Raw genomic sequence first — 56,314 nt, forward strand, 5'->3', positions numbered from 1 at the left:
CTGCTGACCTGTGCGGCGGGGGCGGCGGGGGGTCGGGTGGCCGCTCTTGCCGCGGGGGGTGGTGCGGGTGGGAGGACGTATCCGGATCTGGCGTATGTGCCGGGGCCGTATCGGCCGTCCCCCGCGTATCGGCCGTCGCACCGGGATACGAATCCTTATCTGCGGGCGCCGGAGGATGTGCATGGGGCGCCGACTGTGGTGGGGCCGGTGGTTCCGCCGCCGGGGCCCGGGTGGGGCCGGTGCCCCCGCCCGCCGCTCCTCCGGAGGAGGGGCCTCCGCCGCCGGGGCCGCCGCCGGGGTGGCGGCCCCGGTGACCGGTCCCTGCGGGCCTCTCCCCTACCCGCCCCTTCCCGGACTGGGGCGCTGCCCCAGGCCCCGGTCCTCAAGCGCCGCACGGGCTGGATTTGCCGGGTGGGCTGCTGGGGCTCCGCCCCAGATGCCGCTCCTCAAACGCCGGGGGGCTGATTTTGCCGGCCCGGGTGGATTCGCGCCGGTGCGCGTGTCCGGTCCTCGGGACAGGAGGTGAGCGGGGGAAGGGGGCCCGATACGGTAGAGGCATCATGAGCGCTTCTCAGCCCAGTCAGCCCAGTCAGTCCCCTGACGCTGCCCCGACCCTTCTCGTCAAGATCTTCGGGAAGGACCGTCCCGGCATCACCGCCGGGCTCTTCGACACGCTTGCCGCCTACTCCGTCGACGTCGTCGACATCGAGCAGGTCGTCACCCGTGGCCGCATCGTCCTGTGCGCCCTCGTCACCGAGCCCACCGTGAGCACCTCCGGTGAGCTGCGGGCCACCGTGCACAGCTGGGCCGACTCCCTCAGGCTCCAGGCCGAGATCATCTCGGGTACGGGCGACAACCGGCCGCGCGGCAGCGGGCGTTCGCATGTCACGGTGCTCGGGCACCCCCTCACCGCCGAGTCGACCGCCGCCATAGCGGCCACGATCACCTCGACCGGCGGCAACATCGACCGCATCTTCCGGCTGGCCAAGTACCCGGTCACCGCAGTGGAGTTCGCCGTTTCCGGTACGGAGACCGAGCCGCTGCGCACCGCGCTCGCGCTGGAGGCAGCCGAGCTCGGGATCGACGTGGCCGTGGTGTCCGCGGGGCTGCACCGGCGCGCCCAGCGGCTCGTCGTCATGGACGTGGATTCCACGCTCATCCAGGACGAGGTCATCGAGCTGTTCGCGGCGCACGCCGGCTGCGAGGACAAGGTCGCCGAGGTGACCGACCGGGCGATGCGCGGCGAGCTGGACTTCGAGCAGTCGTTGCACGCGCGCGTCGCGCTGCTCGCCGGGCTCGACGCCGACGTCGTGGACAAGGTGCGGCAGGAAGTGCGGCTCACTCCCGGCGCCCGCACCCTCATCCGTACGCTCAAGCGGCTCGGCTACCAAGTGGGCGTCGTATCCGGCGGGTTCACGCAGGTCACGGACGACCTGAAGGAGCGGCTCGGGCTGGACTTCGCGTCCGCCAATACGCTGGAGATCGTCGACGGAAAGCTCACCGGCCGCGTCATCGGCGAGATCGTGGACCGTGCGGGCAAGGCCCGGCTGCTGCGCCGCTTCGCCGCCGAGGCGGGCGTACCGCTCGCCCAGACCGTCGCGATCGGCGACGGCGCCAATGATCTCGACATGCTGAACGCCGCCGGGCTGGGCGTCGCCTTCAATGCCAAGCCCGTCGTGCGCAAGGCCGCCGACACCGCCGTAAATGTGCCGTTCCTCGACACTGTGCTGTATCTGCTCGGCATCACCCGTGAAGAGGTCGAGGCTGCCGACGGCCTCACAGAGTGAGTGAGTAAGTACGTCTGGGCCCCGGTGCGGATTCCGCGCCGGGGCCTTGTTCGTACGTACTCAGTCGTGTGGGGCCCAGTAGTCGAGCAGCTTGCCCACGCCGTGCTCCACGGACTTCCAGGAGCCGTTGAAGCCGACGATCGCGAACGACGCGGTCGGGAAGCCGCTCTTGGTCATCCGGGCCATCGCATCACCCTCGCTGCTGCCCGAGAGCGCGTCCGCGGCCGCGTGCATGCTCGGGTTGTGCCCGATGACGAGGAGGTCGTTCACCTCGTCCGGGGTCTCGTTCAGGAGCGCCAGAAGGTCACCGAGAGTGGCTTCGTACAGCCGCTCCTCGTAGACGGTCTTGGGACGCTGCGGCAGTTCGTGCACGGCCAGCTTCCAGGTCTCGCGGGTCCTGGCCGCCGTCGAGCAAAGAGCCAGGTCGAAGGCGATGCCCGTGTCCGCCAGTCGGTGGCCGGCAACCGGGGCGTCCTTGCGGCCCCGGTCGGCGAGCGGCCGATCGTGGTCGGACACCTGCGGCCAGTCGGCCTTCGCATGCCGGAGTAGGACGATCCTGCGGGGTGTATCGACGCTCATGCATCCCAGCTTCGCACGAATCCCGCCACGGGGCGCAGGGTGTTGGCGGGCTCCCTCAGCACGGGTGAATGGGGCTCCGGCGACCGGCGGGAGCTAGTGGGACAGGGCCTGCTGGATGCGTTCCACGAGGTACGCGACCGTCGGATCGCCGCTCGCCGCGTGCGCCTCGCCCGGCCCCGCGATCAGGAGCAGCAGGACGGCGAAAGCGAGGGCGGGCAGAGCGACGGCCCACCACGGAAGGCGGATGTCGACGCCGGAGGCCCCGGCAACCGGGGCATGGGTCCGGGTGTGCGCGCGGGCCGCCATGACCGCCTCCGTTTTACTGTTCGGCTGATGTACGTCGAACCTACGGAGTGCGCGCGCGGGAACCCATCCGGTGACCCACTCACTTCACCCTGACCCTGGCCCCCTAGGGGACGGTGGGGAAAACCCCACTACCGGGGCACCGAAGGTCAGAGGTTGACGTTACGGAGAGGCCAGCGTCGCGATGATCGAGATGATGACCGTGATGGCCATCATCGAGCCGAGCACGAGCAGCAGCTTCTTCTGGCCGTTCTGGGGATTGGGGTCGAGTACAGGCATACGGCCAGTCTCGCACCCTTTGTACGCCCGGACCCCGCCGGGTCAGCCCAGCTCGTCCTCGATCGTGCGGTTGCGCCCGGCCAGCACACCGACCACGATCTGCGGCACCATCAGGCCCGCCATGAGACCGATCGGCAGGCCCCAGCTGCCGCTGTGCTGGTACAGCACGCCGACCAGCAGCGGCCCCGGGATCGACATCAGGTAGCCGGTGCTCTGCGCGAACGCGGAGAGGCGGACGACGCCCGCGCCGCTCCTGGTCCGCATGCCGATCATGGTCAGGGCCAGCGGGAAGGCGCAGTTGGAGACGCCGAGCAGCAGGGCCCACGCCCAGGCGCCGGAGGCCGGGGCGACGTAAAGGCCGGCGTAACCCATGAGGCCGCAGAGGCCGAGGACGACGACGATCGGGCCCTGGGTACGCATCCGGGAGGCGACGCGCGGGATGACTAACGCCAGCGGTATGCCCATCGCCATGGTCACGGCGAGCAGCACACCGGCCGTGCCGGCGGAGACTCCCGCGTCGCGGAAGATCTGCGGCATCCAGCCCATGGTGATGTACGCCGCGGTGGCCTGGAGGCCGAAGAAGCAGGCGAGCGCCCAGGCCGTGCGGCTGCGGGTGATGCTCAGGGTGGGGGCCGGGGCGCTGCTCCCCTGCTCCTGGGCGGCGGCCGTGTGCTTCTTGGGCGACCGGGTGCTGGGGTGGCGGGTCAGGACGAGCCACGGCAGTACGGCGACGGCGGCCAGGGTGCCCCACACCGCCAGGCCGGTCTGCCAACTGCCGCCCAGCGCGTGCGTCATGGGGACGGTGGCGGCCGCGGCGAGCGCGGTGCCGAGCGCGAGGGCCATCGAGTAGAGGCCGGTCATCTGGCCGACGCGGTCGGGGAACCAGCGCTTGACGATGACCGGCATCAGGATGTTGCTCACCGCGATGCCCATGAGAGCGAGCGCGCTGGCCGCGAGGAATCCGGCCGTACCGCCCAGGTAGGGGCGGATGAGCAGGCCGAGCGCGATGGCCGCCATGCCCGCGCAGACGATCACGCCGGGGCCGAAGCGGCGGGCGAGCCGGGGTGCGGTGAGGCCGAAGACGGCGAAGCAGAGCGGCGGTACGGAGGTCAGGAGGCCGGCGACGCCGCCGCTCATGCCGAGGGCAGTGCGGACCTCTTCGAGGAGCGGGCCGAGGCTGGTGATGGCCGGACGGAGATTGAGCGCCGCGAGGACGAGTCCCAGGATCACGAGCCGGGTCACCCAGACCGACCGCGGGCGTGGCTGCTCCTGCTGTAGGGAGGCTACGGGGGCGGGGTTCAGGGTTCGGGTCTCGTCCTGGGGCATGGGGACCATCATAGAATCATGGGATGATTGGTTGTCCAATCGGTTGTCCAATCCTGAACGAGGAGCACGAACACCATGGCGCTGACCTCTCCCCGGCGTTCGGCTCTTGCCGACCAGGTGATCACCGAGCTGCGCAACCAGATCACCTCGGGCGAGTGGCCCGTGGGGTCGCGCATCCCGACCGAGCCCGAGCTGGTCGAGCAGCTGGGCGTGGCCCGCAACACCGTCCGGGAGGCGGTGCGCGCGCTGGCGCACAACGGGCTGCTGGACATCCGGCAGGGATCCGGTACGTACGTCATCGCCACCAGCGAGCTGGCCGGTGTCATGCACCGCCGGTTCGCGGGCGCCGACCCGCGCCATATCGCGGAGCTGCGTTCGACCCTGGAGTCGTCGGCGGCCCGGCTGGCGGCGGAGCGGCGTACCGAGCGTGATGTGCGGCAGCTGGACGCGGTGCTCGCACGGCGGGAGGAGGCGTGGGCCTCGGGCGACGCGGAACTGTTCGTCCGCGCGGACGCGACGCTGCACCTGGCCGTGGTCGCCGCCTCGCACAACGACGTGCTCATCGGGCTCTACGCCGACCTCGGCGACCTGCTGCGCGACTGGCTGCGGGACGACGTGGGGCAGGAGCTGCGCCCGGAGGACCACATGGATCACGGCCGGCTGATCGAGGCGATCCGGGCGCGGGACGCACAGACGGCGGCCACCGAGGCGGCGGGATACTCGCTCAAGTGCCTCGGGGACCGGGTGTAAGCATGTCGAGCGTGCACGCGTGGGGCTACATCCGATGGTGGCTGACCCAGGCCGCGCGGACTTCCTTCCAGCAGCGGTCGGTCAGCCGTACTGTCTGCGCCGGACCGACCTCGACGGGTGAGCCGTCCGCGTCGATGTCCCACCAGCGCTCGCATTCGGTGTGCAGCTGGACCAGGTCGGACTCGGGGTACGGGTTGTGGCAGTACGCGACGACACGCGAGCCCTCGACGGTCGTCCGGCAGGTGGAGCCGAAAAGCGTGACCTTGTCGTCGACTTTCCTGGGTGCCTTCTGGCCGGCCTTCTGGTCGGCGGCCTTCTTCGCGGGCTTGCGATCGGGATCGGCCGCGCGCCCCGCGACGGCTGGGGCGGCCAGTCCGGCCACGGCGACCACGGCCAGCAGGCCTGCTGCCGCTCGACGGTTCGACGGGCGCACATGCGCCACCTCCTCCCCACAGAGCGCCGGGTATGTCCCGGTTTCCTCAGTGTGCGGGGAGTCGCCCGTCTTTTCGACTTGAGGCGACGGATCACGCACAGAGGGCGACCCGGGCCCGGACTTCGACGGCGTACGCATCCGGATCGACCCGGAGCGCACGGAAGCCGCGCGCCGTCTGCTGGACGGTCGCGCGGCTTCGTGAGAGCTGTGCGGGGTTACGCGCCGACTGCGTGCAGGCCGCCGTCGACGTGAATGATCTCGCCGGTCGTCATCGGGAACCAGTCGGAGAGCAGCGCGACGACGCCGCGGCCGGCCGGCTCCGGGTCGGACATGTCCCACTTCAGCGGGGAACGGTTGTCCCAGACGCTCGCGAGTTCCGAGAAGCCGGGGATGGACTTGGCGGCCATGGAGCCGATCGGTCCGGCGGAGATGAGGTTGCACCGGATGTTGTCCGGGCCCAGGTCGCGGGCGAGGTAGCGGGAGGTGGCCTCCAGCGCGGCCTTGGCGGGGCCCATCCAGTCGTACTGCGGCCAGGCGAACTGGGCGTCGAAGGTGAGGCCGACGACCGAGCTGCCGCTGCCCATCAGCGGGCGGCAGGCCATGGTGAGCGACTTCAGCGAGAACGCCGATACGTGCATCGCCGTGGCGACGGACTCGAAGGGCGTGTTGAGGAAGTTGCCGCCGAGCGCGTCCTGCGGCGCGAAGCCGATGGAGTGGACGACGCCGTCGAGGCCGCCGAGCTCCTCACGTACCAGGCCTTCCAGCCGGTCCATGTGCTCGGTGTTCGTGACGTCCAGCTCGATGACCTTTGCCGGCTTCGGCAGCTTCTTCGCGATGCGCTCGGTCAGCGTGGGGCGGGGGAAGGCGGTCAGGATGACTTCGGCACCCTGCTCCTGGGCCACCTTGGCGGTGTGGAAGGCGATGGAGGACTCCATCAGCACACCCGTGATGAGGATGCGCTTGCCGTCGAGAATTCCACTCATGTGATCAGTGCCCCATGCCCAATCCGCCGTCAACCGGGATGACGGCTCCAGTGATGTACGACGCGTCGTCGGAGGAGAGGAAGCGCACGGTGGCTGCGATCTCCTCCGGCTGCGCGTAACGGCCGAGCGGCACCTGGGCGACGATGCCCTTGCGCTGCTCGTCCGTGAGCACCCCGGTCATGTCGGTGTCGACAAACCCGGGCGCGACGACGTTGAAGGTGATGTTGCGCGAGCCCAGCTCACGGGCGAGGGAGCGCGCGAAGCCGACCAGACCGGCCTTGGAGGCGGCGTAGTTCGCCTGCCCGGCCGAGCCGAGGAGCCCGACGACGGAGGAGATCAGCACAACCCTCCCCTTCTTGGCGCGCAGCATGCCGCGGTTGGCGCGCTTGACGACCCGGAAGGTGCCGGTGAGGTTGGTGTCGAGGACGGACGTGAAGTCCTCCTCGGACATGCGCATGAGGAGCTGGTCCTTGGTGACGCCGGCGTTGGCCACCAGCACCTCCACGGGACCGTGCTTCTCCTCGATCTCCTTGTAGGCCTGCTCCACCTGCTCCGTGTCGGTGATGTCGCACTTGACGGCGAGGCAACCGAGTTCGGTGAGGGCGGCCGGCGGTTCGCCGGAACGGTACGTGAACGCGACCTTGTCGCCGGCGTCGGCGAAAGCGCGGGCGATGGCGAGGCCGATGCCCCGGTTTCCTCCGGTGACGAGAACCGAGCGGCTCAACGGATCACCCTTTCGATAGCGGTCTGGTACTGACCGAAACTATCGGTACCGGACCACGTACGGAGAATCGACCCCTGACAGCGCCGCACGACACCCTCTGTCGGGTCCCTACAGTCGCTCAGGCAAAAGCGACCGGCGTGGTGGGCGCCACCGCACCGTTGTCGATGACAAGCAGGAGGTCACCAACGGTCGCGTCGGGCCCGAGCCCCAGTTCCGAGACGGGCCGGGAGCCCGGCACGTCGCGTGCGGTGACAGGGGTGAGGTAGAGACCGTTTTCCTGTCCCTGGTAGGCGAGGATCACCGAGGTCTCGTCGCGGGCGATGCGTGAGACCACCGCGTCCAGGCGGTCGGGCAGCACGGCGCAGATCACGGTGAGCCGCTGTCGCTCGGCCCGGGGGAACGCGGAAATCATCTCCAGCACGCCCGGCGCGGAGAGAGTGCCTTCCAGCAACTCCGCGACTGCTGCCCGGTCGGCCGACCGGTCGTCCTGCGGCATGGCGTGGACGAAACGCACCATCGGCAGTCCGTCATCGAGGACCTGCTGCCAGCGCGGCAGCATGAAGTCGATGTGCAAGGCGTCCTCGCGGGTGGCCCCCGCATCGCCGACGCCCTCGCCGATCCCCGCCAGCCAGGCATTGATCTCGGCCCAACGCCAGACCAGCGAACGCCCGACGGTGCCCTCCGGGTCGGGGAAGGGGGCTGCGTCCTTGTGCCGCTCACCGTTCACCCACTGCAGGACGTTCTGCCGACTGCGGCCGGCCCGCTCGGCGATGTCCGCCACGCCGACCAGATCCGGATCCAGCCGCAGCAACCGGAGCTTGGGAAGCTCCCTGCGCAGTCGCACGACAAGACGGTGCGCCGCATCGATGGCACTGTCGCCGGATTCGGACACATCGAGAAGATGCTTGCCCCGGTGGCGGGTAAGCAGCCCGTCGAACTCATCGAAGATGATGCCGACCGCCACGTCGTCGTCCACGCTGATGCCGTCGACGACGAAGAGAAACTCGTACTCCACCTCGACCTCCACCCCCCTTGTCCGTGCTTTCACAAACCTCCGCGCCAGAGTTCGCCACCCCCCGAGGGCAGACTTACCCAGGCTCGGTACGTTGTCAAACGACAACACCCGCCCCGAAGGAACGGCGCGGGTCGTCTTCAGGCAGCGGACAGAGCTTCGCGCGCCGGGCGATATTGCGGGCCGTGCGCCCCGGATTCTTCGCGGTTCCCGGTACCGGGATGGTGAGGCAGCCTCCTCCGGGACAGGAGCAGTACAGCCGCCCCCAGTGCCCTTCTTTGCGCAGCGCCCAGCCGGCGGCAACGAGCCGCTTGAGGACTTCACGGATCTCTTTGTCTTGGTGATCCGCCGGTGACACCTCGCGCCCGACCATCCGCCATCACCCCAACACTCGCCGCCGCTCCGCTAGTTGACTGTCAACCCGGCGTGACCGAGAGACTACCCCTGGGAACCGACCATCCACTAAATCGCACGTCAATGCGGCAATTGGGGCGGATGTTCGGGTGATCGTGACTCACTCCTGAGCCGGCGAGGCCTCGGCGCTTCGATGTCCCGGCACTGCGGCCGGGATCCGGTGTCGGGCTTTGGAAAGGTGTAGCCGACCCGAGTGCGTTCGCGGCATGGTTCACTCCGGAGCACTTTGAGAAGAAGAGAAGGGGAGTCCTTCGTGGCCCATCAGGTCGACCAGTCATTTCTCGCGCTGCCGTTGCGCGCGCTCGCCGACGCGGCGCTCGCGCGTGCCCGGGCGCTGGGCGCCGACCATGCCGATTTCCGCTTCGAGCGGGTGCGCAGCGCGGCGTGGCGGCTGCGTGACGCCAAGCCATCGGGTTCCTCCGACACCACTGACCTGGGGTACGCGGTACGGGTGGTGCACGGCGGCAGCTGGGGGTTCGCGTCCGGGGTGGACCTGAGCATGGACGCCGCCGCGCGGGTCGCGGGGCAGGCGGTGGCGATGGCCAAGCTGTCGGCGAAGGTGATCAAGGCGGCCGGGTCCGACGAGCGGGTGGAGCTGGCCGACGAGCCGGTGCACGCCGACCGGACGTGGGTCTCGTCGTACGACATCAATCCCTTCGATGTGGCGGACGAGGAGAAGTCCGGGCTGCTCGCGGACTGGAGCGCGCGGCTGCTGGCGGCCGACGGCGTCGCGCATGTGGACGCCTCGCTGCTGACCGTGCAGGAGAACAAGTTCTACGCGGACACCGCCGGCACCGTCACCACCCAACAGCGGGTGCGGCTGCATCCGCAGCTCACCGCGGTCGCGGTGGACGCGACGAGTGGTGAGTTCGACTCGATGCGGACCATCGCACCGCCGGTCGGGCGAGGGTGGGAGTACCTGCTCGGGACTGGGTGGGACTGGGACTCCGAGCTGGAGCGGATTCCGTCGCTGCTCGCCGAGAAGATGCGCGCGCCGAGTGTGGAGTCGGGGACGTACGACCTGGTGGTGGACCCCTCGAATCTGTGGCTGACCATCCACGAGTCGATCGGTCACGCGACGGAGCTGGACCGTGCGCTGGGGTACGAGGCGGCGTACGCCGGGACCTCCTTCGCCACCTTCGACCAGCTCGGGAAGCTGGCGTACGGATCGTCGATCATGAATGTGACGGGTGACAGGACCGCCGAGCACGGGCTCGCCACGGTGGGGTACGACGACGAGGGCGTCGAGGCGCAGTCCTGGGATCTGATCAAGGACGGCACGCTCACCGGCTACCAGCTGGACCGGCGCATCGCGAAGCTGACGGGGCTCGGACGGTCGAACGGCTGCGCCTTTGCCGACTCGCCCGCTCATGTGCCCGTGCAGCGGATGGCCAATGTGTCGCTGAAGCCTGATCCGGGCGGGCTCTCGACCGAGGACCTGATCGGGGGCGTCGAGCGCGGCATCTATGTGGTGGGGGACCGGTCGTGGTCCATTGACATGCAGCGTTACAACTTCCAGTTCACCGGGCAGCGCTTCTTCCGGATCGAGAACGGCCGGCTCGCGGGCCAGCTGCGCGACGTCGCGTACCAGGCGACGACCACCGACTTCTGGGGCTCGATGACCGCGGTCGGCGGCCCGCAGACGTACGTCCTGGGCGGCGCCTTCAACTGCGGCAAGGCCCAGCCGGGCCAGGTCGCTGCCGTTTCGCACGGGTGTCCTTCGGCTCTGTTCCGCGGGGTCAACATCCTCAACACCTCGCAGGAGGCGGGCCGATGAGCCGCGAGCTCAGCCGCACCGCCCCCGACTGGGGGTCCGGGGGTTACTCCCCGGGTAAGCACAGTCTCAACACCTCGCAGGAGGCGGGCCGATGAGCCGCGAGCTCAGCCGCACCGCCCCCGACTGGGGGTCCGGGGGTTACTCCCCGGGTAAGCACAGTCTCAACACGTCGCAGGAGGCAGGCCGATGAGTCGCACAGCCAAGCCGTACGAGATCGTCGAGCGGGCGCTGGAGCTGTCCACGGCCGACGGCTGCGTCGTCATCGCCGACGAGAATTCCTCCGCCAATCTGCGCTGGGCGGGCAACGCGCTGACGACCAACGGCGTCACGCGCGGGCGTACCCTCACCGTCATCGCGACCGTCGACGGTGCGGAAGGGACCGCGTCCGGGGTGGTGTCGCGGTCTGCCGTGACCGCTGATGATCTTGAGCCGCTGGTACGGGCCGCCGAGGCCGCGGCGCGTGGCGCCGGGCCCGCGGAGGACGCCCAGCCGCTGGTGTCCGGGGTGCCGGACTCCCCGGACTTCAGGGACGCGCCCGCCGAGACCTCCTCCAGCGTCTTCACCGACTTCGCACCCGCGCTCGGCGAGGCCTTTGCCCGCGCCAGGGCCGGGGGCCGCGAGCTGTACGGCTTCGCGAACCACGAGATGACCTCGACCTATCTCGGTACGTCGACGGGTCTGCGCCTGCGTCACGACCAGCCCAACGGCACGCTGGAGATCAACGCCAAGTCGCCGGACCGTACGCGCTCCGCCTGGGCCGGGTACTCCACGCGGGACTTCAAGGACGTGGACCCCGCCGCCGTCGACGCCGACCTGGCCACGCGGCTCGGCTGGGCCGAGCGTCTGATCGAAATCCCGGCGGGGCGGTACGAGACGCTGCTGCCGCCCACCGCTGTCGCCGACCTGCTGATCTACCAGCTGTGGTCGTCGGCCGCCCGGGACGCCGCGGAGGGGCGGACGGTGTTCAGCAAGCCCGGCGGAGGGACCCGCGTCGGCGAGACCCTGTCCGAGCTGCCGCTGACGCTGCGCAGCGACCCGAACGAGCCCGGCCTGGAGTCGGCGCCCTTCGTGGTCGCGCACTCCTCGGGGGACGACTCGTCCGTCTTCGACAACGGGCTGCCGCTGTCTCCGACGGACTGGATGCGGGACGGCAGGCTGGAGCGTCTGATCTCGACGCGGCACAGCGCGGGGCTGACCGGACTGCCGGTGGCGCCGGCGATCGGCAATCTCATCCTCGACGGTGGGGGCGAGCGGTCGCTGGAGGAGATGGTGGCCGGTACCGAGCGCGGGCTGCTGCTGACCTGCCTCTGGTACATCCGCGAGGTCGACCCGGCGACGCTGCTGCTGACCGGACTGACCCGGGACGGTGTCTATCTCGTCGAGAACGGCGAGGTCGTCGGCCAGGTGAACAACTTCCGGTTCAACGAGTCGCCGGTCGACCTGTTGTCGCGGGCCGCCGAGGCCGGGCGAGTTGAGAAAACGCTGCCGCGCGAGTGGGGCGACTGGTTCACCCGGGCCTCGATGCCCGCGCTGCGCATCCCGGACTTCAATATGAGTTCGGTCAGCAAGGGCGTATGACGCCCATAGACTGGCCGGGAGCAATCCTCAGCGTTCAAACACTGTTCAAATCGTTCAAGGAGAGTCAAGACCGTGACGGACATCGTCGACGAGCTGAAGTGGCGCGGGCTGTTCGCCCAGTCCACTGATGAGGACGCACTGCGCAAGGCTCTCGCGGACGGTCCGGTCACGTTCTATTGCGGCTTCGACCCGACAGCGGCCAGCCTGCACGTGGGGCACCTGGTGCAGGTCCTCACCGTGCGCCGGCTCCAGCAGGCCGGGCACCGGCCGATCGCCCTGGTGGGCGGGGCCACCGGCCAGATCGGTGACCCGCGGCCGACCGCGGAGCGCACCCTGAACGACCCGGAGACGGTCGCGAACTGGGTGTCGCGGCTGCGCGCCCAGATCGAGCCCTTCCTCTCCTTCGAGGGCCCGAACGCGGCCGTCATGGTCAACAACCTGGACTGGACCGCGGGCATGTCCGCGATCGAGTTCCTGCGGGACATCGGCAAGCACTTCCGCGTCAGCAAGATGCTCGCCAAGGACTCGGTCGCCCGGCGGCTGGAGTCCGACCAGGGCATCAGCTACACGGAGTTCAGCTACCAGCTGCTTCAGGGCATGGACTTCCTGGAGCTGTACCGGCGCCACGGCTGCACGCTCCAGCAGGGCGGCAGCGACCAGTGGGGCAACCTCACGGCGGGTCTCGACCTGATCCACCGCCTGGAGCCGCACGCGAATGTGCACGCGCTGGCCACGCCGCTGATGGTCAAGGCGGACGGGACCAAGTTCGGCAAGTCCGAGAGCGGCGCCGTCTGGCTCGACCCGGAGATGACCACGCCGTACGCGTTCTACCAGTTCTGGCTGAACGTGGACGACCGGGACGTCTCGCCGTACATGCGCATCCTCAGCTTCAAGAGCCGCACCGAGCTCGAAGAGCTGGAGAAGCTCACCGAGGAGCGGCCTCAGGCCCGCGCCGCCCAGCGTGCGCTGGCCGAGGAGCTGACGACGCTGGTGCACGGCGCCGAGCAGTGCGCGGCGGTCGTCGCGGCGTCGAAGGCGCTGTTCGGGCAGGGCGAGCTCGCCGGTCTGGACGAGGCGATGCTGGCCGCTTCGCTGTCCGAGCTGCCGCACGCGAAGGTCGCGGAGCTCGGGTCCGTCGTGGACCTCTTCGTGGAGGTGGGGCTGGCCCCGAGCAAGTCGGCCGCCCGCCGCACGGTCAAGGAGGGCGGGGCCTACGTGAACAATGTCAAGGTCGCCGACGAGGACGCCGTACCGGCGTCCGACGACCTGCTGCACGGCCGCTGGCTGGTGCTGCGGCGAGGCAAGAAGAACCTGGCGGCGATCGAGGTCGCGGCCGGCTGAGTCGCTACGCGAAGAGAAGCGGCCGGGAGCGTGGGATTCCACGCCCGGCCGCTTCTCTTTGCCTGTACGGCTGTACGTACAGGCGCACATCGCTCAGGTCGTCCGGCGTCTCTTGCCCTTCATCGATGCCCACAACATGTCGCCGACTCCGACGATCACGATGGCGCCGATCAGCTGGAGCAGATGCCGGATCCAGTCGATCCCCTTGGTTTCGTCGACGCCGATCCCCGCCGCGACAGAGTTGCCGACGATGCTGCCTAGGATGCCGAACACCACCGTCAGCCACAGCGGGATCTGCTGCTTGCCGGGGATGATCGCCTTGGCGAGCAGACCGAGGACCAGACCCACGATGATTGCCCACAACCAACTCATGTCGCCTCCTCATGCGGCGCGGTGTGCGCATGTGGCCCAGTCTCGGACGGCCGCCCGTACAGCGCATGCCGGACACCGCCATACGTGATCCGGCGGTGGGCGTGCACGCAGGTAGGGATGCCCCGATCTCGAATGCGGCGGACCGTCGGCGTACCGTGGAAGGCGTCCGGTCAGGGAGTGTCCGGCGCGGAATCGGGTGGTGGAACGTGATGCGGAAGCACAGCGGAACCGAGGTCTTCCGGATCACCGGAGCCCGGCAGGGGCTGGCCGACGACGTACGCCGCCGGCAGCGCCGGTATGTGATCTCGATGTCGATACGGACGGTCGCCGTGATCCTGGCCGCGGTCCTGTGGGACGTGGAGCGGCACGTCGCGATCGTGGCCCTGGCTCTGGGACTTATCCTCCCGTACATCGCCGTGGTCATCGCCAACGGTGGCCGCGAGAATGCCCCTTCGCTGCCCTCGGCCTACATCCCGACGCCCGTCCGGCCGGCCCTGGAACGCTCCGCCGAACCGGCCGCCGAGGAACCCGGGCCGGAGGCCTCAGGCCCGGGCCGTGAGCAACAGCCTCATGAACAGAGTTGATCCCGCGCGGTCTGCAAAGCTCAATAAAAGCTCAGATCAATCATGAAGTTCCGGTGCACCACACCCCATGTCGCGTGACATACTTCGTAGGCGCTCCGCATCCCCCGTCGGAGCGACGGACCGACGCCGGGCAGCTCCCCCCGTGGCTGCTCGGCGTCGCCTTTTTGACCTAGGGTTGAGTGCGTGAACTCCCCTGATTCCCTTCTTTTCCCCGGCTCCTCCGATGCCGGCGCCACCGTCTGCTCCGCCAAGGGCTGCCGCTCCGCCGCCGTGTGGGTTCTCGCCTGGAACAACCCGAAGCTGCACACTCCGGAACGCCGCAAGACGTGGCTCGCCTGCGAGGAGCACCGGGAGCACCTCTCCCAGTTCCTCGGCGTACGCGGCTTCCTGAAGGACGTGGTGGCGCTGGAGGAGTGGGAGGCTCGGTCAGCCTCCGATGGCTGACATGGGGCGGTCGGGCTGCAGGAAGGACGGGTCGTCGAGACCGGAGCCCGCCTTCTTGCCCCACATCGCCAGCTTCCACAGCCGGGCGATCTCCTCGTCCGGGGCGCCGGAGCGCAGGGCGCCGCGCAGGTCCGACTCTTCGCGGGCGAACAGGCACGTGCGTACCTGACCGTCGGCGGTGAGCCGGGTCCGGTCGCAGGCCCGGCAGAACGGTCGCGTGACGGAGGCGATGACGCCGACGCGCTGCGGGCCGCCGTCGACGACCCAGCGCTCCGCGGGCGCCGAGCCGCGCTCGCCCTCGCCCTCAGTGGTGAGCGTGAAGCGGGTACGCAGAGACTCCAGGATGTCACCGGCGGTTATCATGCCGTCGCGCTTCCAGCCGTGCTGGGCGTCGAGCGGCATCTGCTCGATGAAGCGCATCTCGTACTCGTTCTCGACGGCCCAGGCGAGCAGGTCGGGGGCCTCGTCGTCGTTGAGCCCGGGCATCAGTACGGCATTGACCTTGACCGGGGTCAGGCCCGCGTCGCGAGCGGCCGCCATGCCGTCGATCACGTCGTGGTGGCGGTCTCGGCGGGTAAGGGTCGTGAAGACGTCGGGGCGCAGGGTGTCGAGCGAGACATTGACCCGGTCCAGGCCGGCCGCCTTGAGGGCGACGGCGGTGCGCTTGAGGCCGATTCCGTTGGTGGTGAGAGACATCTTGGGGCGCGGCGCGAGGGCGGCGCAGCGCTCGACTATCCCGAAAAGACCGGGGCGCAGCAGCGGCTCGCCGCCGGTGAAGCGCACCTCGGTCACGCCGAGGTCGGTCACCGCGATGCCGATCAGCCGCACAATCTCGTCGTCCGTGAGCAGATCCGGCTTCGCCAGCCACTGCAGCCCCTCCTCGGGCATGCAGTACGTACAGCGCAGATTGCAGCGGTCGGTGAGCGAAACGCGCAGGTCAGTGGCTACTCGGCCATAAGTGTCGATAAGCATCCTCGACCCACTCCCCGATCCGGAATTCGTCTTTGTCGAACGTTGTCGAGCCTACGCGACACCTCTGACAACAACGGGGGCTCCGATACCACGGGAGCTGTGTGGCCGCGTCGTACGACTCTACGACGCGGCCACAAAGCCCCCGCTGTGGGAAAGGTGGTGCGCTCAGTGCGCTCAGTACGCTCAGTGCGCGCCGATGCCCGTGAGTGACTTGACCTCCAGCTCCGCGTACTTCCCCTTGTCCGGCTCGTCCTTCGACAGTACGGACCCGAGCCAGCCGAGCAGGAAGCCGAGCGGGATCGAGATCAGCCCGGGGTTCTCCAGCGGGAACCACGCGAAGTCCGCACTCGGGAACATCGACGACGGCTTGCCGGAGACGACGGGCGAGAACAGCACGAGGCCCACGGAGGTGACCAGGCCGCCGTAGATGGACCACAGGGCGCCCTGCGTCGTGAACTTCTTCCAGAAGAGGCTGTAGAGGATCGTCGGGAGGTTGGCGGACGCGGCGACCGCGAAGGCGAGGGCGACCAGACCGGCCACGTTCAGGTCGCGGGCGAGGGCGCCGAGCGCGATGGAGACGACGCCGATGGCGACCGTCGCCCAGCGTGCGGCCCGTACCTCTTCCTTCTCGGTGGCCTTGCCGCGCCGGATGACGTTGGCGTAGATGTCGTGCGCGAACGACGACGAGGACGCGAGGGTGAGGCCGGCGACCACCGCGAGGATGGTGGCGAACGCGACGGCGGAGATCACGGCGAGCAGGATCGCGCCGCCCGCGGAGTCGGCGCCGCCGCCGATCTCCAGGGCGGCGAGCGGGGCCGCCGTATTGCCGGCCTTGTTGGACGCGATGATGTCGCCGGGCTTGAGGATCGCGGCGGCGCCGAAGCCGAGCACGATCGTCATCAGGTAGAAGGCGCCGATGATGCCGATCGCCCAGTTCACGGACTTACGGGCGGCCTTGGCCGTGGGGACCGTGTAGAAGCGGATCAGGATGTGCGGCAGGCCGGCGGTGCCGAGCACCAGGGCGATGCCGAGCGAGATGAAGTCGAGCTTCGAGGTGGCGGTGAGGCCGTACTTGAGGCCCGGCTCCAGGAACGCGGAACCCTTGCCGCTGTTGGAGGCCGCCGTACCGAGCAGGTCGGAGAGGTTGAAGTTGAACTTCAGCAGGATCAGGAAAGTGATCAGCAGGGTGCCCGCGATGAGCAGGACGGCCTTCACCATCTGGACCCAGGTGGTGCCCTTCATGCCGCCGATGGTGACGTACACGATCATCAGGACGCCGACGAGTGCGACGATGAGGATCTTGCCGGCGTCGCTGGTGATGCCGAGGAGCAGCGAGACCAGCACGCCCGCGCCCGCCATCTGTGCGAGCAGGTAGAAGATCGACACGACGATCGTGGAGGTGCCCGCGGCGGTGCGCACGGGACGCTGGCGCATGCGGTACGCGAGGACGTCGCCCATCGTGTAACGGCCGGAGTTGCGCAGCGGCTCGGCGACGAGGAGCAGCGCGACCAGCCAGGCGACCAGGAAGCCGATGGAGTAGAGAAAGCCGTCGTAACCGAAGAGGGCGATGGCGCCGGCGATGCCGAGGAATGACGCGGCGGACATGTAGTCGCCGGAGATGGCGAGGCCGTTCTGGAAGCCGGTGAACTGGCGCCCGCCGGCGTAGAAGTCGGAGGCGCTCTTGGTCTGACGACCCGCCCAAACCGTGATGAACAGGGTGGCGACGACGAAAAGACCGAAGAGGGTGATGATAAGCGGCCGGTGCTCGCTGGCGTCGCCGGCGGCGGCGAGCTGGAACGTGGTCGCCGTGGTCAGCGCGGGGCTCATGCGTCGCTCTCCAGACGGGACTTGATCGCCTCGGACTTCGGGTCGAGCTGCGTGGCGGCGTGGCGCGAGTAGAACCAGGCGATGAGGAAGGTGGTCGCGAACTGGGCGAGGCCGAGGACGAGAGCCACGTTGATGTTGCCGAAGACCTTGGTTCCCATGAAGCCGCCCGCGTAGTTGGACAGCAGGACGTACAGCAGGTACCAGGCGATAAAGGCGATCGTCAGGGGGAAGGCGAAGGAACGGTGGGCACGGCGCAGTTCACCGAATTCGGCGCTCTCCTGCACCTCGACAAATTCCTCTGTCGTGTGCCCTGTCCGGATCGGGGCCGGGCCGGCCTGGGGCGGTGGTGCATCGGTTGCCACGGAATCTCCTCGCGACGCGGGTGCGGTGGGTGGGGTGGGTGGGGTAGGCAATGTGACCTCACTGGTGGGGGGCTTGTGGTGCTCGTCCCCCTGACAACGGCACGGATCGCATCACGACTCGGTTCGGCATCCGCCATTTCTTTTCCCAACACGTTGATACGAACGCATGATCGGCGCTAGCTTCACTCGTCATGTACCCGCTCATGTGCACCCGCGCAGGGGCGGCTCTTACGGATGATGTGGAGAACCCATGGCTCATCTGGGATCCAGACGGCAGCGCACACTGGCCCTGCCCGTCGGACTGGCTCTCACGGCTACGCTCGGCTTCCTGCCCGGAGCTGCCGCCTCGGCCGCGCCGCTGGACGGCCCCGCCGTGACGGCGGCCTCGACCGCCACAGGTCCGAAGCTGTCGTACGTGGTCAACACCAAGGGTGGCTACGGCACGAGCGCGTCGGTGAAGCGGGCGATCGCCGCGGCCGGTGGCACCGTGGTGCACGCCTACGACCAGATAGGCGTCATCGTCGTCCACTCGCAGAACCCGGACTTCGGCAAGCAGATACGTGCCGCCAGGGGCGTGGCTTCGGCGGGCGCGACCCGCACCGCCCCGCTCACGCCGGTCGGTATCACCGAGGAAGGCACCACCCAGAAGCTGTCCGCGGCCGAGGCCGCGAAGGCCGAGGCCGCCGCGGCGCCCGGTCAGGAGCCGCTGGAGGCCAACCAGTGGGACATCCGCGCCATCGGTGCGGACAAGGCCGCCAAGGTCAATGACGGCAGCAGCAAGGTCACCGTCGGTGTGATCGACACCGGTGTCGACGACACCCACCCGGACCTCGCGCCGAACTTCTCCAAGTCCCAGTCGGCCAACTGTGTCGGCGGCGTCGCGGACTCCTCGGAGGGCGCCTGGCGTCCGTACACCGACGGCAGTGACCACGGCACGCATGTCGCCGGTACGATCGCCGCTCCGCGCAACGGACTCGGCGTCGCCGGTGTCGCGCCGGGCGTGAAGCTCGCGGGCATCAAGGTCAGCGAGCCGGGCACCAGCCTCTTCTTCACCGAGGCGGTCGTCTGCGGCTTCGTGTGGGCCGCCGAGCACGACATCGACGTAACGAACAACAGCTATTACGTCGACCCGTGGATGTTCAACTGCAAGGACGACCCGGACCAGAAGGCGCTGCTCGACGCCCTGACGCGCGCGACGAAGTACGCGGAGCACAAGGGTGCCCTGAACGTCGCGGCGGCCGGCAACTCGAACTTCGACCTGTCGGCCGACGAGATCCTCGACGACTCCAGCCCGAATGACACCACCCCCGGCGACCGGATCATCGACCCGTCGGAGTGCCTCGACATCCCGACGCAGCTCCCGGGCGTCATGACGGTCACCGCGACGGGCGACAAGAACGTCAAGTCGTACTACTCCAGTTACGGGTACGGCGTCGCCGACGTCGCGGCCCCCGGCGGCGACAAGTGGCAGATCCCGGCCACGCCGGACGCCAACGGCCGGGTCCTGTCGACCGTCCTGAACGGTGGCTACGGCTACAAGCAGGGCACCTCGATGGCCACCCCGCACGTCGCGGGCGTAGCCGCGCTGCTGAAGAGCGCGCACCCGAAGGCGACGCCGGCGCAGCTCCAGGCGCTGCTCAAGGCGCAGGCCGACAACCCGGGCTGCCCGACGCACGTCTACGACTCGGCCGGCAAGTGGGTCGAGGCCACCACCTGTGAGGGCGGCGAGAACTACAACGGCTACTACGGCTCGGGTGTCGTCGACGCTCTCGACGCCGTCAAGAAGTGACCGCCCGAGTACACGCTCGCTTCAGCGCACCGGAGGTTTCATGACGCCGCACCGCACCCCGCGGTCCCGCCGCACCGTGGCCATATCCGCGGGCATGGCCATCACCGCCGCGCTCGCGTTCCTGCCCGGCACCGCGTCGGCGACGTCGGCCGACGCTCTCGGTACGCCGGGCGCGCTCGATGCCAGGCTGTCGCTCGCCGAGACCGCGGACACGCCGCTGAGTTACGTCGTCAACGTGCGCCCCGGCAAGGGCAATTCGGCCATGGTGAAGAAGGCCATCGCCCGGGCCGGCGGCACGATTGTCCAGGCGTACGACCAGATAGGCGTGATCGTCGTCCACTCGTCGAACGACGCGTTCGCGAAGACGATGCGGGGAGTCAAGGGCGTGCAGTCGGCGGGTGCGACCCGTACGGCGCCGCTGCCCGCCCAGTCGACGAAGGATGTCGGTACGCCGAAGGCCCTTACCGGCGTCGAGGTTGAGGCGGCGTCCGCGCTCGCCGTCGACGGCCAGGATCCGTTGCAGCCGCTGCAGTGGGACCTGCCCGCCATCAAGGCGGACAAGGCCCACGAGAAGACGCTCGGCAGCAGGGACGTCACGGTCGCCGTGATCGACACGGGTGTCGACGACACCCACCCGGACCTCGCGCCGAACTTCGACCGCGAGGCGTCGGTCAACTGCGTGACGGGCAAGCCCAATACGGCGGACGGCGCCTGGCGCCCGTCGGCCGAGGAGAGCCCGCACGGCACGCACGTGGCGGGCGAGATAGCCGCCGCGAAGAACGGTGTCGGCGTCACCGGTGTCGCGCCGGGCGTCAAGGTCTCCGGCATCAAGGTGTCCACGACGGCCGGCTTCTTCTACACCGAGTCGGTGGTCTGCGGCTTCGTGTGGGCGGCCGAGCACGGCGTCGATGTGACGAACAACAGCTATTACACCGACCCGTGGATGTTCAACTGCAAGGACGACCCGGACCAGAAGGCGCTCGTCGACGCCATCGTCCGGGCCTCGCAGTACGCCGAGAAGAAGGGCGCGGTGAACGTCGCCGCGGCCGGCAACTCGAACTACGACCTCGCGGCGGACTCGATCAATGACACGACGAGCCCGAACGACACCACCCCGGTGCCGCGCGACATCGACCCGAGCGAGTGCCTCGACGCCCCGACGCAGCTGCCGGGCGTCGTCACGGTCGCTTCGACCGGTGCGAAGGGCATCAAGTCGTCGTTCTCGAACTACGGTCACGGTGTCATAGACATCGCGGCTCCGGGCGGCGACAGCACGGCGTACCAGCGGCCCGCGCCGCCTGCGGTCAGCGGGTTGATCCTGGGCCCGGTTCCGGGTGGCCAGTGGGGCTACATGGCGGGTACGTCGATGGCCTCCCCGCACGTCGCCGGCGTGGCGGCGCTCATCAAGAGCACGCATCCGCACGCCTCGGCGAAGCGCATCAAGTCCCTCCTGGCGAGCCAGGCGGACGCGGCGCCGTGCACCGACCCGTACGACATCAACGGCGACGGAAAGATCGACGCGGTGTGCGAGGGCGGTAAGAACTACAACGGCTTCTACGGGGTCGGCATCGCCGACGCGCTGGACGCCGTGACCAAGAAGTAGGCAAGTACGCACGAGAGCGGGCCGCCCGGACTCCATCCGGGCGGCCCGTTCGCATGTCACGGCGTCACTGACGACCTGGTGCTCAGACGGTTGTACCGGTTGTGCGGCCTTCGCGGTATGCCGACGGGGCGGCCGGGGGCTCCTGGCGCCGCCCCAGAACCCCTCTGACCAGCAGATACTGCGCGGCCGCGTAGGTGAGCATGATCCAGAAGTCGGGTGCGGGCAGCTGGGGCCACTCTGCGACGCCGGTGGCGATGAGGGTGTCGGAGAGCAGGAAGAGTGCGCCGCCGAGTCCGGCGTACAGGCCGAGGCCGCTCGCGCGAAACGCCATGGCGGTGAGCAGCAGGCTGTATCCCGCGACCGGGATCCGCAGTTCGGCGGGGAGGTCGGGCCACAGGAGGGCGACGGTGGTGAGGAGGGCGACGGCGTACCCGGCGCCGAGGACTTTGGACGTACGGCTGCCGCGTCCGAACAGCACGAGGTAGCAGACGTGACCGGCGGCGAAGCAGCCCATGCCGACGAGGAACGCCCAGTCCGCGTCGGCGAGCAGGAACACATCGCCGCCCCAGCCGAAGAGCAGCGCGACGACGAGCAGGCGCGGTGCGCCGCGCACGGCCGCGTACGCCGCGAGCAGCGGCATCAGCAGTGGCTTGGCGATCGTGTGGCCGGGGTCGGCCCCGGCCGCGAGCGAGCCGAGGTCGGCGAGGACCGCGACGACGAAGGCGGCAAGGAGCCCCCGGGCCCACCCGGTGGTGGCACTCACGCGGCGCCTCCCGCAGCGGCTTCCTGCGTCTGCCCGGTCACTCCCGGCTCCGCCGGGCGGCGCGGCTGCCAGCCCGGGCCGCGGAATATCCGGCCCGCGCGCTCGCGCCAGGTGGTTGCCGCGCGTACGTCGCGCGCGATGGCGGCGTACTCGTGGGTGGCGACGCGCAGTGGGTTGTAGGTGCTGATGTTCTTCGTCAGGCCGAAGACGGGCCGCTCGGTCTCGGCGGCGAACGAGCGGAAGAGCCGGTCCCAGAGGATGAGGATGCCGCCGAAGTTCCGGTCCAGGTAGCCGCCCTGGGAGGCGTGGTGGACGCGGTGGTGGGATGGGGTATTCAGGACGTACTCGAAGGGGCGCGGCAGCTTGTCGATCCGCTCGGTGTGCACCCAGAACTGGTAGACGAGGTTCGCGGACGAGCAGAAGGCGAGCGCGGCCGGGTGCACGCCGCATGCGATCAGCGGCAGGTAGAACGGCCAGACGGTGAGCGTCGTCCAGGGCTGGCGCAGGGCGGTGGTGAGGTTGAACTTGCGGCTGGAGTGGTGGACGACGTGGCAGGCCCAGAGGATGCGGATGACGTGGTGGCCGCGGTGGGACCAGTAGTAGAAGAAGTCCTGCGCGAGCAGCATCAGCGGGATCGTCCACCAGAGGAGGGGGACGCGGGCGGGCGTCAGCTCGTACACCGCCATGTAGATCGCGACAATCGGGATCTTCCAGAGCAGATCGAACGCAATGCTGCCGAGCCCCATGCTGACGCTGGTGACGGCGTCCTTGGTCTCGTACCCGGCGGCGTCCTCGTCGGGATGGAGACGGTAGCTCACGATTTCGAGCACGGTGAGCAGTACGAAGGCGGGTATCGACCACAGCACGACATCGGGCAGGTTCGGCATGCCCGCACGATAGAGGCGCAGGTGAGCGCTCGGCTAGGGGTTGTTACCCACAAGTATGTAAGACGGCTTGTCAGCGGGTGCACGATGCCCGATCGGCCCTCTGTCGCGTGGGGCGTCCGTCATACGATGCTTGTCGGCCGACACCAGCCCTTCCACGGGAGGAACCGCCTTGCAGGGCCTCGAAGTTGTCTTAGCCCGGCTCGCGGGCACCGTCGCGGGCGCGGCGGCCAAGTCCCTCCTGATCCCCCGCCCCGGAGCGGGCCTGGTCGACGCCCCGGTCCGCCCGCTGCCAAGCCCGGCGAGCCCCGACCGGCTGGCGAAGGTGCTGGGGCGGCGGCTGTCCGGGTCGTCGTACGCCGGCCTGCCGGAGGCCGAGCGGCTGGCGGCGGCGGACGCGGTACGGGACGCGTTCGAGGCGGCGGGGGAGATCGGCGCCGAGCGGCTGTTCGCGCTCGACCTGGACGCGGTGCGGCTGGCGGATGAGCTGCGACGGCCGGTGGCCGGGTTGAGCTCGCGGGCCGAGGACCTGTACGGCGAGCTGCTCGGCCTGTGCTGCGCGCATCTGGTGGAGCAACTGACGGCGCACCCCCAATTCCCCGCGCGGGCAGCGGTGGAACAGACGCGGGCGGCCGGACGCACGCGGGAGCTGGTGGCGGACGTAAAGGCGAGGGTGGGCCCACGTCCGGACGCCGAAGCACTGGCCTTCGAGCAGCGGTACGCGGACTTCGTGGCGGGGACGCACGGGCGGCTGGAGCTGTTCGGGCTGACGCTGGGGCGGTCGGGCAGCGAGTGGCCGCTGGACACGGCGTACATCAGTCTCGCGGTGAGCGGGGACGGCGGTCCCCGGCCCGATGTCATGGGGCCATGGGCGGCGCAGGGCACGGTCAAGGCTGAGCAGGCGCTGGACGGTACGGACCGGCTGCTGCTGCGGGGACCCGCCGGGGCGGGCAAGAGCACGCTGGTGCAGTGGCTGGCGCTGAACGCGGCGCGGCGCAGCTTCGGTCAGGAGCTCGACGACTGGAACAGGTGCGTGCCGTTCGTGCTGCGGCTGCGGGCCTTCACCTCGTCCGAAGCCCTGCCCCTGCCGGGTGACTTCCTGCGGGCGACCGGCGTCCCGCTGGACGCACCCGCCGGCTGGGCGGAGTCGCTGCTGACGGAGGGACGGGCGCTGGTCCTCGTCGACGGCGTGGACGAGGTGCCGATGCGGTTGCGGAGCCGTACGGAGGCGTGGCTCAAAGCCCTGATCGCGGCGTTCCCCCAGGCTCGGTACGTCGTGACGACGCGGCCTTCGGCGGTGCCGGAGGACTGGCTTGCGGGGCAGGGGTTCGTAGCGCATTCGCTGCTGCCGATGGAGCGGGAGGACATTCGGGCGTTCGTCGCGCACTGGCACGACTCGGCGCGGCGTGAGTGCCTGTCCGACGCGGAACGGGAGCTCCTCGACACGTACGAGAAGTCGCTGCTGAAGGCGGTCACTACGCGGCGTGACCTGGGACGGCTGGCGACCAATCCACTGATGTGCGCCGTGCTGTGCGCCCTGAACCGGGACCGGCGGATGCAGCTCCCACGCGTGCGGAAGGAGCTGTACGACGCGGCGCTGGACATGCTGCTCGTACGACGGGACACCGAGCGGGAGATCGTAAGTGTCGAGGGCGTCGATCTCACCCGCGAGGAGCAGACGGCGCTGCTCCAGCGGCTCGCGTACTGGCTCATCCGCAACGGTCAGGTGGAGGCGGAGATCCCTGATGCCGTGGAAATGGTCGCGGAGTGGCTGGCTGCCATGCCGCAGGTGCAGGGCACGGCGCAACAGGTGTTCTCGCACCTGCTGATCCGCAGTGGGCTGCTGCGTGAACCGTCGCCGGGTGCCATCAACTTCGTACACCGCACCTTCCAGGACTACCTGGGCGCGAAGGCGGCGGTGGAGGCGCGGGACTTCGGGGTGCTCGTACAGAACGCGCACGACGACCAGTGGGACGACGTCGTGCAGATGGCGGTCGGGCACGCCCGCGTGGAGGAACGGGCGCGGTTGCTACGGCAGTTGCTGCGCCGCGCGGACAAGGCCAAGCGGTGGCGGCATCGGCTGGTGCTGCTATCGGCTGCGTGTCTGGAGCATGCTCCGGAGCTGGATCCGGTGGTGCGGGCGGATGTGCAGGCGCGAACGGAGGAGCTGCTGCCGCCGAAGAATCTGGATGAGGCGGAGGAACTCGCCAAGGTGGGCGAGCTGGTGCCGGAGCTCCTGCCAGGGCCGGAGGGGCTGGACGAGTGGTGCGCCCAGGCAGTCGTACGGACAGCGGGGCTGATCGGGGGTGATGCGGCGCTGGAGGTCATCACCCGGTTCCGCACGGACACGCGCTTCCGTGTGACTTTCGAAGTGTCCAAGCACTGGGGTGCGTTCGACACGAGGGAGTACGTGGAGAGGGTGCTTTCGGGCGCCACACTGCCGCGGACCTATCTTAAGGTCCGCACACGGGAGCAAGTGGCTGAGCTTCCCGGTCTGCATCACCTCACCTGGGTCCGGCTCGAAGGTCCGCACGGGATCCCCTCCGAAATTACTGACCACACGTCGTTGGAGGGCTTGTTCTTTCACGAGGATCCCGGGCTGTGCGATCTGTCCCCACTGTCCGCCCTGAGTCAACTGAAGTCGCTGGGGTTCGACACCTGTCCGTCGGTGAGGGCGCTCGGACCGCTGCACGGCCTGCCACTCCGTCAGTTGTTTCTCTACCGGTTCGCCGAAGGCCTGTCCTTGGCACCCCTCGCCGAGCTGCCCGAGTTGCACGTCCTGGGACTCGACTTCCTTCCGCAGGAGGCGAGCGTCGGTGACATCCCGGTCGGCGCCGGACTCACGAACCTCTTCTTGATCGGTGAGGCTCGGGTGCTGCGCCTCGACGGGCTGGAACGCTGGCCCGCCCTCAGGGACCTGACAATCGTGGGGGACGAGCAGGCTTGCCAACTGGCCCGGCAGCGTCACTCCTCGCCACTGACCGGTCTGTCACTCAGAGAACAATCGGCCCTCGACCTCTCCACCCTTGTCCGCCACCAGGAACTCAGAACACTGCAACTGGGCACGTGCCAGATCGTCTCTGGCCTTGAGCCTCTGCGCGACCTGCCCCACCTGACCCGCTTGCGACTCAGCGACTGCGGCGGCCCCCTCGATCTGACTCCGCTCGCAGATTTGGAGCAGCTGACAGTTCACACGTACCTCGGTACGACAGCGCGCGCAACCACGCTTTTCCCACCGGGGCGGCTCTTGCACTACCGCTAGACCCCCGCCGCCCCCAGCAGCGACCCCGCCCCGTACGTCACCGCCATCGCCAGCGCCCCGCCCGCCATGTTCCGCAGCACAGCCGGCCGTGGCGGCGCAGCGCCCAGCCTGGCGCTGCTCCAGCCCGTCAGGGCCAGGGCGAGCAGGACCGAGACGACCGTGACCGGGAGTCGCCAGGGCGGGGGCGGGAGGACGATCGCCAGGAGTGGGAGCAGGGCGCCCACCGTGAAGGCGACGAAGCTGGCGGCCGCCGCGTGCCAGGGGTTGGTGAGGTCCTCTGGGTCGATGCCGAGCTCCACGCGCGCGTGCGCGCGCAACGCGTCGCGTTGGGTGAGCTGCTGGGCGGCCTCGCGGGCCACGTCCTCGGACAGGCCACGCGCGGCCAGCAGTTCGGTCAGCTCCGCCAGTTCCTCCTCGGGCTGTTCCCGCAGCTCGCGCTTCTCCTGGGCCAGCGCCGCCTCCTCCGAGTCGCGCTGCGTCGAGACCGATACGTACTCCCCCGCCGCCATCGACATCGACCCGGCCAGCAGTCCGGCGAGGCCCGCTGTCAGGAGCGCGGACCGCTCGTCCGTCGCGCCGGCGACGCCGACGACGATGCCGGCTGTGGAGACGATGCCGTCGTTCGCTCCTAGCACCCCGGCACGCAGCCAGTTCAGGCGCGCGCCGAGGGCTCCGCCGTGGGCTTCGTCATGAGTCTCGTCTGGGTGGTCAGTCACACCGGGGAGGGTCTCACCCGTGCCGTCACCAGACGCGTACCGACCCGCCCGGCGCGAAGGCCGGACTCGTCGCGTCGGGCGGGACATCGGTGAGGGGCTCGTGGATCTCGTCCACACTGGGGCCGACTTTCGCCGCGATCGGATCGAGGAGGACGAGGTCGAAGCCGTACACGCGGGCCGCGTTCCCGCCGACCATGCTCGCGATCTCCTCGCGCGGCAGTCCGGCGTAAGCGATCCGCAGACCCTCACGGGAGTACGGCGCCGTCCCTTCGTCGTGCGGATAGTCGCTGCCCCACATGATCTTGTCGAGGCCGATCCGGTCGCGCAGCGGCACCTCGTGCGGGCGCATGAAGCTCGCGCCGACGTAGCAGTTGTCGCGCCAGACCTCACCAGGACTGCTGCCCATCGAAGCCGCCAGTCCCGCGCCGAATTTCGACTCGGCCGTGGCGGCACGGGTCGCCGCCGCCACCAGTCGGGAGTGGTAGTAGTCCAGCATCTCGATCACGCCGGGGATCCAGCCCGAGCCCTGTTCGGTGAGAACCAGCTTCAGGCCGGGGTGGCGGCGGAACGCGCCGCCGAACGTCAGGTGCCACAGGGCCCGGTGCGAGAACCATGTCGTCTCCACCATGAAGACGGCGCGGGCGGCCGGCTCGTCACCGAGCGGCGGGGACGCGGACCCGCCGTGGTGATTGACCGGTACCTCCAGCTCCTCGCACACCGCCCAGATCGGATCGTACGTCTGCGAGTAGAGCTCCGGTATGCCGGAACCCGGCGGTGCCCCCGGCAGGAGGATTCCTCCGGTGAGGCCCGCGTCCTTGATCCGCCGGATCTCGCGCACCGCCTCGTCCACGTCGTTGAGGAGGATCTGCGCGACTCCCGCGCGACGCCCCGGTGCGGCATCGCAGAAGTCGGTCAGCCAGCGGTTGTGGGCGCGCAGGCCCGCCCAGCGTTGCTCGTACTCCGCCTTCGACGGGGCGGGGGCCATGAGGGAGGCGGTGGGGAAGAAGGGCGGGATCGTGTTCGGGAAGACGACCTCGGCCACAATGCCGTCCGCCTCCAGCTCGGCGAGGCGGCGCGCGGAGTTCCAGTTGCGGTCGGCGGTGTCGGCGAGGAGGTCCTCGTACGGATTGACGTACGTCGCCGCCCAGGCGTCGAAGTCGTCGTGGTGCCTCTTCTCCAAGTACGGCTTGTAGTCGAGGAGATCGGCGCCCGCGTGGCAGTCCGCTGAGATGACGGTGTAGCGGTCGTCGGTCATGGCGAAACTCCCAGCTGCGGGAAGTCGTGGTCGGTCAGCCAGTGGCGGCCCACCTCGCGCGACCGCGCCCAGGACGCCTCGACCGCCGGCTGGTCGTCCGGCTGGCCCAGTTCCCGCGGCGTCGGGCCGATGCGCCGGGCGAGCGGGGCGAGCTTCGCCGTGTCGAAGCCGAAGACCTCGGCCGCCGCCAGGCCCAGGATGCGGCGGGTCTCGCTGACGGGGATGTCGTGGAAGGTGCGCTTCAGCCACGCGCGCGTGTCGGGCCAGGTGCCCTCGGGGTGCGGGAAGTCGCTGCCCCACAGGATGTTGTCCACGCCGATCTCGTAGCGCTGGGCGAGTTCGCGGCGCTTGGTGTTGGTGGCGCAGATGAAGACCTGCCGGTCCAGGTACTCGCTCGGCGGCCGCTTCAGCTCCGCGAACGGCGACAGCTTCTTGCCTCCGTGCGCGCCCAGGTACAGACGGTCCATGAACCACAGCTGGTTCGGCAGCCACCAGCAGCCGGACTCCGCCACACCGAACTTCAGAGCGGGGTGGCGTTCGAAGACGCCCGACCAGAGCAGGAACCACAGCGGCCTGGCGGGCCACCATGTGACCTCGGAGACGTAGATGCCCAGGTGGTCGCCGTACTCGTGGCGCGGCGCGGCGCCCGAGTGGGTCACGATCGGCATGCGCGTCTCGGCCGCCGCCGCCCACACCGGGTCGTAACGGCGGTCGTGGTACGGCGGCCTGTCGACCCACATCGAGGGGATCATCAGCGCGCCGAGCCCGGACTCCTTGGCCCGGTGGATCTCCGCGACGACTTGCTCCACCTCGCCAGTTATGGGCAGGAGCGCTACGCCGCAATGCCGTTCGGGGTTCTGGGAAACGAACTCGGCGAGCCACCGGTTGTGCGCCTGCGCGCCCGCCATGCCCAGGGTGGGGTCCTGGTCGCCGGAGAGGCCGAGGCCGACGCCGAAGGGTGCGGCGGTCTGGCTGTCGACGGCATCGGCGTCGGGGAAGACGACCTCGGCGGCCACCCCGTCGCCGTCGAGTTCTTTGAGGCGCTGGGCGGTGTCCCAGCCGCCGCGCAGCCCCTCCTCGTTGTCGTGGAACCACTTGGCGGCGAAGGCTTCGTTGCGTACGCCGAGGCGCGTCATCTCCTCGCGGCGGGCGTCGCGCTGCCCGAGGAATTCGTCGAAGTCGCGGTGGAAGGCGCTGTCCAGGTAGGGCCGGTACTGCTCGGTCGGCAGACCGGCGTGGCAGTCGGAGGAGATGATCAGGTACGGGTCGCTCTGTTCTGTCATCGCATGTCCCCCTCAGTCGAGAATGAAGCTCTCCAGATACGACGGATTGGCGCGGTCGAGCATCGACTGCGCCCTCGCGCGGATCTGCCGGTCGCTGTGCTCGCTCGCCGGCAGCATCCAGAAACGGTCTGCGGTGATCCCCTCCACGACGGTCTCGGCGACATCCTCGACGGGCGTGAACTCGATCTCGTGCCCCGCCGCTTTCATCGCCGTCTCCCATTGCCCGAGGCTGCGGTACGGCGCCCTGCGCGGCCGTTCCTTGGCGTAGCGCGCGGGCCGGTTCCGGTGCGACTCCCACAGCCCCGTGCGGAGCATGTGCGGTCCGGGGAACAGCACCGACGCGCTCACGGGAACGCTCTCCGCCCGCAAGTGTGCGTACAGCGACTCGGTCATCGTCACGACGGCCGCCTTGGTGACCGCGTACACGGACGCGGTCGGCAGCGGGGCTATTCCGCCGTCGCCCGACGACGTGTTGACGACGTGCCCGGGTTCACCGCCCGCGAGCATCCGTGGAACGAACGCCTGGATGCCGTGGAACACGCCCCACACGTTCACCGCGAACGCCCATTTCCAGTCGTTCGGTTCGTGCTCCCACATGCGTCCCTCCGCGCCGGAGCCGACCCCCGCGTTGTTGCACAGCACGTGCACCGCGCCGAAGGTGTCGTACGCCGCGTCAGCGAGCGCGGTGACGGACTCCCGTTCGCTGACGTCGACGACACGTGCGAGCACCTGCGCGCCCTCCGCCCGGAGTTCGGAAGCGGCCTTCTCCAGCGCGACTTCCTCCACATCAGCGAGTACGACCTTGAGCCCCTCGGCCGCGAACCGCCGGACCATCGCCAGCCCGATGCCGCTCGCCGCGCCCGTGACGACGGCGACCTGCCCCTGACGCAGCCGCATCAGACGGCGCTCCCTTCCGGCGGGCCGTCGAGGATCTGCTGCGGGTCGTCGTAGCGCTGGTGGATGTACGGGAGCAGCGCCTGGGCGCTCACCCGTTCCACCACCCTGCCCTTCTGGTCGGTGGTCTTCTCGCCGATGGTGATCTCCATGATGCGGCGTACGGGCAGATCGGCGACCGGGTCGTACATCGACTCGCGCAGCACCACATCGCCCGCGATCCGCTCCAGCTTGCGCACCTTCTCGTTGCGGACGCAGTGCACGAGGACGGGGTCGGCGTCGAAGCCACGGCCGTCCACCGCCGGCAGGAACTTGAAGTAGAAGTCGACCTTCTCCGCCGGTTCGGGCAGCGGCAGCGTGCCTTCCACCGCGCCCCGCACTTCGACGAAGGCGATGCCGTGCCGGGCGAGTGCCGCCCGTACGACAAGGCCGTCGCGGTCGACGGTCACCTCGCCCAGCTTCTTCGGCTCACCGAAGACCTCGCGGCCGCCGATCAGGGCCCGTTCGTGGGTCATCGGCATGACGAGGGGGTACCAGCCGGTGACCCCGTCGTGGACCGCGGCGACCGCCACCGAACCCGCGCCCAGCGGGTAGCCGGGCAGGTCGACCTTGCTGATGTTGGCCCGTACGAGCGGCCGCTCGGCGGGCTTGAGCGGCGGCGGCAGTACGGCCGCCACCGCGTCCAGGTCGCTCTCCCAGACGGCCACCACACCGGTGGACCAGATGTCGGGGAGCTTGGAGACAGATGCGCGCGCCGCCGTGATCTCGGCCTCGGTCCGCGCGCCGTACCGTACGCGTGCCATGTCATACCGCCTTTCGCTTTCGCTCTCGTCGGCAGCCTGCAGCTCGGTAGCCTGTAACACAGTTACACCGAGGGCGCTGAAGGGTAAATAGCCGTGCACGCACGAGAATTGGGGTGCCACATGCCACGCACCGCCCTGACCCGCGAAGAGGTCCTGGAAGCCGCCGCCGCGCTCGTCAAACAGCACGGCCCCGCCTCCCTCACCATGCGCAAGCTCGCCGCCGAGCTGGGTACGGCGGTCACCTCGATCTACTGGCACGTCGGCAACCGCGAGTCGCTCCTGGACGCACTCGTCGAGCGGACCGTCGAGGAGATGGGAGCCATCACCCCGCGCGGCCGCACCCCCGCCGACCGCGTCGTCTCCGTCGCCCGAACCCTCCGCCGCGAACTGCGCGCCCGCCCGCACCTGATCGCGATGGTCCACGAACGCGGCCTGACGGAACGGATGTTTCTCCCCGCCCAGCAGGCCCTGGTCCACGAGGTGCACGCGGCGGGCCTGCGCGGCGCCCGGGCAGCGGAAGCGGTACGCGCCGTCCAGTTCCAGGTCGTCGGCTTCCTGCTGGTCGAGCGCAACCGTGAACGCGCCCCCGTGCAGTCCCCCGGCGAGGGCGACCTGTGGTCCCCCGTCACCGCCGAGCACGACCCGGCTCTCGCCCGCGCACTGGCCCGGCCGGCCGATCCCGAGAAGCTGTTCACCACATCCGTACGCGCCCTGGCGAGCGCGCTGCTCACCCCGGACAGCAGACCGAATTAAATCGCTGGAACCGCCGCCGGACTCCTGCCTAGAATCACCACAGCGGGGGCGGCTCCGCCGCGCGCTTCCTTCTCATCCTCCGACGACCGTAGCGCGCCCACTCTCCGCCCCCCTCTTCGCTGTTCACCCGCGGAAAGGCCCCATGCCCACCCTTCAGTCCGTGCTGCTCCGACGCACCCAGACTGTCCATCTCGACCACCCCCCGGCGTCCTTCAAGGACCCGCTCACCGCTCCCCGCCTGGTGGTCCTGGAGACCGAACTCCTCGATCGCGGCTATGCGTTCACCGCGCCGCTGCACGCCGCGTTCGCCGCACTGGACCACCTCGACCTCGCCCAGGCAGGCCGTCGGCTGCTGGCCCAGATCGACGATCTCCTCGGCTCCAACCGCACCCACACCCCGCTCTTCCAGCGCTTCCCGCTCTCCACCCCGGCCGACACCGGCCGGCTCTTCGTGGACCGCGTGTTCAGCCTGCTCCTCCAGCTTCCGGAGCAGCCCTGCGTGTTGTGCGGCGCGGTCGGCAGCGTTTACCCGGTGTCCCCCTGCGCGCACCTGGTGTGCCGCGGCTGCTGGGACGGATCCGACTACTCCGGCTGCCCGATCTGCCACCGCAGGATCCCCCGCGACGACCCGTTCCTGCGCCCCGTCCGACCCACCGGCCGCCGAAGCGAAGCCCCGGCCCGTACGCTGCGGCTCCTCATCCTCGGCACCGACCGGGCCGCCGAAACCGCCGCCCAGGCACGCCTGTTGACGGCCCGCCTCACCCCGCTCTCCGCGCAGGACAACGAAGACCTGTCCGTACTGCTCCAGCATGCGCCGGTGGACCTCGGCTGGCTGCCGGACGACATTCCCGTACGCGAGACCAAGGCGCTCGTCCTCGGCACCCTGCTCCGCGACCCCCGCACCACGGCCGCCGTGCGCCCGCTGCTGCGCGAACGGCTCACCACCGCCACCGACGTGCTCCGTCTCCTCGCCGTACACTCCTCAGGCTCCGCGGCCCTGCTGAAGCCGCCGCGCTTTCGCAGCCTCTCCCGCGCACTGCGCCGCGAACTCCTCTCCGTCCTCGACGGACTGCACCTCGCCTCGCTCATCGAGGACCTCGGGCGCCACCCGCGCGTCTGGAAGCGCGCCGCCGAAAGCCTCCACCCGTACGAGCAGCACACCCGCCACCCCAAGGTCACGCTCGCCTTCGCCGTGCTCCGCGAGACCGACACCACGGCCTTCCCCGAGCTGCTGGACCTCGCCGCCGAACACCCTCAGTGGGTGAAGGCGGAGGGCGACCGGTTGCGCGCCGTCACCTGGAACAGCCAGCTCGAGGTCGCCCTGGCCGAGCGGGAGCTGTCCACCGCCGTGAGCCTGTTGCGCCGGCGCCCGGGCGAGCTGCTGCGCCGCCTCGACCACGTCCTGCGGCTGTACGGGGAGGAGGCGCTGCCCACGGAGCTCGCCGAAGCCCTGGCGCACGCCCTGCCCAGGGCGGGCGTGGGGCCGCTGCTCTCCGCGCTCGGCTCGCTGCGCGTACGCCACCGCCCCGGCGGGCGGCGGGTGTTCTTCCCGCGCGGGGAGGTCACCCACGCTTTCGTACAGGACGACAGCCGTGCGCCGCTGCCGCGCACGCTGACCGAGCAGGCCTGCGCGCTCCTGGAGGCCGAGGTGCTCAGGCGACTCGGCGGCCGCGAACCGTACGACCACGCTGTGATCGACCACGGTCTCGCGGACCTCACCGTCCCGTTCGCCGAGCACGCCTCCGCGAAGACGCTCGTCGCCGTACCGAGGGGGAGCACGCAGCCGCTGCCCGACGGCGACATCCTGCGGCTGTTCCTGCACTGGACCCAGCCTGCGGGCACCCGCGTCGACCTCGACCTGTCGGTCGCGTTCTTCGACGCGGAGTGGAAGTTCACCGCGCTCTGCGACTACACGAACCTGGTGCACGCCGACCGGGCCGCCGTCCACTCCGGCGACCTCACATCGGCGCCCGCACCCGACGGCGCGACCGAGTACGTCGATCTGAACCTGCCCGCGCTCGCCGCCAGCGGCGCGGTGTACGCGATGCCGGTCGTCTTCAGCTTCAACAACGTGGCCTTCGACGAGCTGCTCGACGCCTTCGCGGGCTTCATGGAGCTCCACTCCGACCGCCCGCGCGACTCCTCGTACCACCCGCGCACCGTCCGTCAGCGCTTCGACCTGGCCGGAGAGTCACTCGTCTGTGTGCCGATGCTGGTCGACCTGAGGACCCGCGAGGCACTGTGGACGGACCTCCATCTTCCGTCGGCCGCAGGCTTCCAGAGCATCCGCTCGCACACCGGGGACCTCGGCAGGATCGGCCGCGACCTGTCCGCGTACTTCCGCTCCGGAAGCCGGACGACCCTGTGGGACCTCGCCGTCTGGCACGCGGCCGCGCGCACGCGCGTGGTCAGCGTGCTGCGGCGGGACGGTGAGCCGTGGACGTACCACCTGCGCCCCGACGAGGACCCGCAGTCCTTCGCCGCCCGGGTGTCCGCCCTCAACACCCCGGACGAGACCGGCTCTTCACCGGAGGGCGGGCGGCTGCTGCTCGCCCAGGTGCACGGCCCGGCCGCGCCCGGAGGGGCGACCGGCACGGTCTACCGCCTCTTCCCCGGACCGGTCGACGGGCACCCCGGATTCGAGCGGGTCACCGCCGGAGATCTGGTGGCGGAGCTGAGCCCGGACCTGTGCCAGGGCCTGGGCGAATAGGGGACTGTCAGTCCCGGCCCGTATTCTCTGTGACCATGCTCGACGACCGCCAGACAGCAGCAGCGCCAGCAGCGTGGCCGACCGCCTACCCCCAGGGGTACGCGGTCGTCGACGTGGAGACCACCGGACTCGCGCGCGACGACCGGATAATCTCCGCTGCCGTCTACCGGCTGGACTACCGGGGGAACGTCGAGGACCACTGGTACACGCTGGTCAACCCGGAGCGTGACCCCGGCCCCGTCTGGATTCACGGCCTCACCAGCGATGTGCTCGTGGACGCCCCGCTGTTCCCGGACATCGCGGCCGAATTCTCCGAGCGGCTTGACGGCCGCGTGCTCGTCGCGCACAACGCCATGTTCGACTGGTCGATGATCGCCCGGGAGTACGCGCGCGCCCAGCGCACCGCGCCCGTTCAGCAGCGGCTGTGCACCATCGCGCTCTCCAAGGAGCTTCGACTGCCCCTGCCCAACCACAAGCTGGAGTCGCTGGCCGCGCACTTCGGCGTCGTACAGCAGCGTGCGCACCACGCCCTCGACGACGCGCGCGTGCTCGCCGAGGCGTTCCGCCCGAGCCTGCACGCGGCCGCGCAGGGCGGCGTACGGCTGCCGCTGCTCGAATGCCTGCCGCTCACCGAGTGGTCGGACTCACCCGCCAAGCCGCGGGTGGGTTACCAGGCGTCGTACCGGGGCGGGGGCGGCGGAAGCTGGCGGCCGTCGCGCAAGCGGCCGGCGTGCCCGTACCCGAACCCCGGGCGGTACGAACCGGGCAAACTACTCAAGCAGGGCATGAGGGTGGCATTTTCGGGTGATACGTCCGTGGACCGCGAACTGCTGGAGGACCGGGCGGTCGAAGCGGGACTGCACATCGCGACGAGCGTGTCCCGGCTCACGAGTCTGCTCGTGACGAACGACCCCGACTCGGCCACGTCCAAAACCGTCAAGGCCAAGTCCTTCGGCACCCCGGTCGTCGACGAGGCCGCCTTCACCCAGCTCCTGCGGGACGTGTCTCCGGCCGAGGGCCGATGAGCCCCGGGCCGTGAGTCGCGGCAGACGGGTGATTGGTGCGCGACTCGCCCGCCGACCACTCGCCCTGCCGCCGCCCGCCGTCCCACCCTGTGGCGCATGGCACGTTGTGAAGTGTGTGGAAATGACTACGGCATGTCATTCGAAGTGCACGCGCAGGGCGCGGTACACGTCTTCGACTGCTTCTCCTGCGCCATCCACCGGATGGCGCCCATCTGCGAGCACTGCCGAGTCCAGATCATCGGACAGGGAGTGGAAGCGGAGGGCCGCTGGTACTGCAGCGCCCACTGCGCACGCGCGGAGGGGAAGGTGGGCATCGTCGACAAGGTCTGACGCGGGCTCGCCCCGGCGGGTGCCCACCCGGACCCACCCGCCGGGGATCGCCGCGCGCCAGGTAACGTCAGGGACGTGTACCGCTTCCTGTTGTCCCGGCAGTGGGTGATCCTCACCCTCCTGATGCTCGTCCTCATTCCCACGATGGTCGAGCTGGGCTTCTGGCAGCTGCACCGTCACGAGCACCGGGTCGCGCAGAACAAGCTGATCTCCGGAAACCTCAGGGCGAAGCCCCTCCCGGTCGGCGACATCACCTCCCCCGGACACACCGTTCCGCGCGCCGACTACTGGCGCCGGGTGACCGCCACCGGCACGTACGACACCGCGCGTGAAGTCGTCGTACGCCGCAGGACCAACGCCGACGACAAGGTCGGCTATCACGTCCTCACCCCGCTGATCATGGACGACGGCCGCACCGTTCTCGTCAACCGCGGCTGGATTCCCTTCGACGCCGACCAGCAGGCGTTCCCCAAGATCCCGGCCGCACCCAAGGGCGAAGTCACCGTCACCGGACGCCTCAAGGCCGACGAGACGACGGCGGGCAGCGGCATCAAGGACCTGAGCGGTCTGCCGCCCCGGCAGGTCATGCTGATCAACAGCGAGCAGCAGGCGAAGACACTTTCGCGGCCCGTCCTCGGCGGCTACATCGAGCAGACCGAGCCCGTCCCCGCGGGGCCGAAGCCGGAGCTCGTGCCCGATCCCGACACCGACTCCATCGGCCCGCACATGGCATACGCTGTGCAGTGGTGGCTGTTCGCCGCCGCGCTGCCGTTCGGCTGGGTCGTTCTCGTACGGCGCGACCGCGCGGAGGCCGCCGGGACCCTCGACGCGGCACCGGCGGAACCTGCCACGGCAGACGCCTGACCCGGCGCGCCACCGGCACCAGCACCAGCACCGGCACCGGCACCGCTCATGGCGGCTTAATGCCACGCCAGTGCGGGAACACGAGTCTGCGTGACCCAACGCATCGAGGACTACGCGCTCATCGGGGACCTCCAGACCGCGGCCCTGGTCGGCAAAGACGGTTCGATCGACTGGCTCTGCCTGCCCCGCTTCGACTCGGCCGCTTGCTTCGCCGCACTGCTCGGTGACGAGGAGAACGGCCACTGGCGCATGGCCCCCGCGGGCGCGGGCGCCTGCTTGCGCCGCTCGTACCGCGGCAACAGCCTCATCCTCGACTCGGTCTGGGAGACCCGCTCCGGCAAGGTCAAGGTCACCGACTTCATGCCCCAACGCGACAAGGCCCCCGATGTCGTACGGATCGTGGAGGGTCTCTCCGGCGAGGTGACGATGCGCTCCACGCTCCGGCTGCGCTTCGACTACGGCAACATCGTGCCGTGGATGCGGCGCACGAGCGGACACCGGGTGGCCGTCGCGGGCCCGGACGCCGTCTGGCTGCGCTGTGATCCTGCGGACCGTGTGAAGAGCTGGGGCCAGCAGTACACCACCTTCTCGTCCTTCACCGTAGCCGAGGGCGAAAAGGTGGCATTCGTCCTAACTTGGCATCCGTCGCACGAGCCGCAGCCGGCTTTCACCGACCCGTACGAGGGACTGGAACACAGCCTCCAGGACTGGGAGGACTGGGCCGCCCTCTGCTGCTACGAAGGCCCCTACCGCGAGGCCGTGGTGCGCTCGCTCATCACCCTCAAGGCACTCACATACGCCCCGACCGGCGGCATCGTCGCCTCCCCCACCACCTCGCTCCCGGAGGAGATCGGCGGCGTACGCAACTGGGACTACCGCTACTGCTGGCTGCGCGACGCCACCCTCACCCTCGGCGCGCTCGTCGCCTCCGGCTACATCGCCGAGGCGGCAGCCTGGCGCGACTGGCTGCTGCGGGCGGTCGCGGGCGACCCGGCCGACCTCCAGATCATGTACGGCCTCTCCGGCGAGCGGCGGCTGCCCGAGACGGAACTGCCGTGGCTGAGCGGGTACGAGGGGTCCAAGCCCGTCCGTACCGGCAACGCGGCCGTCAAGCAGCTCCAGCTCGATGTGTACGGAGAGGTCATCGACACCCTCCATCTGGCCAGAGCGTGGGGCCTGCGCCCGAAGCCGCACGCCTGGAACCTTCAGCTCAGCCTGCTCGGCTTCCTGGAGTCCAACTGGCGCGAGCCGGACGAAGGCCTGTGGGAGGTCCGGGGCCCGCGCCGGCACTTCGTGCACTCCAAGGTGATGGCGTGGGTCGCGGCCGACCGCGCCGTACACGCCCTGGAGGACGACCCGACGCTGCGCGGCGACGCGGACCGGTGGCGGGCGATGCGCGACGAGGTGCACCGGGAGGTCTGCGAGAAGGGGTACGACCCCGAGCGCAACACCTTCACGCAGTACTACGGCTCCGCCGAACTGGACGCCGCCACGCTCCTCATCCCCCGGGTCGGCTTCCTGACGCCGGACGATCCGCGGGTCGTGGGGACGGTCGACGCGGTGCAGGCCGAGCTCGGCCGTGGCGGCTTCATCCGCCGCTACAGCGCGGACGGCCTCACGGTGGACGGTCTGCCCGGCGACGAAGGAACGTTTCTGGCCTGCTCCTTCTGGCTCGTCGACGCGCTGCGGCTGACGGGGCGCACGAAGGAGGCCCGGGAGCTCTTCGAGCGGCTGCTGACGCTGCGCAACGACGTGGGGCTGCTCTCCGAGGAGTACGACCCGGCCACCGGGCGGCAGCTCGGCAACTTCCCCCAGGCATTCAGTCATATCGGACTTGTGGGGTCCGCGGTCGCTCTCGGCGGGGAAGAGGCGGCAGGATGGCCCCATGGATCTTGAACTGAAGGACCGGGTGTACGTCGTCACGGGGGCCAGCCGCGGGCTCGGCTTCGCCTCGGCGCGGCAGTTGACGGCAGACGGCGCGAAGGTCGTGGTGAGCGGCCGGGACGAGAAGGCGGTGGCCGACGCCGCGGCGGAGCTCGGGCCGAACGCTGTCGCTGTCGCCGCCGACAATGCCGACCCGGCGTCGGCGGAGCGTCTGATCGGCGCCGCCCGGGCGCACTTCGGGCGCTTCGACGGCATCCTGATCAGCGTCGGCGGCCCGGCGCCGGGCGTCGCAGCCGAAAACACGGACGAGCAGTGGCGGGCGGCTTTCGAATCCGTCTTCCTCGGGGCGGTACGGCTGGCCCGTGCGGCGGCGGCGGAGCTCTCCGAGGGCGGCGTCATCGGCTTCGTCCTGTCCGGCTCGGTCCACGAACCGATCCACGGGCTCACCATCTCCAACGGCCTGCGGCCGGGCCTGGCGGGCTTCGCGAAGTCGCTCTCCGACGACCTTGGCCCCCGGGGCATCCGGGTGGTCGGCCTGCTCCCGGCGCGGATCGACACGGACCGGGTGCGGCAGCTGGACGCGCTGTCCGGCGACGCGGATGCTGCGCGTGCGGCCAACGAGTCGGGTATTCCGCTGCGGCGCTATGGGAGGCCGGAGGAGTTCGGCAAGGCGGCGGCGTTCCTGCTGTCCCCGGCGGCGTCGTACCTGACGGGCATCATGCTCCCGGTCGACGGCGGCGCGCGTCACGGCTTCTGATGACTCCCTACGGGCGTGTCCTCAAACGCCGGACAGGCTGAATCTGCACCCTTAGCGGGCACCATCCAGCCCCTCCGGCGATTGAGGAGCGGGGTCTGGGGCAGCGCCCCAGTTCCCCTGGTGCAACGCGCTGCCCGCACATCGCGGCGCCGCTCAACTCACCCGCCGTGCCCCGTGCTTCACCTCGCGAAGGCGGACCTCCGCCGGGAGGGAGTCCAGGCCTGCGGAATCCCGCCCCTGGGCCAGCGCCCCGTGCGTGAGCCCGGACAGGGTCTCGGCCGGTTCCGCGTGGGGCGCGAGGAGCAGCGCGACCCGCGCCTTGGGCGCCTCCCGCCGGCCCGTCAGCGTGACGTGCGCCCGCTCCACCCCGTCCAGCGTCTGCGCCTCCCCCGCCAGCGCATGCTCCAGCGCCCGCCCCCGCAGCACCGCCCCCTCACCGTCACGGCTGTCGACCAGCACTTCCGCGAGCCGGTGCCGGCGCAGCTGGGTCAGCAGCCACCACAGCGCCAGCAGCACCAGCACGGCGAGGACCGCGATGACCACCGGCCACCACCACCCCTCACCCCGCCACCGCATCCGGTCCGCCTTGCTCAGCAGCACATCGTCACGCCCGTCGAACGGCCACCACGACGGTACGGACATCCCCAGCCCGGTGGCGAGGACCCCTCCCCCGACGGCGAGCAGCACCAGACCCGAGAGCCCGAGCAGGACACGGTTGACCTTCTTGGGCATCGCCCCGTCACCCCTTCTTGACCGGCCGGTCGACGCGCACGGACAGACCCGGCCGCCCGGCCAGTCCGAGCTGCCGGATCCCGGCAGTGAGCGCCGCGTCCAAGTCGGCGCGTACGTCGTCGAGTTCACGGAAGTGGGACATGGCCCGCACCCGCACTCTGGAGCGCCCGACGCGCACCCGTACGGACTGCACTCCAGACACTTCCATGGCCCGGTCGCGGAGCATCATCGCGGCGGCCGAACGGTCGAGCCCGGCCCGTACATCGGCCGACGTACGCCGCATCGGCAGAATCGCGCGCAGCCCGGGAGTTACGGCGAAGAGCAGCAGCCACAGGCCCAGCGCCGCCGCGACGCCCGCGCCGACCAGCACCCACACGTCGTCGAGGGGCCGCGTCGCGAGGCCGTCCGCCAGCTCGCGGCGCCACCGCATCGCGGGGTGTCCGGCCCGTACGGCCGCGACGTCGTACAGCAGGAGGCCTGCGCCGCCGAGCACCACCAGGGCGACCAGCGCGGCCGGCACCCGGCGGGCTGACCAGAAGCGTCCGGCTCTCCCGCTGTCATCCTCCTGGAGGGTCGGTACCGGCTCGCGCCCAGGTGCGGACACATCGCCCCGCTCGCGTTCGATGATGGGAAGCCGCTGCGTGCGCCCGCTGTCGTCACTGGCGGGTTCGCTCATCGGATCCTCCCTCGCTCCCCGTGACGGGCCTGCGCCGAGTGCAGCCGCTCGACCTGAACCGCCACCTCGGACACTTCCATTCCCGCCAACGTGCTGACTCCCCGGGTGACTTCACGGCGCACCGCACCGCACTGAGCGCCGATGTCGGAGGGGTAGCCGAGTTCGAGAATGACCCGCACCCGCGCCTTGTCGTGATGCACGGTCACTGTCGCGCGCGGCGGCTTGCCGCCCTCCGGCACCTTTCCGAGCGCCTCGCGCGCCGACCGGGCGGCGATCTTCGCGACGACCCGGTCGGCGATCCGGGTCGCGCCGCGCTCGGCGGCCTCGACCTGACCGGCGGCCATCGCGGGAGTCACCTCGGCCGGCCGCCGCGCTCACCCACGCGGAAGAAGTCGCCCGGTTCGAGGTCGCCGTCGGCGAACTTGCCCACTACGAAGCCGATCGCGCCCAGCGCCGCCACCAACAGAAATGCTCCGAAACCGCCGAAGTATCCGGCGAATCCGAGCGCCATACCGGCCGCAAGGCCGACCACCGCCATGCTCATGGTGCTGCTCCCTCTACTGGAGACGTGGCTCCGGCTCGTCCTCTTCCTCGTCGGGCAGCTTCACATCGCTGACCGCGATATTGACCTCGACGACTTCGAGGCCCGTCATGCGTTCCACCGCCGATACGACGTTCTCCCGAACCGCACGGGCGACATCGGCGATCGACACCCCGTACTCGACAACGATTTCCAGGTCGAGGGCGGTCTGCACCTCGCCGACCTCGGCCTTCACGCCCCGGCTGACGGACTTCGCGCCGCCCGGCACCCGGTCGCGAACGGCCCCGAAGGTGCGGGAGAGACCACTGCCCATGGCGTGCACACCGAGTACGTCGCGGGCCGCGAGGCCGGCGATCTTCTCGACCACGCCGTCGGCGATGGTCGTACGCCCCCGGGAGCCGGGATCACCGCCGCCCCGCTTCCTCATGGAGGGCTTTCGCGTCTCGTCGCCGGACGACCCCTTGTCGGGCGGGTTGTCGGGCCGGTCGCGCTGCGTGGTCTCAGTCATAGCCGTTCGTCCCTTTCCGGGCGGTACTGGACTCCACTGCCCACATTAGGTGCGGTTGCCCGATCTCGCGCCGGGGATGCGGCAGTCTGGAGCAATGGCACCTGACGGATTGACCAGGGCGGTACGGCAACGACTCGGCCTGGGCAGGCTGCTGCCTCTGGGCGAGGCCTCGGACGGCGCGTGGCTTGCGGAGAAGGCGGCCGATTCGGTTCTGCGGCAGGCGGCGGCGCAGGTCGCCGGTGTCGGTCTGGGGCCGCTGCGCATCGGTCTCGCCGACCCGGGCACGGCTGCCGCGCCCGCCGTTCCCCCGCCGCCGGGCGCGCTGCCGCCCGGGCCGCTGCGTATCGAGGCGGACTTCATTGCCACGGCGGGGGGCGAGCCGCTGCCGCACCGGGCGGAGCGGCTGCGCATCGCACTGCGGGAGGCGGCTTCGGCGCGGCTGGGACTCGCGGTCACGGCCGTGGATCTGCGAGTGACGGACCTGGTGGAAGCGGGGCAGGAACCCGTCGCGACCACTCCGCCGGACGAGGCAGGCGGCGACGGATTCGAAGAGGCATACGACGACGCCGCCGACGCCGGCTCCGCACGGCCGGAGGAAAGTCAGGGCGGGCCGCAGGATGGCGACTGGGCCGCGCGCGCGGCCGCGGCCGCGACGTCCGTCGCCGGCGTGGCGCGCCTGACCCACACCCTCGGCGCCCCTGTCCGGATGGGCGACGGCCACGTACAGGTCGAGCTGGCGACGGCGGCGGGCCACCGCGCGCTGGCGGTCGCCATCGCCGTACGCAGGGCGGTCGCGGCGTCCCAGGACGGCCGGCCAACGGTGACCGTCCTGGTGACCCGCGTGGAGTGAATCAGTCGCCGAGGCCCGCGAGGTCGCGCAGCCTGCGGCCCTGGGCGGCGCGCTCCGCGATGCGCTGCTCCTCGTACGTCCGCGAGGCCGCACCCTGGAGCAGCGCCTTGGTCTCGATCACCGCGTCGCGCGGCGCGGCCAGCAGTGCGCCCGCCAAGTCCCGTACCGCGCCGTCGAGTTCTTCGGTGGGCACGACAAGGTTGGCCAGGCCGATACGCTCGGCCTCCGCCGCGTGGACGAAGCGTCCGGTGGCGCAGATCTCCAGTGCGCGGGCGTAACCGACGAGGCCGGTCAGCGGGTGCGTACCGGTGAGGTCGGGGACGAGACCGAGGCTGGTCTCGCGCATGGCGAACTGCACGTCCTCGGCGACGACCCGCAGGTCGCACGCCAGGGCGAGCTGGAAACCGGCGCCGATGGCATGCCCCTGTACGGCGGCGATGGTGACGAGGTCGCTGCGCCGCCACCAGGTGAACGCGTCCTGGTACTCGGCGATGACCGCGTCGAGGTCTTCGTCGGAGCCGCGTGCGAGATCAAGGAAGGAGGGCTCACCGTCGAAGCCCTCGGGGCTGAACGCCTGCCGGTCCAGGCCGGCGGAGAAGGACTTGCCCTCGCCGCGCAGCACCACGACCCGCACGTTGCCCGGAAGAGACCGTCCGGCTTCTGTCAACGCCCGCCACAGAGCGGGAGACTGGGCGTTGCGCTTTGCCGCATTGGTCAGGCTCACCGTGGCAACGGCGTCCTCGACGGTGAGTCGTACGCCGTCCTTGTCGAGCACAGAGTCGAGCGAAGCCATGTGGCGCCTCCGGTTCGGGTGGCAGTCGCGCAGTCACTAGTAACCGCATCAGTAAGTGACTGCACAGTAACCACCCGGGCGATCCTGCGATCGACCGGGTGGCCACCGCCCCAAAACCGGTGAGCCGGGCCCGCCCGAGGCGGTCAGGCCGTAGCGGCCTTCTTGCCTCGTGTCGCCCCGCCGCGTCCCCGCAGCGTGACGCCGGACTCGCTGAGCATCCGGTGTACGAATCCGTAGGAGCGGCCGGTCTCTTCGGCCAACGCCCGGATGCTCGCACCGGAGTCGTACTTCTTCTTCAGGTCTGCCGCGAGCTTGTCGCGCGCGGCGCCGGTTACCCGGCTGCCCTTCTTCAGAGTCTCGGCCACCCGTGCCTCCTCAAGGAAGTGCGCTCTGGACTCTCATGATCACCCCTTCCGGGCTTCCTGGCCACCCATTCGGCAAGGTCCGTACAACAACGTTCGCCGGGCAGAGGCCGAACGCCACAATCGGAATCCGAAATTCCGCAGGCTTTCCGTCGTACGCCCGGGCAGAGCCAGAAGGGAATCGGCAGGTCAGGACGCCAAAAGGATCAGTGGAACGCAAAGGGCCCGCCCCACGAGGGACGGGCCGCAATCCGGTGCATGACACGCCGCGGTACGAGAGCCACTCACTCAGATGAAGGATCACCTGTAAGCCGAATGATCCAGCCGAAGTGGATCAGGCCGGGACCAGGCCGGGATCGGGCCGCGATCAGGCCGCAATCAGGCCAGGGCGACGAGGTCCTTGTAGTCCGGACCCCACAGGTCCTCCACCCCGTCCGGCAGCAGGATGATCCGCTCCGGCTCCAGCGCGTCGACGGCGCCCTCGTCGTGCGTGACGAGGATGACCGCGCCCTTGTACGTGCGCAGGGCGCCCAGGATCTCCTCGCGGCTGGCCGGGTCGAGGTTGTTCGTCGGCTCGTCGAGGAGCAGGACGTTCGCGGACGAGACGACGAGCGTCGCCAGCGCCAGGCGGGTCTTCTCGCCGCCGGAGAGGACTCCGGCCGGCTTGTTGACGTCGTCGCCGGTGAAGAGGAACGAGCCGAGCGTCTTGCGGACCGCGACCAGGTCGAGGTCGGGCGCCGCCGAGCGCATGTTCTCCAGGACCGAGCGCTCCGGGTCGAGCGTCTCGTGCTCCTGGGCGTAGTACCCGAGCTTGAGGCCGTGCCCCGCGATGACCTCACCCGTGTCGGGCTTCTCCGCGCCGCCGAGGAGGCGCAGCAGGGTCGTCTTGCCCGCGCCGTTGAGGCCGAGGATGACGACGCGCGAGCCCTTGTCGATGGCCAGGTTGACGTCGGTGAAGATCTCCAGCGAGCCGTACGACTTGGACAGGCCCTCCGCCATCAGCGGGGTCTTGCCGCAGGGCGCGGGGTCCGGGAAGCGCAGCTTGGCGACCTTGTCGGAGACACGTACCGCTTCGAGGCCGGAGAGCAGGCGCTCGGCGCGCTTGGCCATGTTCTGCGCGGCGACCGTCTTGGTGGCCTTGGCGCGCATCTTGTCGGCCTGCGAGTTGAGGGCCGAGGCCTTCTTCTCGGCGTTCTGGCGCTCGCGCTTGCGGCGCTTCTCGTCGGCCTCGCGCTGCTGCTGGTAGAGCTTCCAGCCCATGTTGTAGACGTCGATCTGGGAGCGGTTGGCGTCCAGGTAGAAGACCTTGTTGACGACCGTCTCGACAAGGTCGACGTCGTGGGAGATCACGATGAAGCCGCCGCGGTACGTCTTGAGGTAGTCCCGCAGCCAGACGATCGAGTCCGCGTCGAGGTGGTTGGTCGGCTCGTCGAGGAGCAGGGTGTCGGCGTCCGAGAAGAGGATGCGGGCCAGCTCGACGCGGCGGCGCTGACCACCGGAGAGCGTGTGGAGCGGCTGGCCGAGCACGCGGTCGGGCAGGCCCAGCGCGGCGGCAATGGTGGCGGCCTCTGCCTCGGCGGCGTAACCGCCCTTGGTGAGGAACTCCGTCTCCAGGCGCTCGTACTTCTTCATCGCCTTTTCGCGGGTGGCGCCCTGTCCGTTCGACATGCGCTCCTCGTTCTCGCGCATCTTGCGCAGGACCGAGTCGAGGTCGCGGGCGGAGAGGATGCGGTCGCGGGCGAGGACGTCGAGGTCGCCGGTGCGCGGGTCCTGCGGGAGGTAGCCGACCTCGCCGGAGCGGGTGATGGCGCCGCCGGCGGGGGTGCCTTCACCGGCCAGGCACTTGGTGAGAGTCGTCTTGCCCGCTCCGTTGCGGCCGACGAGGCCGATGCGGTCGCCCTTGGCGATACGGAAGGAGGCGGACTCGATGAGGAGGCGGGCGCCGGCGCGCAGCTCGATGCCGGAGGCGGTGATCAAGGAAAAACTCCAGGGCAGTATGGACGGCGGAAGGGACGGACGGAGAGATTTCTTCGACGCCGTCTAATGCACAAGGAGAGTTGCCATAGACCCAGTCTAACGGTCGCCCGCAACTACTTTTCGGGCGCGGGTTCCCTCGCCCGGCAGGGCGTTGCCGAGCGGTGTGCGATCGGGCACGATCCGGCCGAGATCGTCTACCGCGACCAGTTCTGCGGTCCAGGAGGCGCCGGCGCCGCAGGGCTGCGCGACCAGCAGCGCGCCGCCGTTGCGGACCGTGCGGCGCGCGTCGAAGGCGCAGCCGGGCTCGGCGGGCAGCACCCAGCGCAGGTCGCCGTCCACGGTGCGGTACGCCGCGATGCGCTGCGGGGTGACGACGGCGAGCATGCCGGCGGCGGGGTCGAGGGGTTGCAGGACGCCGGCGGCGCGGTCCTGGCCGGCGGCTGCCAGCCAGGGCGAGAGGCCCGGGACGGCGCGGTGCCAGTGGACCGTACGGCCGGTGGTGCGGGCGGTGTCAGTGATCAGGCCGTCGCTCCATACGGCGAAGGCGTGGCCGGGCGCGGGGCGCAGGGCGAGCGGGCGGTGGCCCGCGCGGGCGTGCGCCCAGTGCCGGAGACCGCTGGCCCTGTCGTACGCCTCGACCGCCTCGCCGCGGATCCGCAGGGCGGGGTCGGGGCGGGCCGTGGGGGTGTGGGCGGTGAGCCGGTCGCCGTACGGGGCGGGTCTGGCCTGGTGAGCGGCGGTGACCAGGGGCAGGGCGAGGGCCGCGGCGGCGAGGGTGAGCGCGAGGCGGGGGCGCGGGGGGCGGGGGGTGAGGGAGCCGAATGACCTGCTGGCAGTCACGAATCCCCCTTGCGGCGCCGCCCATGGATCAGGCACAGAACGTAGCTGCGGGCGTGGTGGGCCGGGCGCCGGGCCTGGCCGACACGGCGGGCCCGGGCGGCCGCGTCCCCCGTTCGGCCCCGTCCGGAGTGCGCACGCTGAAGGTGGCGTTGTCAGTGGCCGATGCAAGACTGAGAGCCACGTCACACCCGACGAGAGAATGAGGTGATCGGCATGGCCGGTGCACCGAGCATTTACCCGACGGTTCTTTACAAGGACGCCAAGGCGGCCATCCAGTTGCTGAAGGAGGCTTTCGGCTTCCGGGAGGTGGCTCTCTACGAGAGTGAGAGCGGTTACGTCGAGCATGCGGAGCTGGCGCACGGCAATGGCGCGGTGATGGTGGGGTCGCACGGACGGGAGGGCGTCTTCGCCAAGGCGATGGCGAATGCGGGGCCGGTCGGTGTGTATGTGGTGGTCACGGACGTGGACGCGCATCATGCGCGGGCCGTTGAGCACGGGGTGGAGATTCTGATGCCGCCGACCGATCAGGACTATGGCTCGCGTGACTACATGGCGCGGGATGCCGAGGGCAACATCTGGAGCTTCGGGACGTACACCCCGGCGATCGGGGGCTGACACGGGCGGCGCCCGCCCCGCGCAGCGGCGGGCTACATGCCGCCCGTGTGGACCTGGAACGCCGCTCGGCGTACCGCCTTCGCCAGGGCCGGGTCCGGGTGGGCCGCGGCCAGGGCGACCAGTACCTGGACCGTGCGGGGGTGACCGATGGCGCGGACCTCGTCCAGGAGTGCGGGCACCGTGGACTGCACGGCCGCGTCCAGGTGGCGTACCAGCAGCTGCGTCTCCCCGTGGTCGGCCACGGCAGCGGCCGTGTCCACCCACAGCCACGTCGACTCCTCACGGGTGAGGATCTCGTGCGCGTCCTCGGGGTCGGCGCCCTCGTACTCCGCCAGCCACAGCAGTGCGTACGGACGCAGCGAGCTGTCGTCGGCGGCGGCCCGTACGCCGGACTCCGCGGGCGCGCCGACCACCCGCAGCGCCTCGAAGGCGAGTCCGCGCAGCAGCGCGTCCTCGCCGCGGGCGGCTTCGAGGAGCTCGGTCACGGCGCTGGAGACGGTACGGGCGGCGAGCCAGGCACGGTACTCGGCGCGGGCCGGGCCCGGCGTCAGGCGGGCGCAGCCGCGCAGCATGTCCTCGGCGGACTGCTCGATGTTCCCGGCCGGGCTCTGCGCCGCCACGCAGATCTGCTCGAGCTTCACCCACACCGCCCAGTTGCCGAGCGCGGTGAGCGTGGCGAGTCCGGGAGTGAGGGTCAGGGCACCCACGGCCGCCTGGCCTTCCAGCGCCCAGTTCAGGAGGGGGAGGAGAGGGACGGTGGGAGGCAGGGGTGGGGCGGGGAGCGGCTCGGGGCCGTACGGCACCTCGCAGCGCTCTTCGCGCAGCTCGGCGACGCGCTGTTCGAGCAGGTCGAGCAGGGCCGGCACCTGGACGGGACCGGCCGAGAGCTGGAGGAGGGAGAGCACTTGGGGGACGGCTTCCACGACCTCGGCGACGGAGGTGGCGGTGATGCCGTCGGGCGCGGGGTGGACGATCGACCAGGCGTCGAAGAGCGCGACCCAGCCGCGCAGAACGGCCGCGTCGTCACGGTCCCAGGCGCGCAGCCGCCAGCCGGGGCGCGTGCGGTCGCCGTGGAGTTCGATCAGGCCGGCGAGCCTGGCCCTGTCCCAGCCCGCGCGAATCTGGGACGGGGTCAAGTCCAGGTCCGCGGACGCCTGTTGGACGGCCGCTGCGGAGAGCGCGCCGTCCCGGCCGGGCTCGACGTGGGACTTTCCGCCGCGCAGGGACGGTGAGGCCCAGCGTGCTACCCGTACGGCGTCGGCGAGCACGGCCCTGGCCTGACGGGCCAGTTCCGCGGGGGGCGGTGTGCCCTCGGGTGGCCTCGGGGCCGGGCGGGTACGCCGGTTCGTCACGGCCTGGTGTCCGCCCTGAGAAGTCAGGGGGAGGGCAGCGGCGAGGGGTCGCGGGCGGACAAGTCGGAGCCTGGAGTCGCGCGGGGTACGGGACGTCACGGGGAGCAGTCTCGCCGCTGACGCCCCGAAAGCCCAAACGGAATCGAACTTGCCGCTCATGGACGTCCCGTGGCCGGAACTTTTCCCCACCGGACGGGCCGGACATTCCGGAAGGAGGTGAGGGCTGGGGCTACATCAAGGGGGTCAGGAAGCGGCGCAGGATCTCTTCGTACGTGGCCGGGGAAGCGTTCCACATGGCCGCGTGCGGGGCGTTCGGCACGGGGTGGAGGGTGACCAGGTCCGGGCGCAGCACGGCCAGCTCCCGCGAGGGGTGCCATGGGGCCACAGTGTCGTCCGGGCCGTGGAAGACCAGGGTGGGGATGCGCAGCCCTGCGGGGCCGACCGCTTCGCGCAGGCGGTCGCCGCGCACTCCCGTGCGGCCCTGAACCGCCCTGACCGCGAGCGGCAGCAACGCGCGCGGCGTGCGGCGAGCGACGGCCAGGGCCCGCACCGTGGCTTCCCAGTCGAGCACCGGGGAGTCGAGTACGAGGCCGCTGATCAGATCGCGGAGCGGGGAGTGCACCGCGGCGTGCACGGCCATGGCCCCGCCGGTGGACCAGCCGTGCAGGATGACGCGCTCGGCGCCGCGGCGGACGGCGTAGCGGATGGCGGCGTCGACGTCGCGCCACTCCGAGTCGCCGAGGTGGCCGAGGCCGCCCGGTGGCCTGGGGGCGCCGGTGTCGCCCCGGTAGGCGAGGCCGAGGACCGGGAGGTGTTGGGAGCGCAGGAAGGGCATGAGGTTCATGGGGTGTTCCCGCGTGGTGCCGAGGCCGTGCACGGTGATCACCCAGGTGTTTCGGACGCCGGGCAGGAACCAGGCGGGCAGGGCGCCGAGTTCGCCGGGGACCTCCACGTCGGCGTGGTCGATGCCGAGTGCGGTGCGCGGATCGCCGACGTACAGCTGCGGGGTGAGCCGCACCCTGGCGCCGGTGGTGAGTGTGCCGTGGCTGACGCGTTCCAGGCGGCGTACGACGGTGTCGGCCGTGTGCGACGCGTTCTGGATGAGGGGGCCGACGACCGCGTGGACGCCGGGGCCTTCGATGCCGTACATACCGGGGCGCAGGGACGCCAGGCAGCGGGTGAGGGCGACCTGTCCCGCCGCGGTGGCGTGCACGGTGAGCCGGGGGTCGCCGGGCAGCGGCCGGCCGGCCGACGCCTTGAGCGCGGCGTCGCCGGCGTAACGGCCGAGCGCGACCGCTGTCGCGCCGACGCCGATGAGTGTGGTGACGGCCGCTGCCGTCGCTGTAGCCGGGCGCACCGCTCCAGTGTCCGCACCTGCGGGACGCAAAGCCAGTGGGCGGGAGCCGGACGGTTTGGGCCGGACGGTTTTTGTGGCGACGGGTCAGTTTTGTGGCGGGGCGTCAGCCGCGCCGGTGCCTCGCTGCCCGTAACCGCGCAGCTTCTCCTGTGCTTCGCGCAGCTGACCGTCGGAGAGCAGCGACGGTTCGCGCCCCGGAACCGAGCTCGCGGTGAGCCAGAGCCTGCACATCCATTCCAGCTGAGCGGTGCGGTCGTAGGCCTGGTCGAGAGTGTCTCCGTAGGTCACGGTGCCGTGGTTCTGCAGCAGGCAGCCGGAGCGGTCGCGCAGGGCCAGCAGCATGTTCCCGGCCAACTCCTGCGATCCGTACGTCGCGTACGGGGCCGTGCGGACGGGGCCGCCGAGGGCCCCGGCCATGTAGTGGACGGGGGGCAGCTCGGGCACGAGGGTGGAGACAGCCGTGGCGTGCACGGCGTGGGTGTGGACCACGGCGGCGGCGCCGGTGCTGCGGTAGACCGCGAGGTGCATCGGCAGCTCGCTGGTGGCAGTCAGTTTGCCGAGGACCTGGTTCCCGTCGAGGTCGACGGCGACGGCGTCTTCCGGCCGCAGCCGGTCGTACGGGACTCCGCTCGGGGTGACGAGGACGAGTTCGCCGACCCGCACGGAGACATTGCCCGAGGTGCCGACCACCAGCCCTTCGCGCACTGTCCGGCGGGCCGTGGCCACCAGGTCGTTCCATGCCTGTTCGATCGCGTCCCGCATGCCGCTGTGCGTCGCGTCCTGTATCTGCTCAGCCATGCGGCGATCCTGCCAGCCCGGGCGGCGCACTGTAGTGCGGAGGCCCCGCCTCCGAAAGGCCGGACGCCGTGCCCCACAAGTCGTCCGGGAAGGCGCAGGCCGCGCACTTCGTGCGCAACGCAGGGGGCCGGCGGCGCCGCACGGGCCGCAGGCCGGTCATCTACACCACCACGCCGTGGTGGAACGAAGCCCGCCGGGTGACCAGAATCTCTTCAACGGGTCCACGGACCGGCTGAAGAGGTTCGCGAGGGGCCGAGGGGCCGCCCGATTGCCCGGTTCGCCGCCGTTCGGGCCACAAACGGAATGGCGGCGAGCCTCTTCGGGTCACCGCACCGCCCGACCCAGTTCACCTTCCGTTCACTCAGGTTGCCTACGTTCCACGAGCCACTGACGTCAAACGATTGCCTGGGTAAATGGAACACATCACCTTGCTGCTCGCGATTGTGATCGTGACAGCTCTAGTGTTCGATTTCACGAACGGTTTCCACGACACCGCGAACGCGATGGCTACCACCATCTCGACCGGTGCTCTGAAGCCCAAGACGGCGGTGGCCATGTCCGCCGTGCTCAACCTCGTCGGCGCGTTCCTGTCTGTGGAGGTCGCCAAGACGATCTCCGGGGGACTCGTCAACGAGAGCGGCATCACCGTAGAAGTGATCTTCGCGGCGCTGGTCGGCGCGATCCTCTGGAACCTGATGACGTGGCTGATCGGCCTGCCGTCCAGTTCCTCCCACGCACTCTTCGGCGGCCTCATCGGCGCCACCCTGATGTCGGTCGGCGCCTCCGGTGTCAACGGCGACGTCGTCGTCACCAAGGTCCTGCTGCCCGCGATCGCCGCGCCCCTCGTGGCCGGTCTCGCCGCGCTGCTGGCCACCAGGCTGACGTACAAGCTCGCGGGCAAGGCCGACGAGAAGGCCACCGCCAAGGGCTACCGCGCCGGTCAGATCGCCTCCGCCGGTCTCGTCTCCCTCGCCCACGGCACCAACGACGCGCAGAAGACCATGGGCGTCATCACCCTCGCCCTGGTCACCGGCAACGTCATCGCCCCCGGCTCGAACCCCCCGATGTGGGTCATCGTGTCCGCCGGCGTCGCCATCGCACTCGGTACGTACCTCGGCGGCTGGCGCATCATCCGCACCATGGGCAAGGGCCTCACCGACCTGCGTCCGCCGCAGGGCTTCGCGGCCCAGACCAGCGCCGCGACGGTCATCCTGGCCTCCTCGCACCTGGGCTTCTCGCTCTCCACCACCCAGTCCTGCTCCGGCGCCGTCATGGGCGCGGGTCTCGGCCGCAAGGGCGGCGTGGTCCGCTGGTCCACCGCCACCCGGATGTTTGTCGCCTGGGGCCTGACGCTCCCGGCAGCGGGTCTGGTCGCCGCCGCCGCCGAGTTCCTCACCGGTCAGGGCACCTGGGGCATCATCGCGGTCGGCGCGCTACTGGTGGGCGGATCGGCCGTCATCTGGGCGCTGTCGCGCCGCAAGCCGGTCGACCACACCAACGTCACGGACGACGAGATCGGCGAGCCCGCCGGCGTGGTCACCACCGCCATGGCGGCCGTCAGCGTGCCGCCCACGGCCGGTGCCATCGCCGCCGAGGACTTCAAAGCCACCATCCCGGCCCCGGCCGGCAGCTCCGCCGAGCCGGCCAGCCCGGCAGCGGTGTAAGGACAGGGACACAGCAGCATGAAGATCGACTGGGCAGCTCTCGGCTCCGTATTCGGCGTGAGCCTCGTGGTCACCGTCGCACTGGTTGGCCTGTTCACCCTGGGCATCGTGGGTCTCTCCAAGCAGGAGAGCGCCGCCGCGCAGGGCGGCGGCTCCGCCGTCCTGGCCCGCACCGGCGCGTACGCCTGCTTCGCGCTGTGCGCGGCGGCCGTGACGTACGGGATCTATCTGATCGTCGTCTGACGCGCCGCCCTCATTCCGGGCAAACCGTCACAGAGACCGCCCCACCATTGGCCCTCAACAGCCGGTGGCGGGGCGGTCTCTGTGTGCCTCAGCACACTCTCCCGTCGCAGGTCAACGGCAAGTTGACGGCGTTCGCGGAGCGTGGTGGACTGCCGGAGCCGAATACGGCGGCACGAGAGGAAGCCCGGTGCGAATCCGGCGCGGTCCCGCCACTGTGACCGGGGAAGACGAAGAGGTCCCCGGAAGCCAGGAACTCTCACCGCCGGTCACGTCGAACCAGGGCGCGGACCCTGAGTGAGGACATACCGCCATGCCCGGCTGCCGTTCCGTTATTCCTGTGAGTACGACCCGTTCGCTTCGAGGCGCATCGGTCTGCTGAGCCATGCGTGCCGATCGCATCTTCGCGTACGGCGCCACCGCCGGCCTGATCGGCGACCTCGTTCTCGGTGATCCTCGCCGTGGGCATCCGGTCGCCGCGTTCGGGCGGGCCTCGGGCGCCGTCGAGTCCCTGCTGTGGCGTGACCACCGCGGGTGGGGCGCGGTGCACACCCTGGTGTGCGCCGGAGGCGCCGCCGGCGCCGCCGCGCTCGCTTCGCGTGCGGTACGCCGCTCCCCCGCCGCCGCGCTCGCGCTGACCGCCGCCGCCACCTGGGCCGTCGTCGGCGGTACGTCGCTGGGCCGCGAGGCCCGGGCCGTGGGCAGCGCCCTGGAGGCCGGGGACGTCGAGGTCGCCCGCGAACGTCTCCCCCACCTGTGCGGGCGCGACCCGCAGTCACTGGACGCCCAGCAGATCGCCCGCGCCGTCGTCGAGTCCGTCGCCGAGAACACCTCGGACGCGGTGGTCGGCGCGCTGGTGTGGGGCGCTTTGGGTGGCGTGCCGGGTCTCGTGGCCTTCCGCGCCATCAACACACTTGACGCCATGGTGGGGCACAAATCAGCCAGATACCGGCGCTATGGCTGGGCCTCGGCACGTCTCGACGACGTGGCCGGCTGGCCCGGGGCCCGGCTGACGGCTGCCCTGGCGGTCGTCGCGAGCGGCGCGGGCGGCGATCCGCGCGGTGCGGTGCGGGCCTGGCGTACGGATGCGGACAAGCACCCGAGCCCCAACGCGGGTCCTGTGGAAGCCTCCTTCGCGGGCGCGCTCGGCGTGCGGCTCGGCGGGACGCTCTCGTACGCGGGCCGGGTCGAGCACCGGCCCGTGCTCAACGCCGCCGGGCGGCCCGTCGGCGTACCGGACATCGAGCGGGCGGCACGGCTGTCGCGGCGCGTCGGGGTGCTGGCTCTGGCGACGGCTGTGGCGGGGCGGCTGGCTTTCGGCGCGGTGCGGCGCGGACGCGCCGCACGCAGTGGGATACGTACGGGGAAGGGGCACGCGTGAGCGGTTCATTGGGGGGCGGCCTGCTCGTCGCGGGGACCACGTCCGACGCCGGAAAGAGCGTCGTGACGGCCGGGATCTGCCGGTGGCTCGTACGCAAGGGTGTGAAGGTCGCGCCGTTCAAGGCGCAGAACATGTCGCTCAATTCGTTCGTTACGCGCGAAGGCGCGGAAATTGGGCGGGCACAGGCCATGCAGGCGCAGGCCGCGCGCGTGGAGCCGACGGCGCTCATGAACCCCGTACTGCTCAAGCCGGGCAGTGACCGCAGCAGCCAGGTGGTGCTGATGGGCAAGCCGGTGGGCGAGATGAGTGCCCGCGGCTATCACGGAGGGCGGCAGGAAGCGTTGCTCGGGACCGTGACGGACTGTCTGCGGGAATTGCGGGGCACGTATGACGCCGTGATCTGCGAGGGGGCGGGCAGTCCGGCCGAGATCAATCTGCGGCGTACCGACATCGTGAACATGGGCATCGCGCGAGCGGCCCGGTTCCCGGTGGTCGTCGTCGGCGACATCGACCGGGGCGGCGTCTTCGCTTCGTTCTTCGGTACGACGGCGCTGCTGAGCCGGGAGGACCAGGAGTTGGTGGCCGGGTACCTGGTCAACAAATTCCGGGGTGATGTGTCGCTCCTTGAGCCCGGACTCGACATGCTGGAGGCACTGACGGGGCGGCGTACGTACGGCGTGCTGCCCTTCGCGCACGGTCTCGGCATCGACGAGGAGGACGGGCTGCGGGTTTCCCTGCGGGGAGCCGTACGGGAGTCTGCGGTCGCACCGCCCCTCGGGGACGACGTGCTGCGGGTGGCCGTGTGCGCCGTGCCGCTGATGTCGAACTTCACGGATGTGGACGCGCTCGCCGCCGAACCGGGGGTTGTTGTCCGATTCGTGGACCGGGCGGAGGAGCTCGTCGACGCCGACCTCGTCATCGTGCCGGGTACGCGCGGGACGGTGAAGGCCCTGGAGTGGCTGCGCGAGCGCGGGCTGGCCGACGCGCTGGCGCGGCGGGCGGCGGAAGGCCGTCCCGTACTGGGCGTTTGCGGCGGCTTCCAGTTGCTGGGCGAACGCATCGAGGACGACGTCGAGTCGAAGGCGGGGGCGGTTGACGGGCTCGGGCTGCTGCCGGTGCGCGTGCGGTTCGCCGTCGAGAAGACGCTGGCGCGGCCGGTCGGCAGCGCGCTGGGCGAGCCCGTCGAGGGGTACGAGATCCACCACGGGGTCGCCGAAGTGCTGGGAGGAACCCCCTTCCTGGACGGCTGCCGGGTGGGGTCGGTCTGGGGGACGCACTGGCACGGGTCGCTGGAGAGCGACGCGTTCCGGCGGGCCTTTTTGCGCGAGGTCGCCGCTGCCGCGGGGCGCCGCTTCCTACCGGCACCGGACACCTCCTTCGAGGCGCTGCGCGAGGAGCAGCTCGACCGCCTCGGCGACCTCATCGAAGAACACGCGGATACGGATGCGCTGCTGCGGCTCATTGAGTCGGGCGCGCCGTCAGGACTTCCCTTCATCGCACCTGGAGCGCCCGCATGAGCACTGAGAACACCGTGCTGTTGTTGTCCACCGCCGATACGGATCTGCTGGCGGCCCGCGCCTCCGGCGCCCCGTACCGGATCGGCAACCCGACCCGTATCGACGCAGCCGCGGAACTGCCCGCGCTGATCGAGGGCGCGTCGGTCGCCGTGGTGCGGCTGCTCGGCGGCAAGCGCGCCTGGGAGGACGGGCTCGCCGTCCTGAAGGCCTCCGGAATACCGACCGTCCTGCTGGGCGGCGAGACCGTGCCCGACGCGGAGCTGATGGCCGAGTCGTCCGTGCCGGCCGGTGTGGTCGCGGAGGCGCTGCGCTATCTCGTCGAGGGCGGCCCCGGGAACCTCGTCGAGCTGGCCAGGTTCCTGTCGGACACCGTGCTGCTGACGGGTGTGGGCTTCGCCGAGCCGCGGAAGATGCCGGAGTGGGGCGTCCATGGCAAGGGCTCGCGTGCGTACGACGAAGGGCGACCGACCGTCGGCGTGCTCTTCTACCGCGCGCACGAGCTGTCCGGGAACACGTCCTTCGTCGACGTGCTGTGCGACCGGATCGAGGCGCAGGGCGCCAACGCCCTTCCCGTCTTCTGCGGTTCGCTGCGCAGCGCCGAGGCGGAGCTCTACCAGGAGCTCGGCAAGGCCGACGCGCTGATCGCGACGGTCCTCGCGGCGGGCGGCACGCGCGCCAGTGACGCGTCG

56 protein-coding genes, 1 pseudogene and 1 riboswitch (1 of these 58 cut by a window edge) are annotated in these 56,314 nt (G+C 70.4%); of the genes and pseudogenes, 25 read left to right on the plus strand and 32 right to left on the minus strand.

The annotated features are described in order from the left end of the window. Positions 1-560: 560 nt before the first annotated feature. Positions 561-1,787, plus strand: a complete 1,227-nt coding sequence (serB, locus tag J7E89_RS03430; RefSeq protein ID WP_214968141.1) for a phosphoserine phosphatase SerB — start codon at positions 561-563, stop codon at positions 1,785-1,787. A gap of 60 nt (positions 1,788-1,847) precedes the next feature. Here serB and J7E89_RS03435 read toward each other — a convergent pair whose 3' ends face one another. From J7E89_RS03435 to J7E89_RS03445, 4 genes are all read right to left on the minus strand, one after another. Then, a complete protein-coding gene (locus J7E89_RS03435; protein WP_214968143.1) occupies positions 1,848-2,366 on the minus strand; it encodes a histidine phosphatase family protein in 519 nt (172 codons plus the stop codon). Between the two features lie 93 nt (positions 2,367-2,459). Continuing rightward, on the minus strand, positions 2,460-2,672 hold the full coding sequence (locus J7E89_RS03440; protein ID WP_214968145.1) for a hypothetical protein: 213 nt from the start codon (positions 2,670-2,672) through the stop codon (positions 2,460-2,462). Between the two features lie 159 nt (positions 2,673-2,831). Beyond that, positions 2,832-2,948: an SGM_5486 family transporter-associated protein gene (locus J7E89_RS40555; RefSeq protein WP_251060054.1), complete on the minus strand. Its 117-nt coding sequence runs from the start codon at positions 2,946-2,948 to the stop codon at positions 2,832-2,834. A gap of 42 nt (positions 2,949-2,990) precedes the next feature. Beyond that, complete coding sequence (locus J7E89_RS03445; RefSeq protein ID WP_214968147.1) at positions 2,991-4,274, minus strand: CynX/NimT family MFS transporter; 1,284 nt, start codon at positions 4,272-4,274, stop codon at positions 2,991-2,993. Between the two features lie 75 nt (positions 4,275-4,349). On the opposite strand from J7E89_RS03445, the gene J7E89_RS03450 reads away from it, so the two are divergent. Beyond that, on the plus strand, positions 4,350-5,024 hold the full coding sequence (locus J7E89_RS03450; protein ID WP_214968149.1) for a FadR/GntR family transcriptional regulator: 675 nt from the start codon (positions 4,350-4,352) through the stop codon (positions 5,022-5,024). 25 nt (positions 5,025-5,049) lie between these two features. Here J7E89_RS03450 and J7E89_RS03455 read toward each other — a convergent pair whose 3' ends face one another. The 5 genes from J7E89_RS03455 to J7E89_RS03475 all read right to left on the minus strand — a co-directional run bounded on the left by J7E89_RS03455 (position 5,050) and on the right by J7E89_RS03475 (position 8,549). Then, positions 5,050-5,457 (minus strand): hypothetical protein, encoded by a 408-nt coding sequence (locus J7E89_RS03455; RefSeq protein WP_214968151.1) that lies wholly within the window; start codon positions 5,455-5,457, stop codon positions 5,050-5,052. Between the two features lie 215 nt (positions 5,458-5,672). After that, entirely contained in the window at positions 5,673-6,440 is a 768-nt protein-coding gene (fabI, locus tag J7E89_RS03460; RefSeq protein WP_214968153.1) for an enoyl-ACP reductase FabI, read from the minus strand. Between the two features lie 4 nt (positions 6,441-6,444). Then, positions 6,445-7,164 (minus strand): 3-oxoacyl-[acyl-carrier-protein] reductase, encoded by a 720-nt coding sequence (gene fabG, locus J7E89_RS03465; RefSeq protein WP_214968155.1) that lies wholly within the window; start codon positions 7,162-7,164, stop codon positions 6,445-6,447. Between the two features lie 118 nt (positions 7,165-7,282). Further along, a complete protein-coding gene (locus J7E89_RS03470; protein ID WP_251060055.1) occupies positions 7,283-8,191 on the minus strand; it encodes an AlpA family transcriptional regulator in 909 nt (302 codons plus the stop codon). Between the two features lie 82 nt (positions 8,192-8,273). Then, the gene (locus J7E89_RS03475; protein ID WP_214968157.1) at positions 8,274-8,549 is read right to left on the minus strand and encodes a hypothetical protein; all 276 of its coding nucleotides are present in this window, start codon (positions 8,547-8,549) and stop codon (positions 8,274-8,276) included. Between the two features lie 294 nt (positions 8,550-8,843). Between J7E89_RS03475 and J7E89_RS03480 the strand changes: the two genes are divergently transcribed. The 3 genes from J7E89_RS03480 to tyrS all read left to right on the plus strand — a co-directional run bounded on the left by J7E89_RS03480 (position 8,844) and on the right by tyrS (position 13,286). Beyond that, a complete protein-coding gene (locus tag J7E89_RS03480; RefSeq protein ID WP_214968159.1) occupies positions 8,844-10,367 on the plus strand; it encodes a TldD/PmbA family protein in 1,524 nt (507 codons plus the stop codon). A 186-nt stretch (positions 10,368-10,553) separates the two neighbouring features. Beyond that, positions 10,554-11,945: a metallopeptidase TldD-related protein gene (locus tag J7E89_RS03485; RefSeq protein ID WP_214968161.1), complete on the plus strand. Its 1,392-nt coding sequence runs from the start codon at positions 10,554-10,556 to the stop codon at positions 11,943-11,945. A 72-nt stretch (positions 11,946-12,017) separates the two neighbouring features. Next, positions 12,018-13,286 carry a tyrosine--tRNA ligase gene (gene tyrS, locus J7E89_RS03490; protein WP_214968164.1) on the plus strand — a complete coding sequence of 423 codons (1,269 nt, stop codon included), beginning with the start codon at positions 12,018-12,020 and terminating at the stop codon, positions 13,284-13,286. A 93-nt stretch (positions 13,287-13,379) separates the two neighbouring features. On the opposite strand, the gene J7E89_RS03495 is transcribed toward tyrS, so the two are convergent. Next, the gene (locus J7E89_RS03495; protein WP_214968166.1) at positions 13,380-13,658 is read right to left on the minus strand and encodes a GlsB/YeaQ/YmgE family stress response membrane protein; all 279 of its coding nucleotides are present in this window, start codon (positions 13,656-13,658) and stop codon (positions 13,380-13,382) included. Positions 13,659-13,867: 209 nt separating this feature from the next. On the opposite strand from J7E89_RS03495, the gene J7E89_RS03500 reads away from it, so the two are divergent. Both J7E89_RS03500 and J7E89_RS03505 read left to right on the plus strand, forming a co-directional pair. Further along, positions 13,868-14,242, plus strand: coding sequence for a DUF3099 domain-containing protein (locus tag J7E89_RS03500; protein WP_214968168.1), 375 nt, complete (start codon positions 13,868-13,870; stop codon positions 14,240-14,242). A 183-nt stretch (positions 14,243-14,425) separates the two neighbouring features. Continuing rightward, the gene (locus J7E89_RS03505) at positions 14,426-14,686 is read left to right on the plus strand and encodes a hypothetical protein (RefSeq protein ID WP_214968171.1); all 261 of its coding nucleotides are present in this window, start codon (positions 14,426-14,428) and stop codon (positions 14,684-14,686) included. Here J7E89_RS03505 and moaA read toward each other — a convergent pair. The 3 genes from moaA to J7E89_RS03520 form a co-directional block, all read right to left on the minus strand. Further along, the gene (gene moaA / locus J7E89_RS03510; protein WP_214968173.1) at positions 14,669-15,658 is read right to left on the minus strand and encodes a GTP 3',8-cyclase MoaA; all 990 of its coding nucleotides are present in this window, start codon (positions 15,656-15,658) and stop codon (positions 14,669-14,671) included. The genes J7E89_RS03505 and moaA overlap by 18 nt on opposite strands. A 183-nt stretch (positions 15,659-15,841) precedes the next feature. Continuing rightward, positions 15,842-17,485, minus strand: coding sequence for a cation acetate symporter (locus tag J7E89_RS03515; RefSeq protein WP_214968176.1), 1,644 nt, complete (start codon positions 17,483-17,485; stop codon positions 15,842-15,844). Further along, positions 17,482-17,847 (minus strand): DUF485 domain-containing protein, encoded by a 366-nt coding sequence (locus tag J7E89_RS03520; RefSeq protein WP_214968179.1) that lies wholly within the window; start codon positions 17,845-17,847, stop codon positions 17,482-17,484. Before J7E89_RS03520 ends, J7E89_RS03515 begins: the two co-directional genes overlap by 4 nt. A 250-nt stretch (positions 17,848-18,097) precedes the next feature. Between J7E89_RS03520 and J7E89_RS03525 the strand changes: the two genes are divergently transcribed. Both J7E89_RS03525 and J7E89_RS03530 read left to right on the plus strand, forming a co-directional pair. Continuing rightward, positions 18,098-19,636: a S8 family serine peptidase gene (locus J7E89_RS03525; RefSeq protein WP_214968182.1), complete on the plus strand. Its 1,539-nt coding sequence runs from the start codon at positions 18,098-18,100 to the stop codon at positions 19,634-19,636. 40 nt (positions 19,637-19,676) lie between these two features. Next, entirely contained in the window at positions 19,677-21,239 is a 1,563-nt protein-coding gene (locus J7E89_RS03530; RefSeq protein ID WP_214968185.1) for a S8 family serine peptidase, read from the plus strand. A gap of 82 nt (positions 21,240-21,321) precedes the next feature. Here J7E89_RS03530 and J7E89_RS03535 read toward each other — a convergent pair whose 3' ends face one another. Next, on the minus strand, positions 21,322-22,002 hold the full coding sequence (locus J7E89_RS03535; RefSeq protein ID WP_214968188.1) for a lysoplasmalogenase: 681 nt from the start codon (positions 22,000-22,002) through the stop codon (positions 21,322-21,324). Beyond that, entirely contained in the window at positions 21,999-22,889 is an 891-nt protein-coding gene (locus J7E89_RS03540; RefSeq protein ID WP_214968190.1) for a sterol desaturase family protein, read from the minus strand. The genes J7E89_RS03535 and J7E89_RS03540 overlap by 4 nt, the downstream gene beginning before the upstream one ends. Before the next feature lie 169 nt (positions 22,890-23,058). Here J7E89_RS03540 and J7E89_RS03545 point away from each other — a divergent pair, with 169 nt between their 5' ends. Then, entirely contained in the window at positions 23,059-26,148 is a 3,090-nt protein-coding gene (locus J7E89_RS03545; protein WP_214968192.1) for an NACHT domain-containing NTPase, read from the plus strand. Here the strand turns inward: J7E89_RS03545 and J7E89_RS03550 are convergent. From J7E89_RS03550 to J7E89_RS03570, 5 genes are read right to left on the minus strand one after another with little or no spacing between them, the layout of a single operon-like run. Continuing rightward, a complete protein-coding gene (locus J7E89_RS03550; RefSeq protein WP_308315315.1) occupies positions 26,145-26,864 on the minus strand; it encodes a VIT family protein in 720 nt (239 codons plus the stop codon). The two genes, J7E89_RS03545 and J7E89_RS03550, sit on opposite strands and share 4 nt — an antisense overlap. Positions 26,865-26,889: 25 nt before the next feature. Then, positions 26,890-28,119, minus strand: a complete 1,230-nt coding sequence (locus J7E89_RS03555) for an amidohydrolase family protein (protein ID WP_214968198.1) — start codon at positions 28,117-28,119, stop codon at positions 26,890-26,892. Beyond that, entirely contained in the window at positions 28,116-29,402 is a 1,287-nt protein-coding gene (locus J7E89_RS03560; protein WP_214968200.1) for an amidohydrolase family protein, read from the minus strand. The genes J7E89_RS03555 and J7E89_RS03560 overlap by 4 nt, the downstream gene beginning before the upstream one ends. A gap of 12 nt (positions 29,403-29,414) precedes the next feature. After that, positions 29,415-30,299, minus strand: a complete 885-nt coding sequence (locus tag J7E89_RS03565; RefSeq protein ID WP_214968202.1) for an SDR family NAD(P)-dependent oxidoreductase — start codon at positions 30,297-30,299, stop codon at positions 29,415-29,417. Next, on the minus strand, positions 30,299-31,099 hold the full coding sequence (locus tag J7E89_RS03570) for an acetoacetate decarboxylase family protein (RefSeq protein WP_214968204.1): 801 nt from the start codon (positions 31,097-31,099) through the stop codon (positions 30,299-30,301). The genes J7E89_RS03565 and J7E89_RS03570 overlap by 1 nt, the downstream gene beginning before the upstream one ends. 120 nt (positions 31,100-31,219) lie before the next feature. On the opposite strand from J7E89_RS03570, the gene J7E89_RS03575 reads away from it, so the two are divergent. The 7 genes from J7E89_RS03575 to J7E89_RS03605 all read left to right on the plus strand — a co-directional run bounded on the left by J7E89_RS03575 (position 31,220) and on the right by J7E89_RS03605 (position 39,422). Then, positions 31,220-31,852, plus strand: coding sequence for a TetR/AcrR family transcriptional regulator (locus J7E89_RS03575; RefSeq protein WP_214968206.1), 633 nt, complete (start codon positions 31,220-31,222; stop codon positions 31,850-31,852). A gap of 142 nt (positions 31,853-31,994) precedes the next feature. After that, complete coding sequence (locus J7E89_RS03580; RefSeq protein ID WP_214968208.1) at positions 31,995-34,562, plus strand: MXAN_6230/SCO0854 family RING domain-containing protein; 2,568 nt, start codon at positions 31,995-31,997, stop codon at positions 34,560-34,562. Between the two features lie 29 nt (positions 34,563-34,591). Then, positions 34,592-35,587, plus strand: a complete 996-nt coding sequence (locus tag J7E89_RS03585) for a DEDDh family exonuclease (RefSeq protein WP_214968211.1) — start codon at positions 34,592-34,594, stop codon at positions 35,585-35,587. Between the two features lie 96 nt (positions 35,588-35,683). Beyond that, on the plus strand, positions 35,684-35,917 hold the full coding sequence (locus J7E89_RS03590; RefSeq protein WP_214968212.1) for a hypothetical protein: 234 nt from the start codon (positions 35,684-35,686) through the stop codon (positions 35,915-35,917). A gap of 75 nt (positions 35,918-35,992) precedes the next feature. Further along, entirely contained in the window at positions 35,993-36,781 is a 789-nt protein-coding gene (locus J7E89_RS03595; protein ID WP_214968214.1) for an SURF1 family protein, read from the plus strand. Between the two features lie 90 nt (positions 36,782-36,871). Beyond that, a complete protein-coding gene (locus tag J7E89_RS03600; RefSeq protein WP_214968216.1) occupies positions 36,872-38,677 on the plus strand; it encodes a glycoside hydrolase family 15 protein in 1,806 nt (601 codons plus the stop codon). After that, entirely contained in the window at positions 38,667-39,422 is a 756-nt protein-coding gene (locus tag J7E89_RS03605; RefSeq protein ID WP_214968219.1) for an SDR family oxidoreductase, read from the plus strand. The genes J7E89_RS03600 and J7E89_RS03605 overlap by 11 nt, the downstream gene beginning before the upstream one ends. Positions 39,423-39,575: 153 nt before the next feature. On the opposite strand, the gene amaP is transcribed toward J7E89_RS03605, so the two are convergent. The 5 genes from amaP to J7E89_RS03630 are packed head-to-tail and all read right to left on the minus strand — an operon-like array spanning position 39,576 to position 41,879. Then, on the minus strand, positions 39,576-40,154 hold the full coding sequence (gene amaP / locus J7E89_RS03610; protein ID WP_214968220.1) for an alkaline shock response membrane anchor protein AmaP: 579 nt from the start codon (positions 40,152-40,154) through the stop codon (positions 39,576-39,578). Between the two features lie 7 nt (positions 40,155-40,161). Further along, a complete protein-coding gene (locus J7E89_RS03615; RefSeq protein ID WP_214968223.1) occupies positions 40,162-40,830 on the minus strand; it encodes a DUF6286 domain-containing protein in 669 nt (222 codons plus the stop codon). Next, positions 40,827-41,174: a hypothetical protein gene (locus tag J7E89_RS03620; protein ID WP_214968225.1), complete on the minus strand. Its 348-nt coding sequence runs from the start codon at positions 41,172-41,174 to the stop codon at positions 40,827-40,829. Before J7E89_RS03620 ends, J7E89_RS03615 begins: the two co-directional genes overlap by 4 nt. A gap of 8 nt (positions 41,175-41,182) precedes the next feature. Next, a complete protein-coding gene (locus J7E89_RS03625) occupies positions 41,183-41,374 on the minus strand; it encodes a hypothetical protein (RefSeq protein WP_214968228.1) in 192 nt (63 codons plus the stop codon). A gap of 13 nt (positions 41,375-41,387) precedes the next feature. Next, positions 41,388-41,879, minus strand: a complete 492-nt coding sequence (locus tag J7E89_RS03630) for an Asp23/Gls24 family envelope stress response protein (RefSeq protein ID WP_214968230.1) — start codon at positions 41,877-41,879, stop codon at positions 41,388-41,390. A gap of 94 nt (positions 41,880-41,973) precedes the next feature. On the opposite strand from J7E89_RS03630, the gene J7E89_RS03635 reads away from it, so the two are divergent. Next, positions 41,974-42,729: a hypothetical protein gene (locus tag J7E89_RS03635; RefSeq protein WP_251060059.1), complete on the plus strand. Its 756-nt coding sequence runs from the start codon at positions 41,974-41,976 to the stop codon at positions 42,727-42,729. A gap of 1 nt (position 42,730) precedes the next feature. Here J7E89_RS03635 and J7E89_RS03640 read toward each other — a convergent pair whose 3' ends face one another. From J7E89_RS03640 to J7E89_RS03655, 4 genes are all read right to left on the minus strand, one after another. Beyond that, a complete protein-coding gene (locus J7E89_RS03640) occupies positions 42,731-43,522 on the minus strand; it encodes an enoyl-CoA hydratase/isomerase family protein (protein WP_214968232.1) in 792 nt (263 codons plus the stop codon). 143 nt (positions 43,523-43,665) lie between these two features. Then, a complete protein-coding gene (locus J7E89_RS03645; protein ID WP_018518904.1) occupies positions 43,666-43,887 on the minus strand; it encodes a helix-turn-helix domain-containing protein in 222 nt (73 codons plus the stop codon). Between the two features lie 375 nt (positions 43,888-44,262). Beyond that, entirely contained in the window at positions 44,263-45,861 is a 1,599-nt protein-coding gene (locus J7E89_RS03650) for an ABC-F family ATP-binding cassette domain-containing protein (RefSeq protein WP_214968234.1), read from the minus strand. Between the two features lie 96 nt (positions 45,862-45,957). Continuing rightward, on the minus strand, positions 45,958-46,701 hold the full coding sequence (locus J7E89_RS03655) for a hypothetical protein (RefSeq protein ID WP_308315316.1): 744 nt from the start codon (positions 46,699-46,701) through the stop codon (positions 45,958-45,960). A 213-nt stretch (positions 46,702-46,914) separates the two neighbouring features. Here J7E89_RS03655 and J7E89_RS03660 point away from each other — a divergent pair, with 213 nt between their 5' ends. After that, positions 46,915-47,316 carry a VOC family protein gene (locus J7E89_RS03660; RefSeq protein ID WP_214968236.1) on the plus strand — a complete coding sequence of 134 codons (402 nt, stop codon included), beginning with the start codon at positions 46,915-46,917 and terminating at the stop codon, positions 47,314-47,316. A 32-nt stretch (positions 47,317-47,348) separates the two neighbouring features. Here J7E89_RS03660 and J7E89_RS03665 read toward each other — a convergent pair whose 3' ends face one another. The 3 genes from J7E89_RS03665 to J7E89_RS03675 form a co-directional block, all read right to left on the minus strand. Then, positions 47,349-48,668, minus strand: coding sequence for a hypothetical protein (locus J7E89_RS03665; protein WP_308315317.1), 1,320 nt, complete (start codon positions 48,666-48,668; stop codon positions 47,349-47,351). Between the two features lie 229 nt (positions 48,669-48,897). Further along, the gene (locus J7E89_RS03670; protein WP_214968241.1) at positions 48,898-50,025 is read right to left on the minus strand and encodes an alpha/beta fold hydrolase; all 1,128 of its coding nucleotides are present in this window, start codon (positions 50,023-50,025) and stop codon (positions 48,898-48,900) included. An 84-nt stretch (positions 50,026-50,109) separates the two neighbouring features. Further along, positions 50,110-50,823: a class II aldolase/adducin family protein gene (locus J7E89_RS03675; protein WP_251060061.1), complete on the minus strand. Its 714-nt coding sequence runs from the start codon at positions 50,821-50,823 to the stop codon at positions 50,110-50,112. Between the two features lie 65 nt (positions 50,824-50,888). On the opposite strand from J7E89_RS03675, the pseudogene J7E89_RS42285 reads away from it, so the two are divergent. The 6 genes and pseudogenes from J7E89_RS42285 to cobN all read left to right on the plus strand — a co-directional run. Further along, positions 50,889-51,076 (plus strand): annotated as a pseudogene (locus J7E89_RS42285) (hypothetical protein); the annotation flags it as partial. Between the two features lie 160 nt (positions 51,077-51,236). Further along, positions 51,237-52,487: an inorganic phosphate transporter gene (locus tag J7E89_RS03680; RefSeq protein ID WP_214968243.1), complete on the plus strand. Its 1,251-nt coding sequence runs from the start codon at positions 51,237-51,239 to the stop codon at positions 52,485-52,487. A gap of 18 nt (positions 52,488-52,505) precedes the next feature. Then, on the plus strand, positions 52,506-52,730 hold the full coding sequence (locus tag J7E89_RS03685; protein ID WP_214968245.1) for a hypothetical protein: 225 nt from the start codon (positions 52,506-52,508) through the stop codon (positions 52,728-52,730). A 175-nt stretch (positions 52,731-52,905) separates the two neighbouring features. Continuing rightward, a riboswitch (cobalamin riboswitch) is annotated at positions 52,906-52,986 on the plus strand. 126 nt (positions 52,987-53,112) lie between these two features. Continuing rightward, positions 53,113-54,108, plus strand: a complete 996-nt coding sequence (locus tag J7E89_RS03690; protein ID WP_214968247.1) for a cobalamin biosynthesis protein — start codon at positions 53,113-53,115, stop codon at positions 54,106-54,108. Between the two features lie 8 nt (positions 54,109-54,116). Beyond that, positions 54,117-55,625, plus strand: a complete 1,509-nt coding sequence (locus tag J7E89_RS03695) for a cobyric acid synthase (RefSeq protein WP_214968364.1) — start codon at positions 54,117-54,119, stop codon at positions 55,623-55,625. Then, positions 55,622-56,314: the beginning of a cobaltochelatase subunit CobN gene (cobN, locus tag J7E89_RS03700; RefSeq protein WP_214968250.1), read on the plus strand. The gene runs 2,973 nt beyond the window's last position; only the first 693 of its 3,666 coding nucleotides appear in the window; the start codon lies at positions 55,622-55,624; the stop codon falls past the right edge of the window. The genes J7E89_RS03695 and cobN overlap by 4 nt, the downstream gene beginning before the upstream one ends.

This window comes from Streptomyces sp. ISL-100, assembly GCF_018614615.1.
Taxonomy (GTDB): Bacteria; Actinomycetota; Actinomycetes; order Streptomycetales; family Streptomycetaceae; genus Streptomyces.

Bases quoted from the DNA above. Each gene is read 5' to 3' on its own strand.
- J7E89_RS03635 (WP_251060059.1), top strand. From the start codon at position 41,974: ATGGCACCTGACGGATTGACCAGGGCGGTACGGCAACGACTCGGCCTG.
- J7E89_RS03575 (WP_214968206.1), top strand. From the start codon at position 31,220: ATGCCACGCACCGCCCTGACCCGCGAAGAGGTCCTGGAAGCCGCCGCC.
- J7E89_RS03580 (WP_214968208.1), top strand. From the start codon at position 31,995: ATGCCCACCCTTCAGTCCGTGCTGCTCCGACGCACCCAGACTGTCCAT.
- moaA (WP_214968173.1), bottom strand. From the start codon at position 15,658: ATGCTTATCGACACTTATGGCCGAGTAGCCACTGACCTGCGCGTTTCG.
- J7E89_RS03560 (WP_214968200.1), bottom strand. From the start codon at position 29,402: ATGACAGAACAGAGCGACCCGTACCTGATCATCTCCTCCGACTGCCAC.
- J7E89_RS03515 (WP_214968176.1), bottom strand. From the start codon at position 17,485: ATGAGCCCCGCGCTGACCACGGCGACCACGTTCCAGCTCGCCGCCGCC.
- J7E89_RS03495 (WP_214968166.1), bottom strand. From the start codon at position 13,658: ATGAGTTGGTTGTGGGCAATCATCGTGGGTCTGGTCCTCGGTCTGCTC.
- J7E89_RS03565 (WP_214968202.1), bottom strand. From the start codon at position 30,299: ATGCGGCTGCGTCAGGGGCAGGTCGCCGTCGTCACGGGCGCGGCGAGC.
- J7E89_RS03570 (WP_214968204.1), bottom strand. From the start codon at position 31,099: ATGGCACGCGTACGGTACGGCGCGCGGACCGAGGCCGAGATCACGGCG.
- J7E89_RS03630 (WP_214968230.1), bottom strand. From the start codon at position 41,879: ATGACTGAGACCACGCAGCGCGACCGGCCCGACAACCCGCCCGACAAG.
- J7E89_RS03640 (WP_214968232.1), bottom strand. From the start codon at position 43,522: ATGGCTTCGCTCGACTCTGTGCTCGACAAGGACGGCGTACGACTCACC.
- J7E89_RS03445 (WP_214968147.1), bottom strand. From the start codon at position 4,274: ATGCCCCAGGACGAGACCCGAACCCTGAACCCCGCCCCCGTAGCCTCC.
- J7E89_RS03555 (WP_214968198.1), bottom strand. From the start codon at position 28,119: ATGACCGACGACCGCTACACCGTCATCTCAGCGGACTGCCACGCGGGC.
- J7E89_RS03660 (WP_214968236.1), top strand. From the start codon at position 46,915: ATGGCCGGTGCACCGAGCATTTACCCGACGGTTCTTTACAAGGACGCC.
- J7E89_RS03500 (WP_214968168.1), top strand. From the start codon at position 13,868: ATGCGGAAGCACAGCGGAACCGAGGTCTTCCGGATCACCGGAGCCCGG.
- J7E89_RS03680 (WP_214968243.1), top strand. From the start codon at position 51,237: ATGGAACACATCACCTTGCTGCTCGCGATTGTGATCGTGACAGCTCTA.
- J7E89_RS03530 (WP_214968185.1), top strand. From the start codon at position 19,677: ATGACGCCGCACCGCACCCCGCGGTCCCGCCGCACCGTGGCCATATCC.
- J7E89_RS03605 (WP_214968219.1), top strand. From the start codon at position 38,667: ATGGATCTTGAACTGAAGGACCGGGTGTACGTCGTCACGGGGGCCAGC.
- J7E89_RS03625 (WP_214968228.1), bottom strand. From the start codon at position 41,374: ATGAGCATGGCGGTGGTCGGCCTTGCGGCCGGTATGGCGCTCGGATTC.
- J7E89_RS03540 (WP_214968190.1), bottom strand. From the start codon at position 22,889: ATGCCGAACCTGCCCGATGTCGTGCTGTGGTCGATACCCGCCTTCGTA.
- J7E89_RS03475 (WP_214968157.1), bottom strand. From the start codon at position 8,549: ATGGTCGGGCGCGAGGTGTCACCGGCGGATCACCAAGACAAAGAGATC.
- amaP (WP_214968220.1), bottom strand. From the start codon at position 40,154: ATGCCCAAGAAGGTCAACCGTGTCCTGCTCGGGCTCTCGGGTCTGGTG.
- J7E89_RS03435 (WP_214968143.1), bottom strand. From the start codon at position 2,366: ATGAGCGTCGATACACCCCGCAGGATCGTCCTACTCCGGCATGCGAAG.
- J7E89_RS03615 (WP_214968223.1), bottom strand. From the start codon at position 40,830: ATGAGCGAACCCGCCAGTGACGACAGCGGGCGCACGCAGCGGCTTCCC.
- J7E89_RS03690 (WP_214968247.1), top strand. From the start codon at position 53,113: ATGCGTGCCGATCGCATCTTCGCGTACGGCGCCACCGCCGGCCTGATC.
- J7E89_RS03620 (WP_214968225.1), bottom strand. From the start codon at position 41,174: ATGGCCGCCGGTCAGGTCGAGGCCGCCGAGCGCGGCGCGACCCGGATC.
- J7E89_RS40555 (WP_251060054.1), bottom strand. From the start codon at position 2,948: ATGCCTGTACTCGACCCCAATCCCCAGAACGGCCAGAAGAAGCTGCTG.
- J7E89_RS03525 (WP_214968182.1), top strand. From the start codon at position 18,098: ATGGCTCATCTGGGATCCAGACGGCAGCGCACACTGGCCCTGCCCGTC.
- J7E89_RS03675 (WP_251060061.1), bottom strand. From the start codon at position 50,823: ATGGCTGAGCAGATACAGGACGCGACGCACAGCGGCATGCGGGACGCG.
- J7E89_RS03485 (WP_214968161.1), top strand. From the start codon at position 10,554: ATGAGTCGCACAGCCAAGCCGTACGAGATCGTCGAGCGGGCGCTGGAG.
- J7E89_RS03450 (WP_214968149.1), top strand. From the start codon at position 4,350: ATGGCGCTGACCTCTCCCCGGCGTTCGGCTCTTGCCGACCAGGTGATC.
- fabI (WP_214968153.1), bottom strand. From the start codon at position 6,440: ATGAGTGGAATTCTCGACGGCAAGCGCATCCTCATCACGGGTGTGCTG.
- serB (WP_214968141.1), top strand. From the start codon at position 561: ATGAGCGCTTCTCAGCCCAGTCAGCCCAGTCAGTCCCCTGACGCTGCC.
- J7E89_RS03440 (WP_214968145.1), bottom strand. From the start codon at position 2,672: ATGGCGGCCCGCGCGCACACCCGGACCCATGCCCCGGTTGCCGGGGCC.
- J7E89_RS03590 (WP_214968212.1), top strand. From the start codon at position 35,684: ATGGCACGTTGTGAAGTGTGTGGAAATGACTACGGCATGTCATTCGAA.
- J7E89_RS03685 (WP_214968245.1), top strand. From the start codon at position 52,506: ATGAAGATCGACTGGGCAGCTCTCGGCTCCGTATTCGGCGTGAGCCTC.